Source organism: Vreelandella sulfidaeris Esulfide1, from assembly GCF_054072535.1.
Map to the genome: position 1 here is coordinate 2,060,281 of NZ_CM133364.1, position 57,123 is coordinate 2,117,403.

54 protein-coding genes (2 of these 54 cut by a window edge) are annotated in these 57,123 nt (G+C 52.6%); 28 read left to right on the forward strand and 26 right to left on the reverse strand.

The genetic code is table 11. The annotated features are described in order from the left end of the window. Together hisI and yidD are read left to right on the forward strand one after the other, a co-directional pair. Positions 1-41, forward strand: partial view of a phosphoribosyl-AMP cyclohydrolase gene (gene hisI, locus ACW44H_RS09665; RefSeq protein ID WP_457508814.1) — the 3' portion only. It extends 436 nt beyond the left edge of the window; the window shows 41 of its 477 coding nt (coding positions 437-477); its start codon lies off the left edge, out of view; the stop codon is at positions 39-41. 16 nt (positions 42-57) lie between these two features. Next, positions 58-387 carry a membrane protein insertion efficiency factor YidD gene (gene yidD, locus ACW44H_RS09670; protein WP_457508987.1) on the forward strand — a complete coding sequence of 110 codons (330 nt, stop codon included), beginning with the start codon at positions 58-60 and terminating at the stop codon, positions 385-387. On the opposite strand, the gene ACW44H_RS09675 is transcribed toward yidD, so the two are convergent. Continuing rightward, positions 384-800: a SufE family protein gene (locus ACW44H_RS09675; RefSeq protein WP_113267859.1), complete on the reverse strand. Its 417-nt coding sequence runs from the start codon at positions 798-800 to the stop codon at positions 384-386. The two genes, yidD and ACW44H_RS09675, sit on opposite strands and share 4 nt — an antisense overlap. 60 nt (positions 801-860) lie before the next feature. Continuing rightward, positions 861-2,039, reverse strand: a complete 1,179-nt coding sequence (locus ACW44H_RS09680; RefSeq protein WP_457508816.1) for a tyrosine-type recombinase/integrase — start codon at positions 2,037-2,039, stop codon at positions 861-863. 268 nt (positions 2,040-2,307) lie between these two features. Here ACW44H_RS09680 and ACW44H_RS09685 point away from each other — a divergent pair, with 268 nt between their 5' ends. Beyond that, entirely contained in the window at positions 2,308-3,348 is a 1,041-nt protein-coding gene (locus tag ACW44H_RS09685; protein ID WP_457508818.1) for a DNA-binding protein, read from the forward strand. A 63-nt stretch (positions 3,349-3,411) separates the two neighbouring features. Here the strand turns inward: ACW44H_RS09685 and nfuA are convergent, their stop codons facing one another. Next, positions 3,412-4,035 carry a Fe-S biogenesis protein NfuA gene (gene nfuA / locus ACW44H_RS09690; RefSeq protein WP_113267856.1) on the reverse strand — a complete coding sequence of 208 codons (624 nt, stop codon included), beginning with the start codon at positions 4,033-4,035 and terminating at the stop codon, positions 3,412-3,414. 293 nt (positions 4,036-4,328) lie between these two features. On the opposite strand from nfuA, the gene metH reads away from it, so the two are divergent. The 4 genes from metH to ACW44H_RS09710 all read left to right on the forward strand — a co-directional run bounded on the left by metH (position 4,329) and on the right by ACW44H_RS09710 (position 11,703). Further along, positions 4,329-8,024, forward strand: a complete 3,696-nt coding sequence (gene metH, locus ACW44H_RS09695; protein ID WP_457508822.1) for a methionine synthase — start codon at positions 4,329-4,331, stop codon at positions 8,022-8,024. Positions 8,025-8,027: 3 nt separating this feature from the next. Further along, positions 8,028-9,353, forward strand: coding sequence for an MATE family efflux transporter (locus ACW44H_RS09700; protein ID WP_457508824.1), 1,326 nt, complete (start codon positions 8,028-8,030; stop codon positions 9,351-9,353). A 156-nt stretch (positions 9,354-9,509) separates the two neighbouring features. Continuing rightward, positions 9,510-11,162 (forward strand): nitrite/sulfite reductase, encoded by a 1,653-nt coding sequence (locus tag ACW44H_RS09705; RefSeq protein WP_457508826.1) that lies wholly within the window; start codon positions 9,510-9,512, stop codon positions 11,160-11,162. Continuing rightward, entirely contained in the window at positions 11,155-11,703 is a 549-nt protein-coding gene (locus ACW44H_RS09710) for a DUF934 domain-containing protein (protein WP_457508828.1), read from the forward strand. The genes ACW44H_RS09705 and ACW44H_RS09710 overlap by 8 nt, the downstream gene beginning before the upstream one ends. 61 nt (positions 11,704-11,764) lie before the next feature. On the opposite strand, the gene smrA is transcribed toward ACW44H_RS09710, so the two are convergent. Then, entirely contained in the window at positions 11,765-12,355 is a 591-nt protein-coding gene (gene smrA / locus ACW44H_RS09715; protein WP_447044217.1) for a DNA endonuclease SmrA, read from the reverse strand. Positions 12,356-12,564: 209 nt separating this feature from the next. Between smrA and ACW44H_RS09720 the strand changes: the two genes are divergently transcribed. From ACW44H_RS09720 to ACW44H_RS09730, 3 genes are read left to right on the forward strand one after another with little or no spacing between them, the layout of a single operon-like run. After that, positions 12,565-13,035 (forward strand): gamma-glutamylcyclotransferase family protein, encoded by a 471-nt coding sequence (locus ACW44H_RS09720; RefSeq protein ID WP_457508989.1) that lies wholly within the window; start codon positions 12,565-12,567, stop codon positions 13,033-13,035. A 57-nt stretch (positions 13,036-13,092) separates the two neighbouring features. Next, positions 13,093-13,716 carry an NAD(P)H:quinone oxidoreductase gene (wrbA, locus tag ACW44H_RS09725; protein ID WP_457508830.1) on the forward strand — a complete coding sequence of 208 codons (624 nt, stop codon included), beginning with the start codon at positions 13,093-13,095 and terminating at the stop codon, positions 13,714-13,716. Further along, positions 13,713-14,102 (forward strand): DUF2069 domain-containing protein, encoded by a 390-nt coding sequence (locus ACW44H_RS09730; protein ID WP_113267848.1) that lies wholly within the window; start codon positions 13,713-13,715, stop codon positions 14,100-14,102. Before wrbA ends, ACW44H_RS09730 begins: the two co-directional genes overlap by 4 nt. A gap of 23 nt (positions 14,103-14,125) precedes the next feature. Here the strand turns inward: ACW44H_RS09730 and ACW44H_RS09735 are convergent, their stop codons facing one another. Continuing rightward, a complete protein-coding gene (locus ACW44H_RS09735) occupies positions 14,126-14,818 on the reverse strand; it encodes a cytochrome b/b6 domain-containing protein (RefSeq protein WP_457508832.1) in 693 nt (230 codons plus the stop codon). A gap of 242 nt (positions 14,819-15,060) precedes the next feature. Here ACW44H_RS09735 and pdxH point away from each other — a divergent pair, with 242 nt between their 5' ends. Then, positions 15,061-15,705: a pyridoxamine 5'-phosphate oxidase gene (gene pdxH / locus ACW44H_RS09740; RefSeq protein ID WP_113267846.1), complete on the forward strand. Its 645-nt coding sequence runs from the start codon at positions 15,061-15,063 to the stop codon at positions 15,703-15,705. A 73-nt stretch (positions 15,706-15,778) separates the two neighbouring features. On the opposite strand, the gene ACW44H_RS09745 is transcribed toward pdxH, so the two are convergent. Next, positions 15,779-18,526 (reverse strand): bifunctional acetate--CoA ligase family protein/GNAT family N-acetyltransferase, encoded by a 2,748-nt coding sequence (locus tag ACW44H_RS09745; protein ID WP_457508834.1) that lies wholly within the window; start codon positions 18,524-18,526, stop codon positions 15,779-15,781. 104 nt (positions 18,527-18,630) lie between these two features. On the opposite strand from ACW44H_RS09745, the gene ACW44H_RS09750 reads away from it, so the two are divergent. Together ACW44H_RS09750 and ACW44H_RS09755 are read left to right on the forward strand one after the other, a co-directional pair. Continuing rightward, entirely contained in the window at positions 18,631-19,572 is a 942-nt protein-coding gene (locus tag ACW44H_RS09750) for a histone deacetylase family protein (RefSeq protein WP_113267844.1), read from the forward strand. Positions 19,573-19,692: 120 nt separating this feature from the next. Then, a complete protein-coding gene (locus ACW44H_RS09755; RefSeq protein ID WP_457508836.1) occupies positions 19,693-20,325 on the forward strand; it encodes a helix-turn-helix domain-containing protein in 633 nt (210 codons plus the stop codon). Positions 20,326-20,344: 19 nt separating this feature from the next. Here ACW44H_RS09755 and ACW44H_RS09760 read toward each other — a convergent pair whose 3' ends face one another. From ACW44H_RS09760 to ACW44H_RS09780, 5 genes are all read right to left on the reverse strand, one after another. Further along, positions 20,345-20,695, reverse strand: coding sequence for a TusE/DsrC/DsvC family sulfur relay protein (locus ACW44H_RS09760; RefSeq protein ID WP_457508838.1), 351 nt, complete (start codon positions 20,693-20,695; stop codon positions 20,345-20,347). Between the two features lie 2 nt (positions 20,696-20,697). Continuing rightward, on the reverse strand, positions 20,698-20,988 hold the full coding sequence (gene tusB / locus ACW44H_RS09765) for a sulfurtransferase complex subunit TusB (protein WP_457508840.1): 291 nt from the start codon (positions 20,986-20,988) through the stop codon (positions 20,698-20,700). A gap of 10 nt (positions 20,989-20,998) precedes the next feature. Beyond that, on the reverse strand, positions 20,999-21,364 hold the full coding sequence (gene tusC / locus ACW44H_RS09770) for a sulfurtransferase complex subunit TusC (RefSeq protein WP_457508842.1): 366 nt from the start codon (positions 21,362-21,364) through the stop codon (positions 20,999-21,001). A gap of 11 nt (positions 21,365-21,375) precedes the next feature. After that, positions 21,376-21,765 carry a sulfurtransferase complex subunit TusD gene (tusD, locus tag ACW44H_RS09775; protein WP_457508991.1) on the reverse strand — a complete coding sequence of 130 codons (390 nt, stop codon included), beginning with the start codon at positions 21,763-21,765 and terminating at the stop codon, positions 21,376-21,378. Positions 21,766-21,853: 88 nt separating this feature from the next. Beyond that, a complete protein-coding gene (locus tag ACW44H_RS09780; protein ID WP_113267839.1) occupies positions 21,854-22,534 on the reverse strand; it encodes a Bax inhibitor-1/YccA family protein in 681 nt (226 codons plus the stop codon). 173 nt (positions 22,535-22,707) lie between these two features. Between ACW44H_RS09780 and ACW44H_RS09785 the strand changes: the two genes are divergently transcribed. Next, positions 22,708-23,466 (forward strand): dienelactone hydrolase family protein, encoded by a 759-nt coding sequence (locus ACW44H_RS09785; protein ID WP_457508844.1) that lies wholly within the window; start codon positions 22,708-22,710, stop codon positions 23,464-23,466. Between the two features lie 103 nt (positions 23,467-23,569). Here the strand turns inward: ACW44H_RS09785 and ACW44H_RS09790 are convergent, their stop codons facing one another. Further along, positions 23,570-23,734, reverse strand: coding sequence for a hypothetical protein (locus ACW44H_RS09790; protein ID WP_457508846.1), 165 nt, complete (start codon positions 23,732-23,734; stop codon positions 23,570-23,572). 219 nt (positions 23,735-23,953) lie between these two features. On the opposite strand from ACW44H_RS09790, the gene ACW44H_RS09795 reads away from it, so the two are divergent. Further along, positions 23,954-24,142: a hypothetical protein gene (locus ACW44H_RS09795; protein ID WP_113267836.1), complete on the forward strand. Its 189-nt coding sequence runs from the start codon at positions 23,954-23,956 to the stop codon at positions 24,140-24,142. 160 nt (positions 24,143-24,302) lie between these two features. On the opposite strand, the gene ACW44H_RS09800 is transcribed toward ACW44H_RS09795, so the two are convergent. Further along, complete coding sequence (locus tag ACW44H_RS09800; RefSeq protein WP_113267835.1) at positions 24,303-24,488, reverse strand: hypothetical protein; 186 nt, start codon at positions 24,486-24,488, stop codon at positions 24,303-24,305. A gap of 115 nt (positions 24,489-24,603) precedes the next feature. Between ACW44H_RS09800 and ACW44H_RS09805 the strand changes: the two genes are divergently transcribed. From ACW44H_RS09805 to ACW44H_RS09815, 3 genes are all read left to right on the forward strand, one after another. Then, positions 24,604-24,930, forward strand: a complete 327-nt coding sequence (locus ACW44H_RS09805) for a hypothetical protein (RefSeq protein WP_113267834.1) — start codon at positions 24,604-24,606, stop codon at positions 24,928-24,930. Then, a complete protein-coding gene (locus tag ACW44H_RS09810) occupies positions 24,927-25,070 on the forward strand; it encodes a hypothetical protein (RefSeq protein ID WP_447044229.1) in 144 nt (47 codons plus the stop codon). Before ACW44H_RS09805 ends, ACW44H_RS09810 begins: the two co-directional genes overlap by 4 nt. Before the next feature lie 203 nt (positions 25,071-25,273). Then, positions 25,274-26,335 (forward strand): ion channel, encoded by a 1,062-nt coding sequence (locus ACW44H_RS09815; RefSeq protein ID WP_457508849.1) that lies wholly within the window; start codon positions 25,274-25,276, stop codon positions 26,333-26,335. Between the two features lie 69 nt (positions 26,336-26,404). Here ACW44H_RS09815 and ACW44H_RS09820 read toward each other — a convergent pair whose 3' ends face one another. The 6 genes from ACW44H_RS09820 to ACW44H_RS09845 all read right to left on the reverse strand — a co-directional run bounded on the left by ACW44H_RS09820 (position 26,405) and on the right by ACW44H_RS09845 (position 34,862). Beyond that, positions 26,405-27,016, reverse strand: a complete 612-nt coding sequence (locus ACW44H_RS09820) for a flavodoxin family protein (RefSeq protein ID WP_457508850.1) — start codon at positions 27,014-27,016, stop codon at positions 26,405-26,407. Between the two features lie 51 nt (positions 27,017-27,067). Then, a complete protein-coding gene (locus ACW44H_RS09825; RefSeq protein ID WP_457508852.1) occupies positions 27,068-27,904 on the reverse strand; it encodes an MBL fold metallo-hydrolase in 837 nt (278 codons plus the stop codon). 194 nt (positions 27,905-28,098) lie between these two features. Continuing rightward, positions 28,099-28,296 (reverse strand): hypothetical protein, encoded by a 198-nt coding sequence (locus ACW44H_RS09830; protein ID WP_457508854.1) that lies wholly within the window; start codon positions 28,294-28,296, stop codon positions 28,099-28,101. Positions 28,297-28,394: 98 nt separating this feature from the next. Beyond that, on the reverse strand, positions 28,395-30,635 hold the full coding sequence (locus ACW44H_RS09835) for a putative bifunctional diguanylate cyclase/phosphodiesterase (RefSeq protein ID WP_457508856.1): 2,241 nt from the start codon (positions 30,633-30,635) through the stop codon (positions 28,395-28,397). Next, positions 30,574-33,627: a CheR family methyltransferase gene (locus ACW44H_RS09840; RefSeq protein ID WP_457508858.1), complete on the reverse strand. Its 3,054-nt coding sequence runs from the start codon at positions 33,625-33,627 to the stop codon at positions 30,574-30,576. Before ACW44H_RS09840 ends, ACW44H_RS09835 begins: the two co-directional genes overlap by 62 nt. Positions 33,628-33,746: 119 nt before the next feature. Further along, positions 33,747-34,862, reverse strand: a complete 1,116-nt coding sequence (locus ACW44H_RS09845) for an endonuclease/exonuclease/phosphatase family protein (RefSeq protein WP_457508860.1) — start codon at positions 34,860-34,862, stop codon at positions 33,747-33,749. A gap of 402 nt (positions 34,863-35,264) precedes the next feature. Between ACW44H_RS09845 and ACW44H_RS09850 the strand changes: the two genes are divergently transcribed. Then, positions 35,265-35,984 carry a Crp/Fnr family transcriptional regulator gene (locus ACW44H_RS09850; RefSeq protein ID WP_457508862.1) on the forward strand — a complete coding sequence of 240 codons (720 nt, stop codon included), beginning with the start codon at positions 35,265-35,267 and terminating at the stop codon, positions 35,982-35,984. An 84-nt stretch (positions 35,985-36,068) separates the two neighbouring features. Continuing rightward, entirely contained in the window at positions 36,069-36,695 is a 627-nt protein-coding gene (locus ACW44H_RS09855; protein WP_457508864.1) for an SDR family oxidoreductase, read from the forward strand. 76 nt (positions 36,696-36,771) lie between these two features. Here the strand turns inward: ACW44H_RS09855 and ACW44H_RS09860 are convergent, their stop codons facing one another. Continuing rightward, a complete protein-coding gene (locus tag ACW44H_RS09860) occupies positions 36,772-38,064 on the reverse strand; it encodes an ATP-grasp domain-containing protein (protein ID WP_457508866.1) in 1,293 nt (430 codons plus the stop codon). Positions 38,065-38,533: 469 nt separating this feature from the next. On the opposite strand from ACW44H_RS09860, the gene ACW44H_RS09865 reads away from it, so the two are divergent. The 6 genes from ACW44H_RS09865 to cydC all read left to right on the forward strand — a co-directional run bounded on the left by ACW44H_RS09865 (position 38,534) and on the right by cydC (position 47,068). Next, complete coding sequence (locus tag ACW44H_RS09865; RefSeq protein WP_457508868.1) at positions 38,534-40,033, forward strand: FAD-dependent oxidoreductase; 1,500 nt, start codon at positions 38,534-38,536, stop codon at positions 40,031-40,033. Between the two features lie 370 nt (positions 40,034-40,403). Further along, positions 40,404-40,739 (forward strand): con-10 family general stress protein, encoded by a 336-nt coding sequence (locus ACW44H_RS09870; RefSeq protein ID WP_113267817.1) that lies wholly within the window; start codon positions 40,404-40,406, stop codon positions 40,737-40,739. A 298-nt stretch (positions 40,740-41,037) separates the two neighbouring features. Beyond that, entirely contained in the window at positions 41,038-42,447 is a 1,410-nt protein-coding gene (locus ACW44H_RS09875) for a cytochrome ubiquinol oxidase subunit I (RefSeq protein ID WP_457508870.1), read from the forward strand. A 52-nt stretch (positions 42,448-42,499) separates the two neighbouring features. Then, on the forward strand, positions 42,500-43,498 hold the full coding sequence (locus tag ACW44H_RS09880) for a cytochrome d ubiquinol oxidase subunit II (RefSeq protein ID WP_457508872.1): 999 nt from the start codon (positions 42,500-42,502) through the stop codon (positions 43,496-43,498). Continuing rightward, on the forward strand, positions 43,495-45,306 hold the full coding sequence (gene cydD / locus ACW44H_RS09885; RefSeq protein WP_457508874.1) for a thiol reductant ABC exporter subunit CydD: 1,812 nt from the start codon (positions 43,495-43,497) through the stop codon (positions 45,304-45,306). Before ACW44H_RS09880 ends, cydD begins: the two co-directional genes overlap by 4 nt. Continuing rightward, positions 45,299-47,068 (forward strand): thiol reductant ABC exporter subunit CydC, encoded by a 1,770-nt coding sequence (gene cydC, locus ACW44H_RS09890; RefSeq protein WP_457508876.1) that lies wholly within the window; start codon positions 45,299-45,301, stop codon positions 47,066-47,068. Before cydD ends, cydC begins: the two co-directional genes overlap by 8 nt. Positions 47,069-47,171: 103 nt before the next feature. On the opposite strand, the gene ACW44H_RS09895 is transcribed toward cydC, so the two are convergent. Both ACW44H_RS09895 and fdhF read right to left on the reverse strand, forming a co-directional pair. After that, positions 47,172-47,669 carry a DUF1641 domain-containing protein gene (locus tag ACW44H_RS09895; RefSeq protein WP_113267812.1) on the reverse strand — a complete coding sequence of 166 codons (498 nt, stop codon included), beginning with the start codon at positions 47,667-47,669 and terminating at the stop codon, positions 47,172-47,174. Continuing rightward, a complete protein-coding gene (fdhF, locus tag ACW44H_RS09900) occupies positions 47,669-50,644 on the reverse strand; it encodes a formate dehydrogenase subunit alpha (protein WP_457504285.1) in 2,976 nt (991 codons plus the stop codon). Before fdhF ends, ACW44H_RS09895 begins: the two co-directional genes overlap by 1 nt. 497 nt (positions 50,645-51,141) lie before the next feature. Between fdhF and ACW44H_RS09905 the strand changes: the two genes are divergently transcribed. Beyond that, on the forward strand, positions 51,142-52,083 hold the full coding sequence (locus ACW44H_RS09905) for a cobyrinic acid a,c-diamide synthase (RefSeq protein ID WP_113267810.1): 942 nt from the start codon (positions 51,142-51,144) through the stop codon (positions 52,081-52,083). Positions 52,084-52,096: 13 nt separating this feature from the next. Then, on the forward strand, positions 52,097-53,269 hold the full coding sequence (locus tag ACW44H_RS09910; RefSeq protein WP_457504286.1) for a toxic anion resistance protein: 1,173 nt from the start codon (positions 52,097-52,099) through the stop codon (positions 53,267-53,269). A gap of 21 nt (positions 53,270-53,290) precedes the next feature. On the opposite strand, the gene ACW44H_RS09915 is transcribed toward ACW44H_RS09910, so the two are convergent. From ACW44H_RS09915 to ACW44H_RS09930, 4 genes are all read right to left on the reverse strand, one after another. Next, positions 53,291-54,916 (reverse strand): BCCT family transporter, encoded by a 1,626-nt coding sequence (locus tag ACW44H_RS09915; RefSeq protein ID WP_457508993.1) that lies wholly within the window; start codon positions 54,914-54,916, stop codon positions 53,291-53,293. Between the two features lie 274 nt (positions 54,917-55,190). Beyond that, on the reverse strand, positions 55,191-55,277 hold the full coding sequence (locus tag ACW44H_RS09920) for a small membrane protein YohP (RefSeq protein ID WP_443089279.1): 87 nt from the start codon (positions 55,275-55,277) through the stop codon (positions 55,191-55,193). Positions 55,278-55,410: 133 nt separating this feature from the next. After that, positions 55,411-56,553: an NAD(P)/FAD-dependent oxidoreductase gene (locus ACW44H_RS09925; RefSeq protein ID WP_457504288.1), complete on the reverse strand. Its 1,143-nt coding sequence runs from the start codon at positions 56,551-56,553 to the stop codon at positions 55,411-55,413. Next, on the reverse strand, positions 56,550-57,123 hold the 3' portion of the coding sequence (locus tag ACW44H_RS09930) for a methyltransferase domain-containing protein (RefSeq protein ID WP_457504290.1). 146 nt of this gene lie beyond the right edge of the window; the window shows 574 of its 720 coding nt (coding positions 147-720); the start codon falls outside the window, past its right edge; it ends in the stop codon at positions 56,550-56,552. The genes ACW44H_RS09925 and ACW44H_RS09930 overlap by 4 nt, the downstream gene beginning before the upstream one ends.

The window sequence follows — 57,123 nt, forward strand, 5'->3', positions numbered from 1 at the left end:
TCGATCCCGATGAACTCTACGGCAACAAAGCCTCGTCCTAGCATGAAACGCTTAAGCATGCGGCGCTGGCTATCAATACTGCAAGCCCGCTCGCGATGGGTACTAACGAAAGTGATGATCGGCGGCGTAAAAATCTATCAATATACGCTCAGCCCACTGTTAGGCCCGCGCTGTCGTTTCTGGCCCAGCTGTTCGTCTTACACCATTGAAGCGATCCAGGTGCATGGACCGCTAAAAGGTGGCTGGATGGCGGCGAAGCGCATCGTCAAATGCCACCCGGGCAACCCAGGTGGTATGGACCCGGTACCCGGCGGTCGAAGCGAGCAGCTTTGCCGCGAAGACGAGGATCTCCCATCGCCCTGTTGTCGCGATCACCATTCCCGCTAGTGTTGTTGAGCAACCTGATAAATCTTCTCAAGCATGGCATGTAAGCCATTGCTGCGCGTCGGCGAGAGGTGCTTGTCTAATCCCAAATCAGCCAGAAAGTGCGGTTCGGTGGCAAGGATTTCACCTGCCGTGCGGTCACTGTAGATACGCAGCAATATGGCAATCAGGCCGGACACGATAGCGGCATCGGACGTTGCTTTAAAAACCAGCTTATCGCCCTCCTCTTCACACTGCATCCAAACGTTTGACTGGCAGCCCTGAATTTTGAGCTCTTCGGTTTTCCATGCATCGGGGAAATCAGGCAGCTGTTTGCCCATATCGATAATGTATTGATAACGGTCCATCCAGTTATCGAATATCTCAAAATCTTCGATTAGCTCTTGCTGGGCCTGTTCGGCGCCGGAAGTGCTCATGCTATTTCCTTCTCAATTGAAATTGGCTTGTACTGGCGACTGACATTTTGAGTCATAGGATTATTCACTATGCCCATTATAACGGTTCGAAGGAGTCTTGAGGGAAGTTGCGTAGGAAACAGTCAATCGGTGGCGCTGCTGCTCGCGATGCCACTCATCGTCTTCGCTATGGAGATAGCGTGAGGTGGTGTCGAGGCGCGCGTGTCGAGCGCTTTCGGCCAGATGGCGTAAACTAATACCTGATTGAGCCTGGTGGGTAATCGATGTATGCCGTAACCAATGTGGTGTTGCCAATTTAAGTGCGGTCACATATTCCGGTGCGCCGTCGCTATCTTCAAGTGCTTGCGCAGCCTGCAGAAACGTAGCGCGAATAAGTCGATAAAGCTGGTTATGGCCCAGACCACGCTGACCATCCAGCGCGCGAAGCACCGGTGCTTCAGCGTCAAACTGACCAGGATATTCAGGCAATTCCAACGCATGGCGCCACTGTCGCAGACAATCAAGCATATCGTCAGGCAGCGGAATGCGTGCCGTCTTGCTGCCCTTGCCTACTACGCTCCACCACCAGCGCCCTTCGCTGCGCTGGAAATCTCCCATACGCGCATCGGCCATCTCGCTAATGCGCGGTGCCAGCAAATAGGCAAAACCAAAGATAAAGCGTCGTCGAGCATGTTCAAAACAAGCACGACTGCCCTTCCCGGGCTCTAACGGGCTATTCAACCACTCCCACAGCCACGCCCACAAATCACTTTCTAAATAGCGCTCAACGCGCGGCGTTTGATTATTTAAGCGCCGAGATTTGTCGCGCATCAAGCGAAACGGATTATGGCTAACCCACCCTGCTTCCACCAGCCAGGCAAACATACCCTGCAGGATCACCAAGCTCTGGCGTCGGCTAGCGGGCGATAAGGGCCCACGAAACGGCCGCCATTCCGGATGTGCACGTGGCTTGGATGGCCCCACCCATTGGTCACTGGGGTTAGGATCGGAAAGAAATAGCTCAAACCGACGCAGTGTTTCTCGATTTATATTCCTCAGCGTAAGCCCTTGGCTAGTCAGCCAGAGCAGCAGTCGCTCCGACTCGCGACGGTAGGCTTTCCAGGTTTGTGGGCTATCCACGTACTCTTCAAGCCACGCGGTCACTGCCTGGGCATCGCTTTGGGCGCTAATAAGCCCACCTCTCGGCGACTCTTGCAATATTAGTAGTTGATCAATAGGTGTAATAACTTCGTTCGCCATGCTCGCCCGTCCCTGCTCTCTTTTTTTAGCAGTCTTCTTTTAGCAGTTTGTACATTACCTGGCCTTAAGTGTGCCTTTATAGCTGTATAAATTCAAGATAAGACGAGTAATCTTGAATTTATCACCGGTAGGATAAATATAATTACGTAATATGTAATACGTAATAATTGCCTTTTATAGCTTAACTACCCACAATGGTGGCTTTAAAAAGGGTTGCTCAAGCGCAGCAGTACAACTCGCTAGTAAGAACACAAGGAAGGAAGGCAACATGGCCCGCAGCGGCATCCAATACAGTGATGTTCAACACGCCATAGATGCGCTCTTGGAGCGTGGTGATACACCCAGCGTGCAGCGTATTCGTGACGTGCTGGGCACAGGCAGCTTCACGACGATTAGCGACCACTTCCGCTTATGGCGCAGCGAGCGTGAGCAAAATCGTGATGTGCCGCCGCCAAAGGGGGTGCCCGAAGCGGTGGTGTCAATGGCCAGCGAGCTGTGGCGCGAGGCTCAGGAGGTAGCAAATCAAGCGCTGCTCCATTATCGCGAAGATGCCAATCGCCAAGTGGAAAACGCTCAGCAGCTCGCAGAAGACGCTAAACAGCAGGCGGCAAATGCCGAGCAGCGTGAAAGCGCCCTCGCTGAGCACTTGCGTCATATGGAGCAGCGCATGGAGGCGTTAAATCGAGAATTGGCCGCTAGCCAAACCAGCGAACATCACTGGCATCAAAAAGCCGAAGCAGCGCAAGAAGAAGTAACTCAATTGAAGCAGGTACAACAGCAGTTAGAAAGCCAGGCAGGCGAACAGCGCAAGGCACATAGCAACGCCCTCAGCGAGCAACAGGTAGCGTGGGAGCAGCGTTTAGCCCAAGAGGAGCAGCGCCATGAAGCAGCTGAAGGAAGGCTGATGGCGATGCTGGATAGCACTCAGCAGGCACGCGCCCAGGAAGAGAAGAATTTCCAAAAACGTCTGCAGCAGTCTGAGCAGCGTATTGAGACATTGAGTCAGGAGCTAAAGGCAAAGCAGCAGGCCCTGCATCAACTACAGCTTGAAGCCAGTGAACGCGAGCAACAGCTAAGTGAGCAGAAGCAGCATATGACGGTATTGGAGACGCATGAGAAAGCGCTGACCCAGCAGCTAAATGAGGCTGAAGCCGCGCTAAACAGCCAAGCCCAGCAGCATGCCGAGCGCGAAGCTGCGCTACAGCAAGCGTGGCAAGAGAAGCTTTGGAGCCGCATGGAAGCGCTGCAAACACAGCTAACGGCACTCCCCGATGCGCTTTCAAAAAAGAACAGTGAGCCAGGCCAGTAATCAACCTGGAGACGAAAAAAAGCCCAGCGATTGAAGCTGGGCTTTTGCCTTACCCTCGCTAATTTAGCGGTAGTAGGCGTTAGTGGTATCGCTGTGATCGGTAACGTCGCGAATACCGGCAAGCTCTGGAATGCGCTCCATCAGGGTTTTCTCAACGCCATCTTTCAGGGTTAAATCAACCGCCGCGCAGCCTTGGCAACCTCCGCCAAAAGCTAAGACAGCGTATTGCTGCTCAGTTAGCTCAACCAGTTTAATTTCGCCGCCGTGGGCCGCCAGCCCAGGATTGATCTCGCTGTAGAGCACGTAGTTAATGCGGTCCTCAAGCGGGCTATTAGCGTTTACCTTCGGCATCTTAGCGTTAGGTGCTTTGATCGTCAGTTGACCGCCCATCCGGTCTGCATTGAAGTCGACTACCGCTTCTTCCAAAAAGGCCAAACTGTTTTTGTCGAGATAGACGTTGATCTTCTCAAGTTCCAACAGCACATCCGTCGGCTCTTCCTCGCCGGGGCGGCAATAGGCTAGGCAAGTCTCTGCGTAAGGTGTGCCCGGCTGGGTAATAAAGATACGCACGGCGATGCCTTCAACGTTCTGCTTTTCCAGCAATTCCGCGAGGTACGCTTGGGCACTATCGGTAATATCAATACCTTGAGTATCGACATTGGTGTCTTTTTCGCTAATCGTGGTCATGAGGGCTGTCTTCCTCCCGTGGTAGTGGCTCGGCCACTTCACATGTCGTTTGACACCATGGTAAGCAAAACGGCGCGCTGACACAATCCCGACTGTTTTAGTCGGCTATTTTTATCATAACTTATCAAGAATACGTGTTGATTGTCTTTCTATATGCATCGTATAGCGACCTGCAGGGGCGCCTTTTGCTGTCCCTTTTGTTATCATTGTGCGCCTCTTTACGACAGATGCTGCTTTTCCGACGATAACAACATCCCCTTTGACGACTGTGACGCTGGAGAACTCCCCCTGCCATGGCTGATAGTGCTTTGACCGCAACCCTCACCCAACGCCTCGCTGACCGTATCTTGATTCTGGATGGCGGCATGGGAACCATGCTGCAGAATGCCCAGTTGAGCGAAGAGGATTTTCGTGGCGAACGATTCAGCGACTGGCCGTCGGATCTCAAAGGCAACAACGACCTGCTTGCGCTCACCTGCCCTGATTTAGTTGCGCGTATACACCGCGACTATTTAGAGGCCGGCGCAGATATCATCGAGACCAACACCTTTAATAGCACCCAGCTGTCGCAGTCTGATTATGGTATGGAAACGCTGGTAGTCGAACTCAACCGTGAGTCAGCGCGTCTTGCCCGTGAAGTGTGCGATGCCGTCGCCGCCGAAACCGGCGTGCCACGCTATGTTGCTGGCGTGTTAGGCCCCACGTCGCGCACTGCTTCGCTGTCGCCGGATGTCAATGATCCCGCCAAGCGTAACGTCACCTTTGATGAGCTGCGTGAGAACTACTATGAAGCCGCCGAAGCGCTAATCGCTGGCGGCGCCGATTTGATCATGATCGAAACGATCTTCGATACGCTCAACGCCAAGGCGGCGATTTACGCCCTTGAAGAGCTGTTCGACGATCGCGGCGAGCGCTTGCCGGTCATGATCTCTGGCACGATCACCGATGCATCGGGGCGTACGCTCTCTGGCCAAACCACCGAGGCCTTCTGGAACTCGGTGCGCCACGCTCAGCCGCTATCCGTCGGCTTGAACTGTGCCTTGGGCGCCGAAGAGCTACGCCCTTACCTCGAAGAGCTCTCCACCAAGGCCGACACCTTCGTCTCTGCGCACCCCAACGCGGGGTTACCCAACGAATTCGGTGAGTACGACCAAACACCCGAAGAGATGTCCGACATCGTCAGCGAGTTCGCTTCAAGCGGCTTGGTCAACATTATCGGCGGTTGCTGCGGCTCCACGCCTGAGCACATTCGCGCCATTGCCGATTCCGTGCGTGATATGGCACCGCGGGTTATTCCTGAGCGCAGCCGCGCCTGCCGCTTATCCGGGTTAGAGCCGTTCAACATTGAGGCGGATTCGCTCTTCGTTAACGTCGGTGAGCGTACCAACGTTACCGGTTCGGCGCGTTTCAAGCGCTTGATCGTAGAAGAGGACTTCACCACGGCGCTGGAAGTCGCCCTTGAGCAAGTGGAGAACGGTGCCCAGGTCATCGACATTAATATGGACGAGGGGATGCTCGAGTCCAAGGAAGCCATGGAGCGCTTTCTTAACCTGATTGCCGGTGAACCCGATATTGCGCGCGTTCCGATCATGATCGACTCCTCCAAATGGGAGATCATCGAAGCGGGGCTAAAGTGCGTTCAAGGCAAAGCGGTAGTGAACTCCATTTCACTCAAAGAAGGTGAAGCCGCCTTCCGTGAGCAGGCGACCAAATGCCGCCGCTTTGGTGCTGCCATTGTCGTCATGGCCTTTGATGAAGAAGGTCAGGCAGACACCTTCGCGCGTAAAACCGAGATTTGCCAGCGCGCCTACCGCTTGCTTGTCGATGAAATCGGCTTCCCTGCCGAAGACATCATCTTTGACCCGAATATTTTTGCCATCGCCACGGGGATCGAAGAGCACAACAATTACGCGGTCGACTTTATCGAGGCGACCCAGTGGATTCGCGACAACCTGCCCCACGCCATGGTATCTGGCGGTGTTTCCAACGTGTCGTTCTCGTTCCGTGGCAACAACCCGGTGCGCGAAGCGATTCACTCGGCGTTTCTTTATCACGCCATTCGCGCGGGCCTTACCATGGGCATCGTCAACGCGGGCCAACTCGCGGTTTATGACGATCTTCCCGCCGAGCTGCGCGAAGCCGTCGAAGACGTGGTGCTCAACCGCCGCAGCGATGGCACCGAACGATTGCTGGATATTGCCGATAAATATAAAGGCGATGGCAGCGGCGCGGCCAAGAAAGAAGACCTTGAGTGGCGCAGCTGGCCGGTCAATAAGCGTATCGAGCATGCGCTGGTGAAAGGCATTACCGCCTATATCGAAGATGATACCGAACAGGCCCGTGCCCAGGCGGAGCGCCCTATCGAAGTGATCGAAGGCCCGCTAATGGATGGCATGAACGTGGTCGGCGATCTGTTTGGTGACGGCAAGATGTTCCTGCCTCAGGTCGTCAAATCGGCGCGAGTGATGAAGCAAGCCGTTGCTTATCTCATTCCTTATATCGAAGCAGAAAAGAGCGAAGAGACCAAGGCCAAGGGCAAAATCGTCATGGCGACGGTAAAAGGCGATGTTCACGATATCGGTAAAAATATCGTGGGCGTCGTGCTGCAGTGTAATAACTACGAAGTGATCGACCTTGGTGTCATGGTCGCGGCAGATAAAATCCTGCAAGCCGCCAAAGAGCATAACGCCGATATTATCGGACTTTCCGGGCTGATCACCCCGTCGCTGGATGAAATGGTGCACGTGGCCAAAGAGATGCAGCGCCGGGGTATGGACCTCCCCTTGTTAATCGGTGGTGCAACCACCTCTAAAGCGCATACTGCAGTGAAAATCGAGCCTCAGTACGAGCACCCGGTGATCTACGTTACCGATGCCTCTCGCGCGGTTGGTGTAGCGGGTAAATTACTCACGCCTGCTTTAAAAACACCCTACGTGACCGAGATCCGAGAAGAGTACGAAAAAGTTCGTGAGCGTAATGCCAAGCGCCGCCCCAAAGCAGCGGATCTGGACTACACCCAAGCTCGCAAGCGTCGCTTCCGTACCGACTGGAACGCCCATACCCCAGCCGAGCCCAATATGCTGGGGCTAAAAACGTTCGATGACTACGACCTCGAAGAGTTGATCGAGCGCATCGACTGGACGCCCTTCTTTATGAGTTGGCAGCTAGCGGGCAAGTACCCCAAGATTCTTGAAGATAAGGTGGTAGGTGAAGCTGCCCGCAATCTGTTTGAAGACGCCAAGGTTATGCTGCGCAAATTGGTTGATGAGAAACGTGTTCAAGCGCGTGGCGTTATTGGCCTATGGCCCGCCAACAGCGTCGATGATGATGTGATTGAAGTGTATGCCGACGAGTCGCGCAGCGAAGTGATAGAGCGGCTACACCACATTCGCCAGCAGACTACGAAAGGCCGCGATGGCATTTGCTACAGCCTGGCCGATTTCATTGCGCCCAAAGAGAGCGGCAAAGCCGACTGGATCGGCGGTTTCGCAGTCACTACTGGCCACGGTGTCGATGAGCTCTCCAAAGCGTACGAGGCGGCCGGTGATGACTACAATGCAATCATGGTGCAGGCATTAACGGATCGCCTGGCGGAAGCCTTTGCCGAACGTATGCACGAACGCGTGCGCAAAGAGTTCTGGGGCTATGTGCCGGATGAAACGTTGGACAACGATGCTCTGATTGCCGAGAAATATCAGGGCATCCGCCCTGCCCCTGGCTACCCCGCCTGTCCGGATCATACCGAAAAAGCGACGCTCTTCCGGCTGCTCGATGCCACCGAAAATACCGGTTTGGCATTGACTGAAAACTTCGCCATGTGGCCAGCGGCCGCCGTTTCTGGATGGTACTTTGCGCATCCGCAGTCGAAGTACTTCTCGACGGGCAAAATCACGCGGGATCAAGTCGAAGCTATCGCCGCGCGTAAACAGATGCCCCTGGAGGAAATGGAGCGCTGGCTCTCACCGGTGCTCTCTTACGACCCGAGCTGACCAATGCTGTTTGTCGCTCGCCGTCATGGCAAGGTTATTCGCCTTGCCTTGCCTATCATGCTGGGCATGCTCTCGCAAAGCATGCTCAACTTGATCGATGCCGCCCTGGTGGGGCATTTAGGCGAAGTGGCTCTTGCCGGGGTAGGCGTGGGCGGTTACGCCATGTTTATGCTTAGCGCAATTGTGTTTGGCCTCTCTTCCAGCGTGCAGTCACAAACTGCTCAGCGCATGGGGGCTGCCCATACGGAGATAGCCCATCCACTTAACTCGGGGCTGGTGATCGGGTTTGGTGTTGCTTTGCCGCTGTCACTCTTGGCTTGGTGGCAAGCGCCACTGCTGATTGGCTTGATTAGCCAAGCTGATGATGTCCAAAGCGTCGCTGTGGACTACTTTCGTTGGCGGGTGTTGTCACTAGTGGCCATCGCACTTACGCTCTGCTTTCGTGGCTACTGGAATGGTCGCCAGCAAACGCATCTCTACTTGCGTATCATCGTGGCGGTTCACTTGATTAATGTGGTGGTCAGCGCGGGGTTAATCTATGGATTTGCCGGGCTCCCCAAAATGGGCGCAAGCGGTGCAGGTGCGGGGACTACACTGTCGCTGTTTATTGGCTTGCTTGTTTGGTGTTGGGTGAGTATTAAAAGCCCTGCTATTCAACATTTGTTACCCCGTACACCTTGCTTAGCCAGCCTAAGTACGACCCTGCTACTTGCTGCCCCCCATTCTTTGCAGCAGCTTTTATTTGCAGCGGGTTATGCGGTACTTATTTGGTTACTTAGCCAATTGGGTACGGCCAGTGTCGCGGTTGGCCATGTGTTGATTAATCTTTCATTGCTGCTTATTTTGCCGGGGGTGGGCATTGGCGTTGCTGTAATGAGTTTAGTGGGTGAGGCATTAGGCCGAGATGCTCAACACGAAGCCCACCGCTGGGGGCTGGATGCACTCCGTGTCGCCTGGCTGGTACTGTTGGTGCTGGCGCTACCCATGCTGATAGTGCCCGAGCAAGTACTCACCATCTTTTTTACTAACAGTGAGCTAGTGGCGCTGGGTAAACTTCCACTGCAACTGACCGGCGTGATGATTGTGCTGGATGCGGCCGCTTTAGTACTCGCCCAGGCTTTAATGGGCGCGGGCGCTCAACGCACGGTGATGATGCTAACCCTAAGCATGCAATGGCTACTTTTCCTTCCCTTGGCTTGGTGGGTAGGGATCGGTTTAGACCAGGGCTTATTAGGCATCTGGCTTATGCAACTACTCTACCGATTGATAAACTCGGCCGGATTTTTATGGGTGTGGCAGCGCCGCCGCTGGCTAGCCCCAGCCTTCTAACTGGCTGCTAAACTCATACTGTGGTTTCTAAATAGCTTTTAGAGATAAAAAGATAATTATATATTCTTTTGTAGAATATGACGCCCGCGTTAAGGTGACGCTACATTAACGTCCGTCTCAACGTGACCATTTCGCTTTTTAGCAGGATCGTGCCACATGTACCGTTATGATATTCACGACCAAACACTGGTTGATGAGCGTGTCGCTCAGTTCCGCGACCAAATGGAACGCTACCGCGCTGGGCGTTTGGGTGAAGAAGAGTTCCGCCCACTAAGGTTGCAGAACGGCCTCTATATTCAACGCCATGCGCCTATGCTGCGTATTGCGATACCCTACGGCATGCTGGCGGGTAACCAGCTGCGTGCGCTGGCTGAGATTACCCGTCGCTACGACCGTGGCTATGGCCACTTTACGACACGGCAGAATTTACAGCTGAACTGGCCTGCGCTTGAAGACGTGCCGGATATTCTGGCCGATTTAGCCAAGGTGCAGATGCACGCGATTCAGACTAGCGGTAACTGCATCAGGAATACGACCAGCGACCAGTTTGCAGGCATCGCCAACGATGAAGTAGAAGACCCGCGCCCCTGGTGCGAACTAATTCGCCAGTGGTCTACCCTGCACCCTGAGTTTGCCTATCTGCCGCGTAAGTTCAAAATCGCGGTTAGCGGTGCAGCCCAAGATCGTGCCGCGATTCAGGTCCACGATATTGGTCTGCGTCTCTGGTATAACGCCGATGGCGAGCTGCGCGTCAAAGTGTTAGCCGGAGGTGGCCTGGGCCGCACCCCCATGATTGCGGATGTCGTGCGCGAAGATCTGCCTTGGCAGCATCTGCTGACCTATCTGGAAGCCTGTGTGAGGGTTTATAACCAGTTCGGCCGTCGTGACAACAAGTTCAAGGCGCGGATTAAAATTCTTGTTAAAGCGTTAGGCATTGATGAATTCCGCCGCCGCGTCGATGAAGAGTGGGCGCACTTGAAAGACGGCCCGCAAACACTCAACCAAGCCGCGGTCGATGCCGCAAAAGGCCACTTCCCAGAGCCGGATCGCCGCCCGGTGGCAGAAAACGCCACTGAAGTGTTTGATCAGCTGCGCGCTGAAAACCGTAGCTTTGCGCGCTTTGTAACCAATAACGTTACTGATCACAAAGTGCCTGGATACAAAGCAGTGACGCTTTCCCTGAAACGTCGTGAACATGCCCCTGGCGATGTGACCGCCGATCAGATGGAGGCCGTTGCTGATCTGGCCGATCGCTACAGCTTTGGTGAAGTGCGGGTTACCCACGAGCAGAACCTGGTACTTTCAGACGTGCCGGTCGATGAGTTGGAAGCGCTGTGGCAAGAGCTCGAATCGCTGGGCATGGCCAATCCGACGGTGGGTACGCTCAACGATATTATCTGCTGCCCTGGCGGCGATTACTGCAGCTTGGCTAATGCGGTGTCTATTCCCATTGCCCAGGCGCTGCAGGAGCGCTTTGAAGACCTGGATTTCCTTTACGACTTGGGGCCGCTGGATTTGAACATTTCCGGCTGCATGAATGCCTGTGGCCACCACCATGTCGGCCATATCGGTATCCTGGGTGTCGATAAAAAAGGCGAAGAGTTCTACCAGATCTCCATTGGCGGTAACTCCACCGATGATGCGTCTCTGGGTAAAATTCTCGGCCCCTCATTTTTCCGCTCTGACGTGCCGGATGTGGTCGAAAAAGTGTTGGAAGTCTATGTGGCGCAGCGCCATGAAGACGAGCGCTTCCTGGACACTTACCGCCGTATTGGCTTAAAACCCTTCAAGGAGCGTGTTTATGCCTAATAAAACAGATGAGACGCAAACTGAAGCAGTTGAGCAGACACCAGTGCATGTTGATCATCTGATTGCTAACGGTGAGCTAGCGGCAGAGAACGCTTGGTGCGTCTCCTACGATGAAGATGCGCTACCCGAGCAACGTCCGGCGTTTGTGCCGTTGGCGCTGTGGCAAGATAATCAAGATGACGAAGAGCTATCGCCGTTGCTCACCAGTGATACCGAACTGACGCCAGAATTGGCGCAGCAAATTGGTAAAGCTGCAGCGATCGCCGTCGATTTCCCGGCCTTTACCGATGGCCGTGGCTACACCTTGGCCCGCTTATTGCGCGAGCGTTACGGTTACGCAGGTGAAGTTCGTGCGGTGGGTGATGTTCTGGTAGATCAATTGGACTACATGCGCCGTTGTGGGTTTTCTTCCATGGCACTGCGCGATGATCAAGATCCGGAGGACGCCCTACGCGCACTGAGCTTTATCAGCGTGCGTTACCAGCCTGATGTAGAAGAGCGGCAGGCGCTGTTTGAGCGTCGCTTAGCCGCGAGTAAGTAGTGTAATAAACAGGCATCAAAGGGCAGCTTCGGCTGCCCTTTTTCATGATCAAGCGGGCAGATTAACCTCGCCGCTTCTGCTGTCGTTCACGGTTATTGGCTTTAGCGCGGTCGCTCTTACGCAGCATCACCCAAGTGGCCCCCAGCCCCCCTTCCGAGGGTTGCGCGGATACGTAGGCTTGAACTTCCTCAAATTGACTCAGCCATTTGGCAAGATAAGAACGCAGCACATTGGCAGGACTATCTATTTCACGCCCGCGGCCGTGCACGATGAGTACCGAGCGTAAATCGTGGGCGTAAGCTTCCTGAATAAAGGGAAATAGCATCCGACGGCACTCACTCAGCGGGCGCCGAAGCAGGTGGAGTTGGGATTGAACGCTATAGCCACCGTGTTTTAATTTATCGACCACGCCTTGCTGAATGCCCTCCCGGCGATACTCCATCGGGTCGAACGGCGGCAGGAGATCGACAAAGTCATCGGACAGAAAATTGCGAGCGCCCATCTCTTCCTCTGCCCATTCACGCCGGGCCAGCTGCGCCTCAGAAGGGCTTTTCCGGTTAGCGCCTGGGTCTGCACGATTATTGGGCGGAAGTGGCTCTACATCGCCTATGAGAGCACCAAAATCCATATCATCACGAAGTGGCTGATTCATTGCAAGCTCCTCCGGCTGGGTCTTATGACCACCTATTTTACATACATAACCTAGCAAACCCGTGTGCTTTGCATAAGTACTTTGCTCAAGTACTTTGCTTAAGCTGCTTAGATAAATCGATAACATAAGCTTGTCATTGCCAATTTGGCCAGCCAAGCTAAGCAGCCATTCGTTGTTCCCTCAGCAAGAGGCGCCTTGGTTTGGCTAAAATGGTTTGGTTTAAACGCCTTGTTATCATCAGCGCAGCGGGGTTGCTCGGTATAGCCGGGTGGATATGGTTAACGATGCTCAGCCCATGGTTTTATGAACGCCCCGATGATTTAGCCGATATCGAACAGCGCACCCATCAGGTCTTCGTTTACGGCACGCTACGCTACGCCCCAGTGCGCTTGGTTGTCATGGGCAGCTTTGGCAATCCTGAAAAAGCGGTGCTTGAGGGCTACCAGCGCAATGGTCTCGACCTTTCACCCCAGCCAGGGAGTAAGGTGGAAGGCCTGCTGTTACGCGTGGATGCCGATGAGCTGGCCCGCCTTGACCGCTATGAACGACTCGGTGTCCGCTATGAACGGGTGGAGATAACGCTAGAGGATGGCTCACGCGCCTGGGTCTACTTGCGTCTGTCGAAATTGCAAAATGCGTTTGCCCGGAACCCAGGCTTACCGATAGCTCTGGTACCATAGGCAACAAGCATTACAATCTCTGCCAAGACAGCTTTAATGACCCATTCAGGAATGACAATGCGTGAAATGACACCGTACGTTTTGGTTCTTTACTACTCGCGCTCAGGCGCAACCGCCACCATGGCACAACAAATTGCGGCCGGCGTAGAAAGTGTACCCGGTATCCAGGCACGTCTGCGTACTGTGGCGCCAGTTTCGACCACGTGTGAAGCCGTAGACCCAGAAATTCCTGAACAGGGAGCGGTGTACGCTGATCTGGACGACTTGCGCAATTGCAGCGCACTGGCAATCGGCAGCCCAACGCGGTTTGGCAACATGGCGGCACCGCTTAAATACTTTATCGACTCCACGAGCAGCCTCTGGATGAACGGTGCTTTGATAGATAAACCCGCGTCTGCGTTTACCTCGACATCAAGCTTGCACGGTGGGCAAGAGAGCACCTTACTGACCATGCTGGTGCCACTGCTGCATCACGGCATGGTCTATGCAGGGGTGCCTTATAGTGAAACCACGTTGCTGGAAACCCGCACAGGCGGCACGCCTTATGGTGCCAGTCATTTGGCAGGCACGCGTAGCGATCGATCGGTTGATGAGCATGAGCGCGCACTGTGCGTCACTCAAGGCAAACGGCTGGCGCGTCTCGCTCTCGCCCTGCACGCTATGCGTCAGGAGGCATCATGAGACAGTGGTTGGAAGAGGTAGAAGCACGACATGGGCTTGATAAGCTCACGCTAAGAAGCCGGCAACTGGTACTAGCGAGCTTTGCTCTCTTGTTGGTGATGGTTATTTATCGCGGCTTTTTAGTTCAGGGCGATGCGTTTAACTGGCGACCTGTGGTGGCCTTTGTGCTTCCCCTAGTGCTGTTCTTGCCCTCCATCATTGGCCAGCGAGCCCGTGGTCATGCTTGGCTTGCGTTTGTTAGCCTGCTCTACTTTACTCAGGGGGTAATGCTGGCAACGTTGCCTGGGCAAAGCGTGCGCGGGCTTTTAGAGGCCATTATTTCATTGGCCCTGTTTGCTGGCTGTATGGGCTATGCACGCTTTCGCAGCCGACAGCTAAGACAATAATAGCTAGGCCTATAAAGACCAGCTCAATAAAACCAAAGCCATAGCGCTACGCCAGCGGCAATAAGTAAAGTACCTAACGCACGTAAACGCAGCGTAGCCGCGTTTAACGGCTCGTTACGAGCATCGACAGGCAGCTGGCGGAAATGCTTGGTACCCGCCAACATTGCCGCCACCAAAGGCTCACCCATTAGCCGATGGACGACCAGTCCGACCAAGTGCAGCCCGATAAGAATGATCAAAAGATCACTATTTAACTGATGCATGCTTCTCAGTTGGCTGCTTACCCCATCGCCAAATAAGCCATAAAGCGGTGCCTGAAAAAAGATGTCGTCACTCAAGAAAAGGCCACTGACCGCTTGGAAACTAAGCGAAAGCAGCATAACCAACGTCATCCAGCCACCCAAAGGATTATGGCTGGCATAAGTGCTGGGCTGCCGCTTTAAAAGTGCCTTGGAATAAGCGATCGTTTCACCGGGTGGGTATAAAAACGTCTTGAAACGCGCATACACGCTACCCATCACACCCCATAACCAACGAAAGACGAGCAACCCTAGCAATAGATAGCCTGCCTGTGCGTGCACTTCAATGGGAAATAGAAAAGGCGCTCCACGGGTCTTGGTGGTATAAAATGAAAGCAGTATTACCGCCACTAAACCCCAATGAAAAACACGAATCCATTTATCCCATACATCTATTGTTACACTGGTCTTGCGCATAACTTTTTACTCTCTTAGCAAGGGTGACCCAGCAGTGGTGAGCTAATAGCAGTTGATGACCCCGTATTGGTGAGGCACCTTCGCATGTATGCTGGCTTTCTCATAGATTGTGGGACAGCTGGTCGCAGCACTGGCTAAAATGACAGCAATAAGAGAAGGCGTTAGGCATTCATTGATAGCGGTCACTTGAGCTTTAAAGATAGACCAGCGAACATGGGTGAAATTCAAGGGAGAAGCACTTAATGACACGTAATATAGCCGATATCAGGCGTGATTATGAAGGCGGTAGGCTAGACGAGTCCCAGGCATCCGATGATCCATTCGTGCTATTCAATGAGTGGTTTACCCTTGCGTTGGAAAAAGAGGGGAAAGATGGTAATGCCATGACACTCTCCAGCGTTGACAGCCAGGGCAGACCCCATGCCCGCGTCGTGCTGCTAAAGGGATTCGATGAGCGCGGTATGGTCTTTTTTACTAACTATCATAGCCATAAGGGTAGCGAGTTGAGCAATGTGCCCTATGCAGCCATGACCTTTTGGTGGCCTTCCCTCTCCCGTCAGGTGCGTATTGAAGGCCCGGTTGAGCAAGTATCTGCCGATGAGTCGGATGAGTACTTTGCCAGCCGCCCTCGTGGCAGCCAGTTAGGTGCGTGGATTGCCACCCAGAGCGTTGTGATTCCTAATCGTAACTGGATCGAGGAGCGTCAAAAGCGATTTGAAAAAGCCTACGATGGTCAGGACATCCCCCGTCCGATTCACTGGGGTGGGTATCGTCTCGCGCCGGAAATGATTGAATTCTGGCAGGGTCAGCCCAGCCGCCTACATGATCGGCTACGCTTTGAACGGCGCGACGGAGGTGAGTGGAGCCGCTTCCGCTTGGCACCGTAACTGTATGTGTAATATACTCTGCGCCTGTGTACTTGAAGGCCTGCTGAGAGTAGCAGGCCTTGTCGCTAACTCGCTAGTCTGGCAGGCTTTCAAGGCGATGCCGTTGCCACTCACTTTCGGGTTCGTTGAGACGCAACACAGCATCAATGACCTGTTCTTCCATGTTGTAACGACTTTTAAATCCTAAGTGTTTCATTAGTGCCCGCATCGGGTGGTTATCGACCATGATTTTACCAATCATTTCCAGCGTGCCGATGTTGGTACAGTAATCGATCATCTTCTTCATCAGCAGACTGCCAATACCTAACCCCTGCAGGTCATCACGGATGATGACTGAAAACTCGGTGCGAATATTGTCTGGGTCGTTCCACACCCGCACGACCCCAAGCATCTCTTTACTGCCATCTTCGCTTAAATGTTCAGCAATGAAGGCCATTTGGCGATCATAATTGATATGTGAAAGAATCGATAAATCGCGCTGGGTTAAGTTAGATTTATTATGGAAGTAGCGGAAACGAATACTCTCTTCCGACAGCTGACGATGGAAAGGAGTAATCAGGTGAGCATCTTCAGCTCGAATAGGCCTTACTTCCACCTGCCAGCCGTTTTTAAGTGTCACCAATTCTCGCAGCTCTTCCGGATACGGCATGATGGCAAAGCGTGACGGGGTGCCGAGATCCATTGCAAAGTCGACAGCGACCATGCCGTCTCGATTAAGTAACAGTGGGTTTACTTCCAGCCCGCGCAAGTCGCCTAAATCAGACGCCATTTGCGATAGCTTAACCAGCATTTGGCACAGGTGCTGTACGTCACGTTCAGGGTCGGCTGAATGCTCACGAATTAACGATGCGGCATGGGTTCTGCCCACCACGTCGGCGGCTAGGCTCATGTTGAGTGGAGGCAGGGCTACCTGGCGGTCAGCCAGTACGTTGACCTTGTAACCGCCAATGCCGAATACAATCAGTGGCCCAAAGACTGGATCACGGGTTATGCCCGCGCAAATCTGCATCGAGTGTTTGCCGCGCTGCATGGGTTGCAGGCAGTATTCGCGAATTGCGTACTCCGGGAATTTTTCTGCCACTTTTTCGCCTAGCTGACGAACGCCCTCAGCTACTTGTTCGGGTGTTTCCAAATCCTGAAGCAACCCCGCTGAAATCTTATGAGGGTGCTTACGGTAACGATAAGGGCGGCAGTTGCCTTCATGAACAACTTTGAGTGCCTTAGTGCCGGGAATTTCCATCGCACGGGCAAGTGCTTCATCAGGATTGGTCAAATACACGCTCGGCGCCGTTGGAATACCATACGCTTCCAGTACCTGAGCGGTTTCAGAATGGGTTAAGGTTTGTCTGCCCCGCTCTTTAGCCTGTTTAATCAACGTGCGGCACTGGGCACGTATCTCTGGACTGGTGGAAAACGGCAGGCTGGGTGGGATCTCTTGCAGTAGCGCTTGAACCCGCTGGTAAATCACCATATGCATAAAGGCCTTAACGGCTTTTTCTGGCGAAATATAGGTCGGAATCCCAGCTAAATTGCAGGCGTGACGGGCATTAAGCGCCTCTTTTAAGCCCATCCAACTGGTCAGCAGATTGCGGCGAAATTTCTTACGGTTATCGATCAAGGCCTGGGCTGTCACCAAAGAAGGGGCCATTCGTGTGGGGGCGTGGACAACCAATACGGCATCTACATTCGTGTCCGCAGCGACGATTTCCAGTGCTTGGACAAACCGTTCCGGCGAGGCGTTGCCGCCCAGATCGACCGGGTTCTCGCCCGGCTTACTCATATCGACCTCGCTACGGTGTAGCGCCGCCTGGGTTTCGGCGCTAAATTCGGCCAATTTGCCACCTGCACTAATTAATTTATCGATGGCCAGCATGGCAGGCCCCAACCCATTCGAAACGATGGCCAGACGGTCCCCCTTAAGAGGTTTCATCCGAGACAGGGTTTCCAACGCATCGAGCAGTTCATCGGAGTCATCAACTCGTACAACCCCTGCCCGGGCAAACGCGGCATCAAATACCACATCGCGGTTGGCAATACCGGGTGTCGGTGCCATGCCGGAAATATCTGACTCGGGCGTACGACCGCTTTTAATAGCCAGTACCAGGCGATTGCGTGATGCGTCACGTACAGCGGTCATAAAATGCTGAGCATCGCTAATCCGCTCCAGATGTAACAAAATGGCCTGCGCGGGCGAGAACTGATTAACGTAATCAATCAGGTCCGGCAACAGCACGTCGACGCTGTCACCAACGGTAATAAGATGCGAAAAACCAACATCACGTCCCGCCGCCCAATCGATCATTGCATTGGCAAGCATGCCGGACTGCCCAAGGTAAGCGACGCGGCCAGCTTTCACCGGCTGGCTGGCATAAGAAACGTTGAGCTTTTTACCCGGCACAATCAATCCCATGCACTCCGGGCCAAGTACACGAATACCCGAAACACGAGCCGCACTCAGCATACGTTCGCGAATTGAACCTTTGTCGCCTTTATCGCGGTCCAGATAAGCACCACCAGACAATACCAGGGCTGCTTTCACCCCGTGCTGCCCAAGTTTTTTAATGAGACTCGGCACGCCTTCAATAGGCGTGCAGACCACTGCCAAATCAGGGACTTCAGGGAGCTCACTCACCTTGCTCACACACGGTACGCCGAAGACCTGGGAATAACTTTTAAGGTTGACAGCCCAAACCGGTCCCTTAAAGCCACCCTCTTGAATATTTCTCAGCACTAAACCGCCCAGCGATGCGGGCTTTTCAGAGGCGCCAAACACCGCTAGTGTACGAGGTTCGAAAAAATGGTGTAAAAAGCGCGTGCTCACAAATGAGTCTCCTCTGAAATAAATAGCGGCTGTACGACTTATTGACACTGTCGCGTAGGGCCTGGAGGCGATTAAGGTGGCATCAATAATAATGGAGCGTTTGAATGATTACCGCCTACCTTACCCACCCAGACTGCTCATTGCACCATATGGGGCCAGAGCACCCTGAATGTCCTCAACGTCTGGAGGCTATTCGCGCTCGCCTATCGCTTGCTGGCTTATTACAGCAAACCATGCAGGCAGATGCCAAAGAAGCCTGTGAAGAGGCATTAGCCAGGGTACACCCCTTACGCCATCTACGCGCCCTTGAAAAGTGCTTGCCCAAAGAAGGTATTATCACACTGGATAGCGACACCATGATGAATCCTGACAGCCTGCAAGCCGCACGGATGGCTGCAGGAGCGGTGATTCGCGGGGTGGACCAGGTGTTTAGGCGCCAAGCAGATAATGTTTTTTGCGCGGTGAGACCGCCTGGCCACCACGCTGAAGCCTCTGATGCCATGGGGTTCTGTTTTTACAACAATATCGCCGTTGGCGCAGCGCATGCTCGGGCTAAATATGGCGCTAGGCGTATCGCCATATTAGATTTTGATGTGCATCAGTGTAATGGCACCATCGATATCTTCAAAAATGATCCCGAAATCTTGATCTGTACAAGTTTCCAGTACCCCTTCTACCCATGGCGCTACTTGCGCAGTGAGTGGCAAAATGTAGTCAACACGCCACTAGAAGTAGGTACCGACGGGCCCGAGTTTCGCCGTATTGTCGAAAATCATTGGCTTCCTGCTCTGCACGCTTTCAAACCTGATTTGGTGATGATATCCGCTGGCTTTGATGCTCATCGTGAAGACCCTATGGGGGATATCTGTCTGGAAGATGAAGACTTCTACTGGGTCACCCACCTGGCGATGGAGATTGCCACACTCTATGCAGATAACCGCGTTGTTTCGGTGCTTGAGGGTGGCTATAACCCCAAGTCACTGGCCAGTGGTGCAGAGGCGCATCTTAAAGCGCTTTTGGGATTACCCTTTGCGGAAGTGCCTTAGTGAGAGATAGTTGCTTGTTTCTTCTCCTCAATTGTCACTCTTAGCAAGTTGTGGGCTGTGCTATAATGCGCGTTTTTACACCAGCCCCAACCTAAGCTAACGCAGCCAACGTGACGATCTATGACCGCTACTTCTGAAGAGCATGCCGCGCTGCGTATCGCATCGGGAAGTAAACCGTTTGTCGAGCCGTTGCGCCTCGGCGAGCGGCTCAAGCAAATTCGCCTTGCTAATCAGTGGACACTGGAAGACGTTAGCCAGCGTACCGGGCTTGCCCGCTCGACGCTTTCCAAAATCGAAAATGACCAGGTGTCCCCTACTTTCAGCGTGGTACAAAAGCTGACCACCGGTCTTAACATTGACCTTCCCCAACTACTTACGCCCCCTAAGCGGGAGCGTTATACCATGGGGCGGCGCGATTTAACCCGTAAGGGCAAAGGGCAACTGCACCCCACACCTACCTACGAACATGAGCTGCTGGGACACCAGCTAGCGCAAAAGCGCATGATCCCATTCAAAACCATCGTACGAGCACGGAGTTTTGATGAGTATCACCAATGGGTGCGCCACGATGGCGAAGAGTTTTTAATGGTGTTGCATGGCGATGTTATGCTTTATACCGAATTCTACGCACCGCTTGTGCTAGAAGAAGGTGACAGCATCTATTTTGATAGCGACATGGGCCATGCGCTCGTTTCCACCAGTCAGGACGATGCGATTGTGCTGTCGGTGTGTACTCGCGGTGACGTTGCCTAGTCGTTGCCCATTTCGCTTGTTACAGACAGTTAGTAGGCTTGGGTAGTCCGGCTAGGCGAGCAATTCGCTTTGCCGGGCTGCCGGGAAACAGTTGCATCAGATAAATCGAGCGCCCCTTCTCTTCGCCCAATGCGTTTTTCGTTGCCTTAACAAGAGGCCGCATGGCCGGTGCCATTTCGTAGCGCTGGTAAAATGCCCTTACGACATCAATGATTTCCCAGTGGGCTTGAGTAAGCGTTAAGCCCTCTTCTTCAGCCATCAGCTGAGCGATGGTTTCGCTCCACTCAGCTTGGTTAACTAAATATCCTTCAGGATCTAGTTCCCATTGTTTTTCTGAATCAAGATAACGGTATATTTTTTGAATCGACATGATTAATACCAGGTAACTGTTTTATCGTACTGCTCGGTAAGTACTACAAAACCTTCCATCTCTAGCGTGGGTAGTACATTATCAATGGCAATGTGGCAAAGCCCACGCGCGGCTAAATCTTCTGACAGCAAGTAAATACGCGATTGAAATTGCTGCCAGGCTGCCCATGTTGGGTCAAGCGCAGCGCTGACTCCTTCTTCAATCAATAACACGGCGTCCTGTTCTCCTACCGCTTGCTGCATTTGAATGGATGCGGTGCTTTTAGGCGCTTTGGTGAGGATGTGTAGAATCATCATTACCTCACTAAAAGTTGAGTATGTTGGCGTGTTGCTGCAATAGCCCAGGAACTTGTTGGGCCGCTATCAGGGTGACTCCCGCCACTAATGAATCGGCGCTTAAATGCATGCTTTGCAGCGACTCTTTCGCAACCCAAAGCTGATCAATATCGTACATTTCAAGCATATCGATGGTGGGGAGGGTCGCTTTTTGGCCCGGCGCGCCACTGCCCTGCTCTTTAACTAGCGCCATTATACCCTGCCCCATAAACAATAAATGCACAGGCTGGCCGAAAGCCGCAGCGACCAAAGCAGCATCCAGCCCTTCACGTAGCCAGTTTGAACTGTGCGGTGCGTGGCGAATAATAACTAATAGCGCCTCTGGTGCCGCCATGGGCCCTCCTTTCAAGCAAAGGTAATGAATCGATCGGAGCGCTGCTGTAACTCAAGCAATTGACCAAGACCGGTTAATTCAAAGGGAGGCGTGATATTAAAAGCCTGCTTTCCATGTCGCTGCGCTTCGGTCTCACTCATCAAACCGCGCCGCAGTGCTGCGGCGATACAGACATCTAATTGCATCCCATGCTGTTGATGCAGCTCTACCCAGGCGTCATGTAGATTGAGCTCATCCTGAGGAGGCGCCATCAACGAAGAGGCATTGTGAACGCCGTCGTGGTAGAAAAACACCCCCGCTATTTGATGGCCACGCGCTATAACGGCATGGGCAAAACGCAATGCAGAGTGCGGTGCCGGGCTGCTATATGGCGCCCCCATCACTAATAAACCGTACTGCATCATTTTAATACCTAGTGACGGTTACCCTAAAAAAAAGACAGACCCTAAAAATAGGGCCTGTCATATTATCGTCTAGCGCTGCCTGATATCAGTCGTTGCTCATAATACCCAGAATCGACAACAGGCTAACAAACAAGTTGTAGATGGATACGTAGAGCGTCACGGTGGCGAGAATGTAGTTAGTTTCGCCAGCCCGGTGAATAATTTCACTGGTCTGATACAGGATGGCGGCTGAAGCAAACAGCACAAAGCCAGCTGACACCATCAGTGATAGCGCAGGGATGTTAAAGAAGATTCCTGCCACCATCGCCAGAATCAGCACGATGGCACCTGCCATCAAGAAGTTGCTTAGAAAGCTAAAATCTTTCTTGGTGGTTAGCGCAATGGCTGATAGGCCAACGAACGTCAAACCTGTCATAGCCAGTGCATTCATGATCAACGCACCGCCATTAGGCAGGGTCAGGTAGGCAGAAAGAATCGGCCCTAACGTAAAGCCCATAAAGCCCGTAAACGCAAACGTTGCCAACAAGCCAGCCGCAGAGTTCGCTGTTTTATGAACCAGGAACATTAGGCCATAGGCGCCAATAAAGAACACGAAGATGTTCATTTGTTGGATGCCAAGAGCGACAGCGGCGCCTGCAGTGACTGCTGAGAACAGCAGCGTCATTGCCAGTAGCGCATAAGTGTTTCGCAACACCTTGTTAGTACTGACACTGTTGGCAACGCCGCCCGACTCGGGACGTGCCATACGTGAATCATTGTAAGCCATGTGTTCATGCTCCCTAATGGTATTTCCAACAACTGACAAGAATGCCGTTGCTAAGTTCCAGACGCAAGTCTTTGTCTATCTTACACAGTCTACCGAATAAATGGTTATTCAACGTTGAACCAGTTCAATCAGCATCGGCTATGCTTCATCAACACTCGATTGGACATAAAAACATGAAAAAAATTCTACTCCCAGGCAGCGCTTTAACGCTCTTTTTTTTAGCGCTGCCGGCTTTAGCATTCTCCCCCGTGGGGGAAGATATTGCTTACAACGTCAACGGTGAAGACTTTCTGGGCTATTTCATTACTGGCGGTGAAAACGCAAAGGGCAGCGTGCTTATTATCCATGACTGGGATGGGCTGGATGATTATGAGCGGCAACGAGCAGACATGCTGGCCAGTGAAGGCTACGACGTGTTTGCTGTCGATCTTTACGGTGAAGGTAATCGCCCCCAGGCTATGGAGGAGAAACGAGCCGCCACGAATCGACTGTACCAAGATAGAGAGCGTATGCGCGCGCTAACGCTGGGTGGTTTAGCGCAAGCACGAGAACAAGGCGCGGCCGAACAAACAGTGATTATGGGCTACTGTTTTGGCGGCGCAGTAGCGTTGGAAATTGCTCGTTCGGGTGAGGCAGACAGCATTGCCGCTTATACCAGCTTCCATGGTGGACTAACGACACCTGACGGTCAGAGCTATTCAAGTGAAACAGCGCCAATATTCATCGCCCATGGCGGCGCTGACAGCTCCGTGAGCTTAGATGATGTAGCCACCCTGGCCGAGGAGCTGGAAACCTCAGGGGTGACCTATGAGATTGGCATTTATTCGGGTGCACCGCATGCCTTTAGCGTATTTGGCAGCGATGCTTACCACGAACGCGCCGATCAGCGCTCATGGGATACCTTTAACGTCTGGCTGGAGGAGATGCTTTAAATGGCTAACGTCCTAGCAGCGTGATCCGCTGCTAGGTTTTATTCATCATGGTTTTATTCGTCATGCGGTTATCATTCACCGCATTTACAAAAAAAGCCTCTGTTTAACTTTTTAGGTCTTTGTCGTCTTCATCTTTATGCGGGGTAACGGTTGTCACCGCCGTGTTACGGGCATCTTGTGGTGAATTATAGAGACGAACGTCTATCACATGCAGCACCGCCAATTGCGCAAACAAAACCGCAAAACAGACGAGCAAACCTTTCAACATGGCGGCATATCCAGAGGGGTGAGTATTAAACGCATAGTAGTCGATAGCTAGCCAAACACAATCTATTTATGCGCTAGAAAACTCTCTATTTGAGGGACTTGAACAGTGCATTAAGTAACCACTTAATTGCGCAAGAAACGACATTTGTAAGAGCGCCGTTCGTCGCCCTTCTCACAGATGGTCTACAGTGAAAGATGTTCCAAAACCAAGGAGAGGAAGATGTCGACATTTATCGTCTACAGAGCAGTCAAGGAAGGTGCCGAAATCGATTCACAGCCCGAATGGTGGGTAGTAGATACCCGTGATGAGAGTGACAGGGATGGGGAACTTGTTAGACATCGCTGCGCAACAAAACCCGAGGCTGACCAAGAAGTGCAACAGCTTAATGAACAGTACGATGCTGGCTGAGCGTGAATAAAGCGCCAGTTCTTTGAAATATCATCTGTTTAGGCCTTACTTATTTAGTCATTTTCTAACTTACAGAAGGGAGGCGCAGGCCTCCCCTTTTAATAACTCGTAATAACTCGCCGTTGTAATATAAATGAGCGATGCGTTAGGAAGATGGCAGTCATTCATCTTTAGAAGAGACTGTTCGCAAATCCTCAACCGTCACCCCCTCTGGCAAATCCGACTCATCTGCGGGGAGCCATACCGGTGAAAGGTCACTATCTTCTCTGCCGTCCTCGAACTGATGACCAGGGATTCGATAAACCACTTGATTGTGATGATGATCCCATGCAAATACACGATCCATATGCTTATTCCTAAGAAAGAAACCCTCGAATATGACCGCGACTTTCCACACAATGTTCCGTATCAGCTACGCTACCTATCTTCCTTTTTTGCTATGTTGATGAGAGGAGCCTGCCTTGAAGGAAACTCACCATAAGAAAGGACGACGGGACGCCCTGCGCGCCAGGTTTAAGAAGAGCCTGGAAGAACGTAGAGCTTCCGCGCCCCGCCGTAGAATTGGTGCGCGAGCAACGCGACAGCAGTTCTTGGAAGCGACTCGAAACGTGGGCGTTATTGTGGTAGCAACCTGTTTTACAGCAGGCTGGGTAGTCACCAATCCTAGCCTAAATACCGATAATGTTTGGCTAGGCGTGGGGCTAGGTATACTCTTGATCTTTGTAGGGTCTTTCGGCTATGGTTATGTAGAGCGAGACAAAACCTCAGATGAGGAAAATAAGCCATGAATGAATTAATTCTTGCCGGGATGTTGATGAGCCTTGCGGTTGTGTCAGGCGGCATGGTTTGGAGTCAGCATAGAGAGCACCACGGTAAAAAATCGTTATCCGACAGTGCGTTTTCTTGGATCGCTAAGCGTTTCGCTTAAACAAGGTCAGCGTTCATAATGCTGCTCAAAATATAAAAGGGTCGCCAATAGCGGCCCTTTTTGTTTATTTAAAGCCCGCAGACAGCGTACGAAGTCCACGTGCGAAAACAACGTACGAAAATAACGTACTATGCATACATAGTGCCCCCTCGGTGCCTGCGCCAGTCAAATTAGGCTCCAAAACATCACAGTAAGTGAGCGATATGCCCGTTATTCAGCGATTACTCCGCGTACTTAAAGCGTCTACGCTTCAAATCTCGTGGTCTTTTCTTCTACTTGTTGTGCTCGCGCATATGGGTTCCTCCTGGGCACTTTTTGCAATGGTTGGCGAAAAGATGGCCAACACCTTTACCGATTGGCTCTATTTTTACGTTGTCGTATCAAGCACCGTGGGCTTCGGTGATTTCAGCCCTCAAACAGTCGCTGGCAAATGGATCGCTACCCTCTTTCTCATTCCAGGCGGTATTGCGTTATTTGCAGCATTGATCGGTAAAGCCACTGTCACAATTTCAAATTTTTGGAGAATTCAAATGCAAGGGAAAGGCGATTTTCGTCATCTATCCGGCCATACCCTCGTCATTGGCTGGCATGGCGAAACCACAGAACGCATATTGGATATTCTCAAGGCCGATAAAGGCCTGCCTGATGAAGTAGTGCTTTGCGTGACCAAAGAAATGAGCAATCCGCGCCCGGCCGATTTGAAATTCATTAAAGGCGAGAGTTTTTCCAATGCCGAGCTTCTCAAGCGGGCAGGTATTGAAAGCGCCAGCCGCATCATCATATACGACACAAGCGATGATCGCGTTGCCACGGTCGCACTGAGTGCCTATAGCCTTAAAGGGAAAAATGCTCATATCGTTGCGCACTGCGCTAATCCTGATACGGCAGCGATGTTACGGAGAACCTTGCCGGGTATCGAATGCACTCAAGCACTCGCACTAGAAATGTTGGTTCGATCCGCTTCAGATGCAGGAATATCTCGAGTAGTCAACGAACTGCTGGCCGTCGATCGCGGTGCTACACAGTACCAAACCAGATTAAGTCACCCGCCTGCTGGCGCCACCTTTGGCGATCTATTTATACAAGCGAAAAATGTCTGCAACGCTACTGTACTAGGACTTGCCAGCAGCCAGGACGATGTCGACGGAAGCATGTTAAATCCCGCCACAGATCGCCCGTTACAGGATGGAGACATCGTTTATTACATGGCCAACACGCGGCTTTCGCAGCACCAGCTAGGTGAACTGCTCAGCGAGGCTCGCTAGTTAGACGCCGTACCCAAACGATGGATACGCCGCCTACAGAGATCCCATTCCGGCAAATCACATATAGCGTCAGCTTTCTTGATTAGGGTAAGGCGTTTGCTTCAATAGCTTTGCAAGGTGAACGCAATTGCGCGCAAGCCCAGCCGTAGCGGTTTGAATCATCTCAGGCGTCTGGTTCAAATCCTTGAAGTCAGTTGACTGCATTGCTTCGCCCACCCAGTAGGTAGAAGCATTCGCTGGAATGGTGAACCCCACATCATTCAAGCCCTGGAACAGCTCGGCAATAATGTGATGGGCGCCATCTTCATTACCCACCACGACCACTCCCGCTACGGTGCCATATGATACGAGCCGGCCTTGGTCGTCTGTCTCACCAAGAAAGGCATCAAGCCGTTCTAGGACACGCTGACAAAGACTGGAATGGTGCCCTAACCACACGGGACTGCCGAGAATGAAGATATCAGCATCAAGAATTTTCTGACGAAGCTGAGGCCAGTCATCCCCTTCACCCTCGTCTGAGGTCACACCGGGCTTGATATTATAATCAACAGCACGAACCTGCTCACCGGTAACACCGTGTCGTTCAAGCTCTGCTAGTGTTTCGGCTATAAGCCGCTCACAAGACGACTCGTCAGGTGAAGGTGTAAGAGTGCAGTTAATTGCGAATGCCGTAAGTGCCATGTTCTACCTCCATGTGAAAAAACACTTCAATTGCTATTTCAATTACTATCTCTACTTAACGCTCTTACCGTGCGAGGGCCGAGCAATGTGGTCAAAATCCCGAGCTAGCGTCTCTAAATCATGATTCAAAGCCTCACCTGCCATCGGCCGCCCATGACCGGTTAACACCACGCTAGGCTTCAGCGCCGCCAGACGTTGCACTGAGTCGCGCGCCGCGTCCCAATCAGGAGTGAAATAACGCGGTGGTCCGCTAAGCTCTTCATGCTGAGTCAGCACTTGATAGAGTTCATCTTGTCGGACGGTAACGAAAGCGTCACCGACGATCATGGCGCGATCCGAGTCACGAAAAAAAGAGACATGCCCTTGAGTATGGCCGGGTGTTGCTATCCAACGCCAACCCGGCATGCCGGGCACGCTACCGTCTTCAGGCAAGGTCTGGATGCGTGGCCGCAGGTCCACCGGTGTGTTGGGAAAGAGGCTTGATAGCTTGGCAATGATGCCGCCCTCCACCTGAGTATCCGGATAAGGATAATCCTTCTCACCCGTCAGGTAGGGCATCTCTAAGGCGTGGGCGTAAACCGGCACATCCCAATGTTCGGCCAGCTCAACAACCGAACCAACGTGATCGAAGTGGCCATGGGTGAGTATGATGGCTTTAGGACGAGAACTCTCACCAAAGCGTGATGCCGCTGCTTCTGCTATCAAGTTCTTGCTTTTGGGCATGCCGGCATCAACCAACACCCAGTCGCCGCTCTTAGGTAGGCCAACGAAACAGACGTTGACGATCTTAACCGTTAGCCCAACCACATCGGGCAGTACCTCGAAGAGGTCACCGCTCTTCATTGATGTCATGGGCATCGCTTTGTGGTGATGCGGGTTATGAGGCATAGAGGTCCCTCTCTATTGGCGGCTAGTGCTATCTATTTGCAATTAATGCTACGTATTGCAATTAAAGCTACGTATTGCAATTAAAGCTACATAGTTGGCGTGACGCCAAGCGAATCCCTCGCTTTGCTACGTTTGCAGAGTATTGATTAAAGCTAGCAACCAACACGAGAAATGGCAATCGACGTATCCTGCGATCACTTCTTCTTACGCATGAAAGGAAATACCTTCGCCATGCTATCCGCCATCACTTGATCGAGCGGTTTGTGATCCAGGCTAATAGCCGCCCTGGCGGCGGTATACGTTCCCTTATATTCCTTTGCTATCTCACTATCAGTCATGCTGTCGGGTAGCTGCTCTTTTGCACGGATAGCATCGATGACGTCCTTGTTCATGCCCTTCTCCTTTTCGCATCAGTACAAGTCAGCATAGTGATTAGTCAGCGTAGCTCATCGCTGCGCGTTGTGATGTGGCCAGAGGAAATCAATGAGCGTTAGGCACTCTGCAACATGCTCTGGAAAGCCTCTGTTTCAAGGGGATAAGCGAGCAGAAACCCCTGGATACGATTGCAGCCGTGTGCTTGCAGCCAAGCCAGCTGTGACTGCGTCTCTACCCCCTCGGCTACCGTCCTTAGCCCGAATGCCTGGGCCATGGAGAGAGTAGCCCGGGCAATGGCCTCGTCGTGCTCGTTTTTACCCAGGCCGTCGACAAAAGTTTTATCAATTTTGAGTTCGGCCAGAGGTAGCCGCTTTAGGTTGACCAAGCATGAATAGCCGGTCCCGAAATCATCGATAGCCAGTTCAATGCCGCCTTCATGAAGCTCACGGATTTCTTGGTAGACAGTATCGGAGTGTTCGGTGAGCGTGCCCTCGGTGAACTCCACCTGGAGCTGGCCCGGTGATATCCCGTATCGCGCCATGATTTCGCGTAAACGAGAAGCAAATTTGCCTTCACGAAAGGTTTTAGGGCTCACATTGAAGGAAATGACCGGTGGTTTGAGCCCTGCCGATTGCCACTCATGAATATCTTTGCACATTAACTCTTGCACCTGCCAACCCAGCTCTGTGATCAAGTCAGACCTTTCCGCGATGGGAATGAAACGCTCTGGGCTGATGGGTCCCTTCTCGCGGTTATCCCAGCGCAGCAAAGCCTCGGCGCCCAAGAGCCGTTTAGGGTCGCTCGCGTCAAATTGCGGATGATACAGGAGGCGTAACTCCCCATTGGAAAGCGCGCGGCGCAAGGCCTCCTCAAGCGCACTATCATCAAGCAGTTGCTGGTGCAGTTCCGATTTATAAAGCCGCAGCCGGTTGCGCCCCTCCTCCTTGGCTCGGTACATAGCCATGTCAGCCGCCTGGGATAAGCTATCCACGTCCTCGCCGTCTTGAGGATATAAAGCCAACCCGGCGCTGGCCGTGACACGCAGGTTACGACCACGAACCTTGAAGGTTCCCGCGAGTCTCGTTATCAGGCGCTGTGCGATGAAACCAGCCTCCTCGGCATCGCATACGTTCAGCACTATTGTGAATTCGTCACCGCCAATCCGTGCGACCGTATCCAACTCCCGCACCGACTCCCTAAGTTGGCCGGCCACCCTCACCAGCAGCTCGTCCCCCATCTCATGGCCAAGCGTGTCATTGACATCTTTAAAATGGTCCAAATCCAGGAACAAAAGGGCCACATGCCCACCGTTGTTCTGAGCCTGAGCGATGGCCTGTTGAACCCGGTCCCGAAACAGGCTGCGGTTAGGTAGCCCCGTCAGCGCGTCGTGGCTAGCCAGGTACTCAATCTTGCGCTGCGATTCCTTGATCTGGCTGATATCGGAAAATACGGCCACTAAATTGCGAGGCTGCCCCTCATCGTCATTGATGCGATTAATAGTGAGCCATTCCGGGAAGATTTCTCCATTCTTGCGACGGTCCCATATCTCCCCCTGCCAGCAGCCTCGCTTGTTAAGGCTTTCCCATAATTTTTTGTAAAAAACCTGTCCCTGGCGTTCAGATTTGACTAAACCGCTCATGGTAACGCCCAAAGCGTCGCTCTCTGTATAGCCGGTAATAGCGGTGAAAGCGTTATTGATAGATTGGATGCAGCCGGAGGGATCCATCACTACGATGGCTTCACCGATTTCCTCATATACCCTGGCAGCAATGCGCAGTTTATCCTCTGTACGCCGTCGCTCCGTTATGTCTATCAGAGCGCAACGAAACCGAGCAGTGGCTGAGTCAGCGGAAGACTCAACCACGCTTTCCATACGCACCGTGCGCATGGCCTCTGCGTCCACAGCTAGCGTCAAATCGACGGCTTTTTGGCGTCTCGTAGAGGCAAGTGAACGCCAGTGGAGGTGTAACGCATCTTGTGACTCGGCAGCTACGAAGCTAGATAATAAACAGCCAGCCAGGTTGGTGCCCGAGTCAAGCAGTTGGACAGCGGCTCGGTTGGCCTCCTGGATGCGTCCTTTGGCGTCCAGGAGTAGAATCCCCATCGGCGCCAACTCGAAGAGGTCACGGTAGGATTTCTGGGCCATTTCCCGCGCGTTATCGAGCCGGTCCCGCGTCTGCAATAGCTCCTCATTCTGGATGCGAAGCTCTTCCTGATGCAGCTCCAACTCAGAGACCAGGGATTGAATATCCTCCCCGGTCCAGTTGGAGACGTCAGTGAGTTCATGACATAGGCTATCGCGAGCCGCTTTCCTTAGTGCCTCCGGTGAGAGTGGCTGAGGATATTTCTGATCCATGACTGGGATTCCTTCCGATACTTTCCGAAGGCTTGGACGTTAGCCTGTGAATACCAATAGAGAGCAAAATCATCGCTGAATCTGCTTCCAATTCTAGGCGGCGCCCGTTCATGCGCAAGCAAGTCGGTACCGCATCGCCAAGATCCATGCTTAATTCAAAGTCATAAAAAGCCTGTCGCTGCGGCAGTACTTCTGCTAATAAGGCTCTCAATTCCGGATGATCCCATTGCCCGGCCTCTAGGCTAAATAGGCTTTTGCCTTCCACTTCTTCTGGAGTACGGGGGAAAATACGATAGAAGCCATCATTAACGGAGACCACTCGAAAAGCAGCGTCGAGCACTAACAGAGGCTCGGGGACGGTGTCGACGACTGCTCTAAAAAAAGCCTCGTTCCGTATCACTCCCTGGGCGATCTGGATGTCCTGAAAGGTGCAAACCACGCCGCGGATGACATTCCGTGTGCTGCGATAAGGCTGGATGCGTAGTAGGTACCAGTGGCCTGTCGTTGTTTGTACTTTTATCTCTTTGGTAACCAGGTTATCCAATACAGCGTCGGCATCTTCCAGTAACCCGTTATAACGCAGTTTAGTGGTCAGCTCGCTCAGAGGTCGGCCTATATCGGAAGAGCGCACTGCGATCAGTTTTTGTACAGGGGTAGTGAAGCGTTTGATATTAAGGGCTTCGTCGAGAAATAGAGTGGCGAGGTGTGTGCTGTCTAAAAGATTTTTTAGGTCATCGTTGACCTCGGTAAGGTCGTCGACGCGTATATTGAGTTCGGCATTGACGCTGCGCAGCTCTTGATTGAGGGATTCCACTTCCTCTTTGGCGGCTTCTAGTTCTTCGTTGCTGCTCTGGAGCTCCTCGTTCATTGACTGGAGCTCCTCATTCAAGGACTGTAACTCCTGGTTGGCGGCCTGCATCTCCTTGACCGCAATCTGCTTTTCTTGCCGGAGGGCCTCGAGCTTCTCAATAAGGTGAGCTTCGGCTTCAGTGCCACCGTTACTTGTGCGGTGGGGGTCGGTTTTTGGGCCAATAGTCTCACTTGCGGTCTTAGCTGCCTCTGACATTGGCTCATGATGTAAGGCCACCAAGCGAAACCCCGCCAGCGCCTTTGGTGTCCGGATCAGTTGCACTTCCAACCGGGCCCCCTCGGTACTGCCATGGGCCAGAACTTGTACCTGCCGACTTACTAGATCTGTATCACCGTTGGCCACCTTCTGCAGCGCCTGATTAAGCGGCTCCCGCAGGCCAGGACGTGCCATTTCCAGCAACTGATTGCGGGCGGGGCCGCTGGCTGGCTCCAGAAAGAGGCCGGTTCGACCATGGACGTACACAACCTCTCCACGGTCGTTGACGATCACCGATGGTGGGGCGAACTGCAAAGCAAGTAGACATTCTACATTGCGAGTAAGGTTATCGTTGGTCCCCACTGCCGGGTTTCTATCGGCTTCTTGATAGGGTGGTGAGCGTCGGCGGCGGCTAGGCCCAGGCATCTCCAGCAGGCGCGGTGGTAAGGATCCTTCGGCAACCTGATAGATTCGGCTTTCCTTGTCCACCACCGAGAAAGCCTCGCTCTGATGATCCAAACTTTCCGAAGGTCCTAATAACAAAAGCCCCTGGCTACGCAAAGCATAGCGGAACAGTGCCAGGAGCCGCTCCTGACGGTCGCGTTCCAAATAAATCATAAGATTGCGGCAGGTAATAAGGTCCAAGTTGGTAAACGGCGGGTCTTGAAGGACGTTGTGTTCGGCAAATACCACAATATCGCGAACCTCACGACCAATTCTCACGGTGTCGTTTTCTGCTGAGAAATATCGCCGCATGAACGTTTCGCTCATAAATTGGCTGATGCTTCTTGGATAACGCCCCACCCGGGCTTTCTCAATAGCCGTTTGATCCACATCAGTGGCGAATATTCTTACCGCAGGAGGCTGCTCCCAGTCCGCTATGCATTCTTGGATGAGAATGGCCAATGTGTAAGCCTCCTCGCCGGTAGCACACCCCGGCACCCAGGCGCGGAACTCCTGCCCTGTTTGGGCCGCTTGCTTTAGCAGCGCCGGTAGTTGCTCGCTCAGCGAGAGCCAGGCGTGGGGATCCCGAAAGAAATTGGTGACGCTGATAATGAACTCTTGGAACAGCAGGTCAATCTCCTCGGGATGATCCTGCAAATAGACCAAGTACGCCTGGGGTTCGTGGATACGTTGCAAGTCCATGCGGCGTTCCAGGCGGCGATTAATCGTGCTGATTTTGTAGCCTGAGAAATCGTGACCGGTACGGTTTCTCACCTGTTGCAATATCTTTTTAAGCAGCCCTTGCGAAATCGCGGTCTCGTTGCTTTTCAGGGCCGCCTGACGGTGGTTTTGGGATGCCAGATAGCTGGCCAAGGTGGCCGGCATTTCAGTGGGGGTCAGCACATAGTCCACTTGGCCAGTGGCAATAGCGTTCGCCGGCATATCACCAAACTCGGCAGTATCCGGGTCTTCGACCATGACCATGCCGGCTTGGTATTTAATAGCCTGAACGCCAAGGGTACCGTCACTGCCTGTTCCAGCAAGAACAACCGCGAGAGCTCGGTGTCCCGCCTCCTCCGCCAGCGAGTAAAACAACGTATCGATCGGATGAGGAGGGCCAGCTCGACGATCCACTTCCGTCGATGAGCTTGCCTCCGAGCGTTTGTTGGTTCCGCCGGAGCGAACTAGCTGTCCTCGACTAAGGATCCAACCCTCGTCCGGCAATGCCACATAAACCCTGTTCGGTGCTAGGGCTTCGCCCTCCTCGACCATTTGTACGGGCAGCGACGCATGTGGCCCCAAAATTTCAGGTAGCAGGCTGCGCTCGCCTTTGGGATGGTGGGTAACAATCACGTATACCGCGCCGGTATCGGCAGGCAGATTGGCCAGGAAGGATTTAAGAGAACGGAGTGATCCCACCGATCCTCCGATGCCTACAATAGGCAGGGCGTCCATAGCGTGTTGATCGTGCGGTGGGGACATGCGTTAATCTCGTACGGATAATATTGAGTATTCCTATGTCCTCATAATATATGTTTTTTATCAACGCTGGGGGCCTGCTTTTCTATACTCAAGCCCGCAACGTTAGATCGGGATGGGGGCTATGATCCCCCTTGCCCCGTTTCTGATGCACTGATGTCGTGTTCAGCGGCGTCTTCAGCCCCCTCCTCTACCATTTCCTGTGCTTCCTCCTCTTCTTCCGCTGACGCTTCGGGCTTCGCTTGGTCTTTTCGATCAACGGCTAACGTTGTAAAAATGCCAAAATGATCAGACCCAAGCACTTCTACCCGATCAAGATCAACTAGGTGGAAGCCGTCGGAGACGAACAGGTGATCGATTGGGTATCGCCACAAAGGATACTCCGCATGATAGGTGCTCAGTAAGCGTCGGCCACGGCGTGGATCTTTTAAATCACTCAAGTCGGCGAAAAGTCGAGTGGTGTCTGACCATCCGACGTCATTAAAGTCGCCTGTGACGATCCAGCGATTGTCCGGGTCCTCTTGTACATGACGGGCAATTAGCATGAGCTCTGCATCGCGTTCCCGACTGTCACGTCGTTCTTCCGTATCGCCTTTACTAGCGTTTCTTTCGTGCAATCCTGGCGGAACAGGATGGGCGCCAACGAACCGCACTGGACCGATTTCGGGAACATCAAGGGTCGCGAAGATCGAAGGCCGACGCTCCGAAACCAAGTGCTTAACCTCTTTCTCCAACAACGGAATCCGTGACCACAGCACTATACCAAGCCCTTCGTCGCGAACCTCTCCAACGCGATAAGCGTAATCATCATCAAGCGATGCTAACCCCTCAGCCAAATTATGGTCGACTTCGATCAGCAGCACTAAATCAGGGTCCTCACGACGTACCATCGCCAATATCTCGTCGAAACGATCATTCTTGAAGGTAACATTCGCCGTCAGCACGCTTAAGTGCGTTTGTGTTTCGCCCGACTGAACCTCAGCAGTGGGCACTTCGGTTGGCCAAACGGAAGTGAACGGCAGGATGTGATACAGGTGCCACCCCGCTATCGCGAGGATCACCGCTATCCACGCTGCGTGCTCTTTTTGTGGCCGTTTTAGCCATGCGTGCAACCCCAACATAAGTACCGGCACGCCCAGTAACCCAGTCAACTGCAGGCGTGGGAAATCCCATAACCTGACCCACCACTGACCGCTGGGTATTAATGGCAATATGCTCACAACGAGCATTACGAGCATAATTAATCTGATGATCCAAAGAAGGAAATTTAACAGCATAGAAAACCTAAACTTATGTTTAAAAAAGATTTCAGGACCATAATATCTCTCAAGTTTGTTAATTGTGAACCTCAGCTCTTTGAGGTGGGCATTACCCATAATGCCAGGGTGGGCTATTGATATGACGGTGTAATCGGTGATTACATCCTATTATGAAACGAAACCAAGCTGCCCAAAACTGACAGTAGATTTACAGTCCCTTTTTAGAGGGAATTTTCGATTTTAAATTCGACTTTATAGCAGTAAACCCTAATCAATATTATCTAGGAAATTCCTCTTTTCCTCTCCCCAATGCCTGTCATAATCTCTTGATCTATAAAAGAATTATTTGTAAACGAGACGATCTCATAAAGGAGAGAGGCAATGATTACCCCCTTGTTTAGTAAATTGAGCTACTACATGACTCTCTCTCAAGATGAAAAGCAGTTACTGGAAGCAGCAGGTAACCGAAGTATTCTTGTAGAGAAAGGCGACATTATTATCAATGAAGGCGAGCGGCCTGAACACGTCTACCTCATAGAAAAGGGGTGGGCGTGTCGCTATAAACTTCTGGAAAATGGTGATAACCACATTATGGCCTTCCTGATTCCAGGCGACCTATGTGATGTCCATATCACGATCCTCAAAAAAATGGATCACTCGATACGTGCGCTTACCCCGGTGACATTGCGCAAGTTTCCAGCGGATGAGATACGCAATATCATGGAAAATCATCCTCGTCTGGCGCGAGCGCTTTTCTGGTCAACACTGGTGGATGAAGCCGTTTTACGAGAGTGGCTGGTGAATATGGGCACCCGGCCGGCCGACGCGCGTTTGGCACATGTTTTTTGTGAGATGCTAATACGGACCCGGATGGCCGGCTGTGCAGAAGATGATGATATCGAATTTCCACTGACCCAGGCGGAGATCAGTGAGTCGATGGGGCTGACACAAGTGCATACCAACCGCGTTCTTCAGAAGCTACGACACGATGGCCTAGTGAAACTGGAAAAAAAGCGCTTGGCGATACTTGACTGGGATCGGTTAAAGCAACTTTCTCAATTCGACCCGGCCTACCTGCATTGTCAGAACGTACCTGGATAGCTTGCCTGGATCATCCAATCAAGAAGGCTCTACCGCTTCTCGATAGGCCCTTATATGCGTAATCAATGCCCGTAATTTCGGGGGTTGGTTACGTCGACTGGGAAAATAGAGATAGTTGCAGATATCAACGCTACTGGTGGCAAGGCAATCGGACAAGCGGTTGATGTAACTAACCGCGAGGACTTGCAGGCCTTCGCCGATCACGCGCTAGAAAAGTTCGGCCGCATCGACGTCATCGTTAATAACGCTGGCGTAATGCCTCTATCACCGGTCGCGGCTCTCAAGGTCGATGAGTGGGATCGCATGATTGATGTCAATATTCGCGGCGTGCTGCACGGAATCGCCGCAGTGCTGCCCACCATGCAGCACCAAGGTAGCGGGAATGTGATCAGTATTTCTTCGATCGGCGGCCTATATGTCGTCCCCACCGGTGCCGTCTATTGCGCGACCAAGTATGCCGTACGCGCGATTTCGGACGGACTGCGCCAGGAACACAGCGATATTCGTGTGACCTGTGTTTACCCCGGCGTGGTCGAATCTGAACTAGCTGACACGATTACCGATGCGTCAGCGGCAGAAGCCATGCGACATTTCCGCCAAATTGCACTCAAGCCCGAGGCGATCGCTAACGCTATCGCTCATGCCGTTGGGCAGCCAGCGGACGTCGACACCACCGATATTGTTGTGCGCCCTGTCGCCAGTGCGGCGTAATCCAAAGAAGACAGGACTAACACCGATGTAGTGCGTTATGTCGGGCGGGCTTAACGCCCTAAGCCCGCCCGACCCGTTACACGTAATCGAATTCGAAATGCAGCGTATCCAAGCAGGCTTGATACCGCTGTCGCAACTCCTCGTGAGTATCTGCGCCAAGGTAAATGGTACCAATGTGGTAAGAGAAGCTGTCCTGGTTAGCCAAGTCACTCAGCCGCATGCCCGGCTCAATATCCAGCCTGACCAAGGTTCCCGGAAATCGCTCTCTCAGCTCAGCTAGCTCCTGCTGGCTAGGGATGCGCTTAACAATGGCATCTTCTCGCTTTTGAGGAATAAGGCATTTAGCGGCCACGGGGAACTGACCTTGCCGATTGGCCATCGAAGGTCGCTCACCCAGGGCAATATCGATGGCCACCTCGTGGTTGGACATGCCATCGACCATGATGAACATTTCGCTGTGCGATTGTGAGATACGTGTATTGAACTCAACCAACCACAGCTGATCGCTTTCCTCGTCCCACATAAACTCGGCATTGAAGCAGCCGTTATCAAAACCGATATGCTCTAGGAAGCGCTTACTCGCATCAATCATACGTCGCTGAACCCGCTCCGGCATGCTAGATGGATATTCCAACCGGTCAAACAGCATCGCACCTTCATCCACGGGCTGATCGAACACCCCATGAACATTGAACTCACCTTTAAACATGGTGCCCTCAGGCGCACCTTGCATGCCCGAAATAATTTGTTCGGCAATACAGGTATTGCCGTTGGCTTCTTTTATCTCTGCAGGTAAGTCGACATACTCTAGCGCTTCGTTGAAGGGTTCGCCGAATTGACGAATCGCCTCACGCGTCTCTTTTATAGCGGCGTGAAATTGCTCCTCATTCTCGATCTTAAAGCCAAGTTGAGAAGAAAACGCCTTGACCGGCTTGAGCCAGAACGGATATTCGAGGGTCACCTGTGCTAAAGGGTCCGAAGCGAAAGGATCGATAGAGCAAAAATCAGGCACAAGCTCGGGAATCACTTTCTTTTGTTCTAACCGGCTCCAGTATTTATGCTCACACTTCAGCACGCTCTCAAGAGGCGGCGCCGGAAGGTTATTCTCCTTGCATAGAATCGGAACCATGACACTGGTCGGGAAATCCCAATGAGCAATGATGGCATCGACGGAGCCGACAGAATCGACAGTTTGCTTTAGTTCCTGACGCGCTTTATCCAAAAGGTCGTTGAATGAAAAGGACTCAGCCTCAACCAGTGTTTTAACATCCAACAGACTGTGAAAAGAAAATTCTTCAGCATTACGAACGGTTTCGAGTTCAGTACGCTGTTGCTCTTCCAATGCGGGGATAAATATATTCCGTTTCATTCTACTGCCTCCATGCGTTCTCCAAGCGCCTAGCTGCGCTAACTTGCTTCCTTGTTGCCATTTCTACTTACCATTTGCGGTGAATGCTAGAGCCATAGAGGATAATTTGATTAAAGTTAAAAAGAATGACATGCCATTATGTATATAACATCTTTAGCAAAGTAGTTAATAAAGCTTGAATCAACCCAGGGTTCCTAGGCACCCCTTGTCGGGCTACATTCGCATTCAAAATAACCGCTGGCGCCACAACTCCGCGTCTCTGGCGCTAGCAGGCCTCGCGGTGATGGGCCATAGTTAATTAAAAGAATTTTTATTAAATGTTTAACTATACTCGTACATAGCGATTGAATATTAAGAAGGTTCGACACACTGTGTACAGGATTCATCCAGGGTAGTACAGATATTAAGCGCAGACAGGTATTAAGAGCAGATAGGAACTTGCCATTTTAATCGTAGTTAAGGAGTTAGTATGGACGCTATCTGGAAGATAGGCTGCAATAAAGCAGATCATTATCCAACCTTAAACCGTCCTATTGATGCGGACGTTGCCATCATTGGTGGAGGTATTACCGGGCTTACCACCGCGGAGCGGTTAGCCGACACCGGACTGCGTGTGGTTGTGATCGAAGCGCTCACCGTCGGTAATGGTTGCACAGGCGGGTCGACGGGTAACCTTTATAGTATCATGGCCACAGGATTAGCGCCCCTTCGTAAGAAATGGGGCGACGATATGGTTCGAAAAGTAGTCACATCACGTGCCCAGGCAATCGACTACATAGAAGAGGCCGTGGAGCGCTTCGGTATTGATTGTCAGTTTCATCGTCGCCCCTTGTATCGAATCGCAACAACCCAAGACAAGAAAACCATCAAGACACTTGATGCCGAACATGAAGCCATGGTCGTCGCAGGATTAAAGGTAGACACCATTGAGAACTCTCCGCTGCCTTTCTCAATGGAGCAAGGATTAAAAATAGAAGGACAAGCTCAGTTTAACCCGTTGAGTTATGTTCATGGGCTCGCTAAGGCGATTAGCCAACGGGGTGTTGAAATTTATGAACATAGTCCTGTACGAAACATAGATTACGATCAAGGGCTTATCGAGACGGATACAGCGCACGTTAGTGCAAAGCATATTGTTCATGCGACGCATACACCCAAGGGAATTAGCCTACTGCAGACGATGTTACTGCCCTCTCGCGAATACGGTGTAAGCGCTAAAATCAACAGCGATGCATACCCTAACGGCATATTTTTCGTGCACGACCCCTTTCACTCGATACGCAGCTACCAGCATGAAAATGAACAATACGTGATGGTAATCGGTGAACAGCACAAGACAGGAGAAGGCGATTCAAACAACGCCCATTTTAACAATCTGCGTGATTATATGGGCAGCCATTTTGAGGTGACAGACTACTGCCATCAATGGTCCAACCAACAGTACAGCCCTGCCGATAGCTTGCCCTATATTGGGAAACTTCATGGCCAAGACCGTGCCTATCTCGCTACCGGGTTTTCCGGCGATGGTTTAGTGTGGGGAACACTCGCGGGACACATCATTGGCGATCTTATCATCGGGCGTGAGAATCCCTGGCATGAACCCTTCGATGCGCGACGTTTCACCCCGGCGAAATCGGCCATGAAATGGGTTGAAGAAAACGCCTCCGTTAGCAAGAGCTTCTTCAAGGATTATCTCGGCACTGAAAAACTGAAGGAAATTGAAGAGATTGGGCTAGGTCAAGGCAAGGTGGTGACCGCTGAGGGTGAAAAGCTTGCTATCCACCGCGACGAAACCGGTAAGCTCTCCGTCCTCTCTGCCGTCTGTCCGCATATGAAGTGTCTGGTGCATTGGAACGGGGCTGAAGCGAGCTGGGATTGTCCCTGTCATGGAAGTCGCTTTGATTTAGAAGGCGAAGTGATTGAAGGGCCTTCTTTTCATCCTTTGGCAAAACGCGATCAGCCCTCTTAAGAAGACCACTTGAGGCTCATGTTAGTTTGCACATAATGCCTTCTTATCAGGAGAAAGGTTGGTAAAAGCTTGCGCGTTAATGGCTTACACATTAGCTATTAAAACGTATAAGGTTTGTTTACCTGTTTGCTATTAAACGTTGATTAAGCTAGTAACTTTTAGCCAATCACACAGACCGCCATAGGGTAGTTAATAAACATTAAAAAAACTTTCTCCACCTTGTGTAGACCATCATTCAACCCTATGTTGAATGCACCAGCGCAGGATTGCTGAGTTCACTGGATCAGCCAGTGAAGGATAAGGAATGAGTACACTAGGCAACTTCGCCAAGGTATACATTTCTTTGGTAATTGACTGAAAGGAGAATGTAATGGCTGATAACGATAAAATGTCACGCAGTGAAGCGGGTAAAAAAGGCGGTGATACCACTGCTAAAACCCACGATAAAGAATTCTACGAAGATATTGGTCATAAAGGTGGCCAGAACAGCAGCGGCAACTTCGCCAATGACCCGGAGAGAGCCGCTGAAGCCGGTCATAAAGGTGGCCAAAACAGCGGCGGTAACTTCGCCAACGACCCTGAGAAGGCCTCGGAAGCTGGCCAGAAAGGAGGCCACAACAGCGGTGGCAACTTCGCCAATGATCCAGAAAAAGCATCCGAGGCTGGAAAAAAAGGCGGACAGAATAGCCATAGCGGCGGCCGCTAAGTCTTGAAAGTTCTTCCCGAGAAGGGAAAGAACAAAGCAAGGAAGTTTAAACGCTACTAGTGATTTCCCCTTTCGCTAGTAGCGTTTTATTTGCACCCCCAAAATTATTTTAAAATTTGTTATAAACCACTTCTGCTTTCAAGGTTTAAGCAACTTTAATCGTTTCCCTGGCTAAACGTTTACCCTGGCTAAGCTCACTAATCTCTATAACTCACCGCTAGCCTATATAACTGTTCTACTAGGGGCTCGGTTCAGCCTCGTCATCTTCGTTTCATGTTCGGACAAGGAGAGTCCAGCCATGCTGGGGTTAGATACCGTTGACTTGGCCCGTCTTCAGTTTGCTACCACCGTGATGTACCACATCATTTTTCTGGCGCTGAGTATCGGTTTGGCCACCTATCTGGCCTTTCTCGAAGGGATGTGGCTAAAGACGGGTAATCGCATCTACTTGGGTATCTACCATTATTGGCTGCCTCATTTCGCCGTGAATTACGCTGCGGGCGTAGTGTCCGGAGTCATTATGGCCTTCGAGTTCGGCACCAACTGGAGTGTGTTCTCATCAAAAGCGGGCGGCATTAGTGGCGTGCTGCTGACTTATGAAGTAGTGACGGCTTTTTTCCTGGAGGCTGGGTTCTTTGGCATCATGATGTTTGGTGAAGGGCGTGTTAGCCGAAAGGTTCACTACTTCGCCACTTGCATGGTCGCGCTTGGCGCCTATATCTCGACATTCTGGATACTCGCCTCGAACAGCTGGATGCAAACACCGGCAGGTTATGCCTTCGAGAATGGCCGAATCATTCCCGAAGACTGGTGGGAAGTCATCTTTAATCCCTCCCAGCCCTTTCGTTTTGTGCATATGTCGTTGGCTGCCCTTATCGCGACGGCCTTTGTGGTAGCTGGCGTTGCCGCTTGGCATTTGTATCGTAACCACCAAGATGCGGTCGCCAGAAGAATGTTCTCAATGGCACTCTGGATGCTGACCTTCGTCGTCCCGTTGCAGATCGTTGCGGGAGACGTGCATGGCCTGAATACCCTCGAACATCAGCCCGCCAAAGTGGCCGCCATGGAAGCCTATTGGAAGAACGAGCCTGAGCGTGAAGGAATGCCCATGGTCGTACTTGCCTGGCCTGATCCCCATCTGGAGAAAAACCTGTTTAGTTTGGAAATCCCCCGGCTAAGCAGTCTCTATTTAACCCATTCATTGACAGGCAAAATCCAGGGGTTGGAGCAATGGGCAGAAGACGAGCGACCTTACGTGCCACTGGTATTTTACGCTTTCAGGCTGATGGTTTATCTGGGCTTCACCATGCTCGGTCTTGTCGCATTGTCACTATGGATGCGCAAGCGGAAGCAGCTTTATGAGTCACGCTGGTTCTTAATTCTGATGATGCTGGCAACGCCCATAGGCGTAGTCGCCATCGAAGCCGGTTGGGTCACCACTGAAGCAGGAAGGCAGCCCTGGATTATTTATGGCTTATTGCGCACTGCCGATGGCGTTTCGCCGTTTAGTGTAGCCACCTTGGTCACCAGCTTGGTAGGACTATGGGGAATCTATACCTTGATTTTCTTTATAGGTGCCTACTTTTTCGTCAAATTGGTGCGTCCCACACCCGAAAGTATATTGTCAGATAAAGAAGATTATGACGAAGCTCGTGAGCAAAACCTCCCTAGGCACCCGTTCAGCCGACGCTCTCATCGCAACCCATGAGCTTGCCTGTAGGGATACATCCTCGCATGAGCCAATGAAATAGGAAGCCTCTATGGATAATGAACTCTTCCCCATCATCTGGTTCGGGTTAATCGGGTTTGCACTGGTTATTTATGTCATTCTAGATGGCTATAGTCTGGGTATAGGCATCCTGTTTCCCTTTATCAAAGGCGCTGAACAACGCGGTATTATGCTGACGACCGCTTCGCCATTTTGGGATGGCAACCAGACCTGGCTCGTTCTCAGCGTCGCAGGCCTTTATGGCACGTTCCCCCTGGTCTATTCCTCATTACTGCCTGCCATGTACTTGCCATTGATTTTAATGTTGATGTGTCTGTTCTTTCGCGGCATGACGTTTGAATTTCGCTCCAAAGCAAGCTCGCGTAGGAGTTTCGATATCGGCTTCTGCATCGTGACGACTGCCGTCGCCTTTCTTCAAGGCATGATTGTGGGTAGCGTGATTGCCGGGCTGGGCACCGATGACGGCAACTTCGCCGAAAATGTATTGAGTGCCTTCTCTTGGTTTGGATTATGCACTGGCATCGCCCTGGTAATCGGCTACGCGCTGCTGGGGGCTGCCTGGCTAGTTATCAAAACCGAGGGCCAGCTGCAAAAAAAGTTTTACCGACTGATCCGGCCACTGATGATTCTTTTTTTCCTCGCCATGCTAGCCGTGGTAGCCATCACCCCCTTGGTTAATGAAATGATTGCCGTGCGCTGGGCTAAGTGGCCCAACCTGCTGTGGCTAGGGATAACCGCGGTAATAATGATGATCTTAGCCATTATGACTGTTCGCAGCGCCACTCGCCGCCACGAGAAACGTATTTTCATACAAATTGGGGTCATGTTCGTGCTGGGCCTGGTCGGTTTGGTTGCTAGTCTTTACCCCGTGATGCTGCCACCGGATATCACGCTCTGGGATGCGGCATCAAGCCGTTCTAGCCAGCAATTCCTACTAGTGGGTTACGCTGCCCTGCTACCTATTACCCTCGGTTACACCGCCTACAGCTATTGGTTGTTCCGTGGCAAGGTACGCGAGAGCGAAGAATGACACAGGATAAACTGGCGTTGCGGCGATGGTTGGCAAGCCAAGCCCGGCATGGTGGTTGCTGGCCCTACATTACCGTCGTATCAGGCAGCGCCTCCACGCTATTGCTCTTCGTGCAGGCTTGGGCGATTGCCAGCATTACCCAGCGCATGGTAATTGATAAGACGGCATTCGACGATTTGACTGTTCCCCTGTTGATACTACCCTTGGCCTTTTGTGGTCGTGGTGCACTGGCTTGGGTGAAGACCGAAGCCGCCACTCGCGGCTCAGTGCAAGTTCGTCAGGCCATCCGCAGCCAACTTTTCCATCGCATAGGCGAACTCGGCCCGCTATGGGCACGCCGACAACACAGTGCAACCCTGGGTAATCGGGTGTGGGATCAGGTCGATTCACTTCACGGTTATTATGCTGACTACCGCCCTCAGCGAGTGCTTTGCCTGATCACACCCTTGCTCATTCTGATCGCCGTGTTCCCATTGAACTGGGCTGCGGGACTGATCCTGCTGGTCACTGCGCCCTTTATACCGCTCAACATGGCCATGGTCGGCATTGGTGCCAAGCAGCGGCATCAGGCACAGTTTCAGGAAATGACACGCATGAGCCGCCATTTTCTGGAGGCGTTGCGTGGCCTGCCGACACTTAAGCTGTTTGGGGTCAGCCGTGCCCAAACCGAGGTCGTGTATGAAGTTTCTGAAAATTTTCGTGCACGCTCCATGCGTGTACTACGGCTGGCATTCCTATCCTCTACTCTGCTGGAGTTTTTTAGCTCGCTCTCGATTGCGCTACTAGCTATTTATATTGGCTTTATTTACCTAGGCCACTTCGAGTTCGGCGTTTGGGGACGTGAGCTAACGCTGTTCGCGGGTATGTTTATCCTGATACTTGCCCCTGATTTTTATCAACCTTTGCGTGACCTTGGAACGCATTACCATGCCAAAGCCGAAGCGGAGGCCGCAGCGGAAGAGTTGATACCCTTACTTGCCCCGCCGGTGCCTGACGCAACGCATAACCACGATTGGCGAGTGCCCGAGCGATTGGGAGTTACCCTTGAGAATGTCACCTGCCGCTACGCCGATCAGCACTCTCCTGCCCTCGACAAGGTCAGCCTTACCATTCGCCCAGGTGAGACGTTAGCCGTCATCGGCCCGAGCGGCGCAGGCAAATCGACCTTGCTCAATCTACTGATGGGCTTTTTGCCGCCTGTGTCAGGGGCGCTGACAACGCACGACGGAATAGAGGTCGATTCACTGGCGCCAGCTGCATGGCAACGTGCCATTGGCTGGCTGGGACAGCGACCTACGATTCTCACCGGCACCCTGGCCGATAACCTGCGGTTGGCCGACGCTGATGCTGACAATGAGTCCCTTCGCCAAGCACTTCGCGAGGTCGATCTGATCGACTGGGTTGACTCATTGCCCCAAGGGTTGGAAACATTATTGGGTGACGGAGGCCAGCCGGTAGCCGGCGGTCAGGCGAGGCGTATTGCCCTGGCTCGCGTTTTTTTGCGCCGCTCGCCGCTGCTGTTGCTTGATGAACCCACCGCCAGCCTGGACCGCGCTAGCGAAGCACACGTTATCGATGCGCTTGCCAAGCTCAAGCAGGCCCGCACCCTAGTGATATTGACGCACCGTCTCGACCTCTTGGCGTTAGCCGACCGCATTCTGGTGCTCGAACACGGCCAGGTTCGTGCCATGGGTACCCTCGATGAGCTGCGCGCAACCCACCCGGCGTTATTCAACGCTTCTTCCCGGTTCTCGGAGGGTAAGGTTTTAAACAGGGCTGAGGACACAGCGGAGGATAAGTATGTCTGATCATACGAAGCAGACACCTTCTGCCAGCCTACTTTGGCCCTACCTTAAAGAGATGCTGCCGTTCTCCCTCTGGCTGAGCTTTGGCATGTTGTTTAGTCTGGTTACCTTGCTTTCCAGCATCGGCATGATCGCGCTATCGGGTTGGTTCTTAAGCGCCTCTGCGCTGGCCGGACTCGCGGCCACCTCGGCGGCAACGTTTAATTATTTTCTACCTTCGGCGGGCATTCGTCTGTTTGTGCTCACTCGCACGGCCGGTCGTTACGGTGAACGTGTCGCCTCCCATGAAGGAACGTTACGCCTTTTATCGCAGCTTCGCAGAAAAGTCTACGACGCCATCGAGCCGCTATCGCCTACTGCTCTGCAACGCTACGGTAGTGGCGAGCTGTTGAGCCGACTGACAGCCGATATCGATGCCCTGGATAGCCTTTATTTGCGGGTCGTGGCGCCGTCGATCGTCGCCCTGCTGGCCATTATCGGCTGTGGAATTATCATTGGCGTGTTCTCTCCCGGTATCGGCTTGTTTGCCGCCTTAGCCCTACTCTTTTCAGGCACCCTCGGCCCTTGGCTTGCCTGGCGTTTGAGCCATTACCCTACGTCGCAATGGCAAGCTCTCAATAGCCGCCTGCGCGCGCAGTTAATCGAAAGGCTGGATGCTCTACCTGAACTACTGCTTTACGGCCGTTGGCACGCTGAGACCGCGACACTCACCAAAGCGCAACGTCAGCGCGATGCTGCCGAATGCCACACAGCAAGGGTATGGGGATTATCGCAGTGGTTGTCCCAAACGTTACTGGGCCTGACGCTGGCTATCACGCTGGCCCTGGCCGCTTGGCTAACCAGTCTAGGGTCACTCGATTCGACCCTGATTGCCCTGATGGGCCTGACGGTGCTTGCTGGCTTCGAGGCCATCTCACTACTGCCCCAGGCCTGGCAAACGCTAGGCAGGGTGCTTCACGCGGCTAGGCGACTTGAGGCAGTCCGTACTCATGTACCGTCAGTGGTTTATCCTCTTAATGATCATGCTCAACCCCGCGATGCCAGCCTCAATATTGAGAATCTTCACGTTGGCTTTACCGATGGTACTCAGGCGCTAACTGACGTTTCGCTAACTATCAACGCAGGCGAACACATTGCACTGTTGGGGCCTTCCGGAAGTGGTAAGACCACGCTACTCAATGCGCTGGTACGCTTCGTCGAGCCACAAAGAGGCAGCTTGTCGTTGGGTCAAGTCGCGCTACACGACCTAAGCGAGCAAACCCTACGGGAAGCATTCACCGTCGCACCGCAGGACATTCACCTGTTCGTGGCGAGCTACCGCGAGAATCTACAACTGGCCAATCCAGAGACCAGTGATGACGAAATGATCGAGCTACTAGAGGCATTAGGCCTGGGGCATTGGCTGGCCGAGCAACCCGCCGGGCTCGATAGTTACCCGGATGAAGGCGGCAGCTCGCTGTCAGGCGGGCAACTTCGCCGCTTTGGGGTTGCCCGCGCCCTGCTATCTTCAGCGCCGATCGTGCTGCTTGATGAACCCACCGAAGGGCTTGATGAAACCACGGCGCTTCAAGTGCTGGACGAGATAAGGCAACGCTGCCAAGGACGGACACTGTTACTGGTGACTCATCGTCCTATAGGCCTTGTTCGACTGGACCGGATTGCCGTCCTCGATGCTGGGCGTCTCCAGGAAATGGGGACGCCACAGGCGCTATTGGCCAAGCCCGACAGTTATTTTTCCGCACTCAACCGGCGGATTGCGCTGTAATACTCAGCATTTGCCTACATCGTCAGCCTGCACCAAAGAAGCAAATAAGACATGACGGTACGGCTAGCAAGCAGTTTTTTACTAGCCGTTTTCTCTCGACCAATCATGGCCCGCTGGTGGGTTTTCCCGTGTAATCCGACACGGGTTTATCAACGGGTGTATCAAGGCGTTCAGCGAAGGCTTTAAGCCCGTCAACGATAGGCAGGATAGCGTGCCAGAGCTGGTCATCATGAAGCATCTTATAAGCACCGGTCACCCCTGGTGCATCGTGTCCTTCCTTGTCTCCGTCCTTCCCTGGTTGATGCTGACTGATCGTTTCCATTGCATCGCGCAGGGCAAAGGTAACTCGGTAGAAGTCGCTGGGCTCGATACGAGACAACATCATTCCTAGGATTGAAATGTTCTGAATAGCATTGAGTGTACCCGGCTTACCAAGCCCATTGACCAGCACCTGGGCAACCTCCGTATTGGCGCCGACCAAGTCGTTGGCAAAGCGCAGCACGCCGTGCTCGTGCAAAGTTTGCAGCAACCGCTCCAGCTCTTCGTGCGCATCCGGCCCGATGTTAGGCGGCGTGACGGTATGTGATATTCGTTCTGCCATTACATTTTCCTCGGGTTGGATAGCTGAGCAGGCGGTAACTCGTAATCGCTTCTGTCCCACTTAACCTCGACCTCAACACCTTTTTTAGGAGTGCGATGGCCAAACCGGAAGTTATTGCTCCTCAATGGCGGCGCGCCTTTTTCTCGAGGTAATACTTCGAGATTGACTGCCGTTTCCTTATAGGCAGGCGTATCAACATCGGGGTCGTGGTGCTCGCCGGTAAGCCCGTTAACCCCAGGTTTGCCCTGATGTATCGGCAGGAACAACGTGTGCCCGCTAACACGATCGGTGACCAACGCTCGGACTTCGATACTGTCACGACGCGATGTGAGCTTCACCCAGGTACCGTCTTCAATGCCATATTCGTCGGCCAGCTCCGGGCTAACTTCGACAAACCAGCCGGGTGCTTCGTACCAAACACGTGGTCCGCGTCCGGTCTGATTCGTCGCTTGGAAGTGTTCGAGCATTCGCCCGTTATCCATCGAGAATGGATATTCTGCATCCGGAGCTTCTGCTGGCTCCTTCCACTCCAGCGGATACAGATTGGCTTTACCATCCTCGTTGGGGAAACCCTCGGTATAGAGAAGAGGGGTATCAGTGCCATCCGCGTTGACCGGCCACTGGAGAGATTTCCAACCGGCGAGGCGTTCGTAGGTCACGCCAGCAAACATTGGTGAAATACTGGCGCATTCTTCCATGATCTGCGAGGGATGCGTGTAGCCCCAATCGTGTCCCATACGTGCCGCCAGGTCGGTAAGAATTCGCCAGTCTGGCCGGCAATCGCCAAGGGGCGGTAGTACTTCGTAAAAACGCTGGATACGCCGTTCAGTATTGACGAAGGTCCCCTCTTTCTCGACGCTGGGCGCCCCCGGAAGCACCACATCGGCGAATTCGGCGGTGCGGCTCAAGAAGATATCCTGCACGACTAGAAAATCCAGGTCAGTAAACGCCGAGTGCACATTGTGCGAGTCGGCGTCGGAGAAGGCGGTTTCCTCGCCGATCACGTACATGGCCTTGAGTTTATTCTCAGAGGCCGCCTGAACCATCAAGAAGTTACCTTCGCCGACCTTGTCGGAAAGTTGCTCCTTAGGAACGCCCCACCCCTTCGCCCAGCGTTCGCGCGCCGAGTCGTCTGAGACCTTCTCATAACCTGGATACATATTACGCAGACAGCCAAAATCACTGGCTCCCTGAACATTGTTATGCCCACGCATCGGGTAGCCGCCTGTGCCTGGCTTGCCATAATTACCCGTCACTACCAATAGGTTGGAAAGCGCCGTGCTGGTATCCGAGCCATGGCTATGCTGCGTAATCCCCATAGCCCACAGCAGGCAAACACTGCTCGCCTTACCAATCATCTCCGCCGCTTCAACCAACTCTTGCTTGGAGACGCCGGTTTTTTGCTCGGCAAACTCCAGCGTAAACGGCTCCAGCGAGGCACGGTATTCATCGACATTGTTGACCCATTTATCGAGAAATTCCTGATCCGCATAGCCGTGGTCGAACATATAGCGCGACAATGCCGACGCCAATATCAGATCGGTGCTGGCGTTAGTGCGCAAGAACAGATCAGCACGCTCGGCCATTTCATGTTTGCGCGGATCAATGACGATGACTTTTTGCCCGTGCAGTTTCTGTGCTGCTTTAATACGCGAAGCAATCACCGGATGGTTCTCGGCGGTATTGCTACCCACGATAACCACCACCTCAGCTTTCTCGATATCTTCGATGGATCCCGCATCACCACCGTAACCAACGGTGCGGAACAGGCCTTTGGTGGCCGGGTTTTGGCAGTAACGTGAGGAGTTATCGACACTGTTGGTACCGATGATCAAGCGGGCAATTTTTTGCGTCAGGTAGGCTTCTTCATTACTCGCCTTGCTCGAACCAATGAACCCTAAGCTATCCGCGCCGTAACGGTCGCGCGCCTCAATCAAGCGGCGGGCAACCAGGTCAAGCGCCTCGTCCCAGCTGGCTTCGCGAAAACGACCGTTGTCACGAATCAGCGGCGTGGTCAGGCGCTTTTCGCTATTAACGAAGTCCCAGGCGAACTTACCTTTGATACATGTCGAGATCCCATTGGCCGGTGCGTCAACCACAGGCTGCACCTTCAAGATATGCCGATCCCGGGTCCACATCTCGAAGGAACAACCCACGCCGCAGTAGGTGCATACTGTTTTGGTGCGCTTGATTTCGGGCTGGCGCCAATGCATATCCATTTTGGACAGGCCGGTAACAGCTGTCGCGCCTGTGGTGGTCTCGACAGTTTTGATAATGTCGATCATTGGCCGCTTTAGCGACTGCGGCATTGAGGTGAAAGGCCCCGCATCGGGCTGCATGGTTTGCTCCATCAGCGCGTTACAAGGACAAACAGTGACACAATGGCCGCACTGCACACAGCTAGACTCGTCGATCTTTTTGCCGCCGTCCCACAGCACACGCGGGTTTTCCATCGAATAGTCAATGCTTAGCGTTTCGTTAACTTCGACGTTCTGGCAGGCTTCTACACAGCGTCCACATAGAATGCATTGGTCGGGGTCGTACGTATAAAACGGACTTGAGGTATCTTTTTCGTAGGGCTTGCGCTGGAACTCGTAGCGCTGGATGGGAATATCCATCTCTGCCATGGTGTTATGTAAAGTGCAGTCACCGGTATTGTTTTCACACACGGTGCAATAGAGCTCGTGCTTGCTGAGTAGGCGATCCATGCCCTCATGGCGTGCAGCCACAGCAAATTCGTTCTGGCTGGTAATCGTCAATCCTTCTTGGGCTTTCAGCGTACAACCACGCTTTAACTCACCCTCTACTTCCACCCAACAAGAATCGCAAGTCTCTAGCGGACCCAGCGAGGGGTGATAACAAACATGTGGCAAGTCGATACTATTAAGTTCAAGAAAGTCGATCAGCGGCATGCCCGCCCTACCCGACAACTGTTTCCCATCATAGACAATTGTGCAGTCATTCTCCTTGTCCATAAGACGCCCTCTATCCCTGTTGGAATCGTGATTCTACTAACCGTAGTAAACGCCTTTAGTATTGTCGAGACGTTAGAAGAGCCACTGAGAGGGATAACTTTATATTAACCAAAAAAAACCAAACTTAATGGTTACAAGGCAGCATAACGGGCCAATAGTTTGATCTTTATTAATAATTTATAAGCCTTAACCATATTAAAAGTTAAATTTAAAAAACGATAAAGCTTTGTCCTTAAGTTTCGTCATCTAACCTACGCCATATAAATAAAGCCTTCTAAATTTCTTCTCGCTTTTCGATACACCAGCATAAATGCTCAAGCAGCGTATAAAGTTAGTGCTTTAAAGCCATCTAAGTGCGTGAAGGCAGGAGGTCATAAGCGTGGCGAGGGAGGTCAGGCATCGTTGCCAGATCGTAGCTGACCAATGGTGCTTAGCGCCCTATCTCAGTTACTCTACACTTGGTGTTTGCGATTCACGAATGAAGGATGGTCGAATCAATGTTGGGATTCCTACAGGGATTTTCCTATGGTCTTTTTATGACCTGCCTGCCCTGGCTCTTGGTTGGCCTTTTCAACCCTGGCTTGGCGCATCCGGCGTTGGCGCCTAGCCGACTGCAGGTGATATTGCGCTATTGCTTGGTGGTTCCCTCCCTCAGTGTGCTGCTATGGCTAACCTCCCTGTGGGGTGGTTTCAGCCCCAGCCTGTTTGGTTGGTTGGCGGGTCTCGTTGCTATTCCTGTGGCGTTGCCAATCGAACGAACACTGCGTGGCTGGCTGGCCCGCAGACGTGAACGTCGCGCGGAGGCGCAAAGAGTGGCCAAAGCACATAAACAACGTGTTCAGGAGGAGCACAAGGCCTATGAAGCGGGCGTGTCAGTGCTCGACCCGGCACGACCGCCCGAAGGAGCAGATGAACTGGTGCTCGCCATGTGCCGGGCTAAGCAGCACCTGCTAGACGTACATCGCCCCGATCTGGCAATTCAGGCGGACCGGCTATATAGCCGTTATCGTCATTTGCTAGATGTCCTGGGTAGCCGTTTCCACACTGGCGAGCTGGCTTTCGAGCGTTCGCGCGGTTTGGTGACTCAGGTCTGTCTCGGCGCAGTGGATACGCTGACCACAATGGCGTCCCAGGCCCGCGGGGTGGTCAGTGTGGACGGCAATTACGTGCGCCATCGCCTTTCTCAGAAGGGTAGGCAATTAAGCGAGGAAGAGCGCGCCGCTCTGGTTCGACGTCTGGATCTGTTGGTGGAAACGGAACACCGGCTGAATGGGCTTACCGCACGCATCGAGTCTGCCCTGACCGTGCTCGATGATACCGCTGTTTCCATGGCGCGCATCGAAACGGCTCGCCCTCAGGCTTCAGTCACCACAGAGAAGGCACTGGAGGACCTGCGCCGTTTTGTCGAAGGCGCAGATCGTTATGCCCGCAAAGAGTAATCAGGAGATTTACATGACGCAGCCATCCGGTGATAAACCTCTCGCCCTCCCCCCGGTAGACGACATCGCTAGCCAACTGGGCAATGGCCAGGCTAACTCATCCGACGCCGAGCTAGAAGCAAAGGCCGACCGCTTTATCGAGGATATCCTCGCTGAGGGTGAAGACGTATCAAGGGGGCGCCAGCGCCGAGCCGTCGATGAGATGGGGCTTGAACTACAGCAGCAAGCCGCCCACCGTAGTGCAATGTTACAGACGCCGCTACGCCAGTTGGCCCACCAGAGCGACGAAGGCGGTCCGGTAGCCAAGGCACTGACCGATCTGCGTGGGCGTATGGAAGGGCTTGACCCCGCTCGTCACCGCTTGGCACCGAATGCCCTGGACCGCATTCTGACGATCATTCCCGGCATTGACAGCCGCCTGCAGCGCTATTTCCAAAAGTTCGAAAATGCCCAGCAGGCACTGGACGCCATCATCGATGATTTAACAGGCGGTCGCGATATGCTGTATCGCGACAACCTTACCCTGAGCGATGACCAGCAGGCGTTAAATAAAATTCTTGCCGAGTTGGACCGCCAAATTGCGCTGGGCCGTTTGATCGACCACCGCCTGCAAGAGGAGATCGCCGCTCGCGATCCCGATGACCCAAGGCGTCACTTCCTTGAAGAAGAGCTGCTTTTTCCTCTACGCCAACGCATTGTCGACCTTCAGCAGCAGCTGGCGGTGAGTCAACAAGGCGTGTTGGCGCTAGAGGTCATTATCCGCAACAACCGAGAATTGATGCGCGGCGTTGACAGGGCCATTAATGTCACCGTCTCGGCCCTTACCGTTGCGGTGACCGTGGCCATGGCGATGGCCAATCAGCGCTTGGTGCTGGACCGTATCGAAGCGCTCAATACGACCACTTCGCAGATGATTGGCGGGACCGCGAAAGCTCTGCGCCAGCAAGGTGTGGACATCCAAAAACGGGCCTCCTCTGCGATGCTCGACATGCAAGTGCTTGAGGAGGCCTTCAGCGAGGTGATGGGCGCAATCAATGATCTCTCGACCTATCGTCAGGATGCCCTGCCCCGGTTAGATGAGCAGATCGACCGCTTGGCGGCTTTATCGCAGCAGGGAAAAGCGTCTATCGAACGTCTCCAAGAGGGTAGCGAGTCACAGCCAAAGGATGACCGCACCTCAAGCTGATGTCTCAAGTTCCTTCTTAAATTAGTCATCCGGTGCCAGCTCTTCGGGCTTGGGTGGGGCACCTACCTTCACTTCGCTGAGATCCTCATGGGTCAAGCCGCGGTACAATGCAATCATCATTGCAAATACCAATATAAACATCGGCAGGCCGACAACGGTGATCACCTCTTGCAGTGCAGTAAGCCCAGCATCACCTGCCAGCACGATGAGCATGGCAGCCAGCATACCCTCAGAGACGCCCCAGAATACACGTTGATGCCAGGGGCCCGGATCCGCATTGCCGGTACATAGCATATCGACGACCAAGGAAGCGGAGTCCGATGACGTGGCAAAAAAGATGGCAACGACCACTACTGCCAGGCCCTGGATTAAGGTAGCCGCGGGGAAATTTTCGAAAAAAGCGAACATAGCAAGAGGGATGCTTTCACCGACGGCATCAGATAAAACACCGGCTTGTGCCCCCATTGCCGCTCTTGCGTCGGCCCCTATTCCGTCAATTTCCATGGCAGACCAGCCAAATACTGCAAACCAGACCAGCGTAAAGATAGAGGGAGCAAACAGCACGCCTAGGACGAACTCACGGATGGTCCGGCCACGGGAAATTCGTGCGACGAATATCCCGATGAAAGGTGACCACGTCACTGTCCAGGCCCAATAGAACACTGTCCAACTGCCCTGCCACCCCCAACCACTTCCATCATCACTGGTATAACTCGCTAGGGTGTCATTCCAAAACGCCATGGGCAGCAGGTTGGATATGTAGAGGCCAAAGGTTTCTACAACCGCACGTAAAAGGAAAACAGTAGACCCGGTAAAGAGCACAAACAGCATCAAGCCGACGGCCATGCCGATATTGATGTTGGAGAGCCGTTTCACGCCTGAATCCAACCCTGCCACAATCGAACCCACGGCAACAGCTGTCAGGATGGCGATGATAAGCACCTTGGTCACCACGGCATCAGGAATACCAAACAATTCCGTCAGCCCCGCATTAATTTGCTGGGTGCCCAAACCAAGAGAAACCGATACACCAAAGAGGGTGCCGAGAATGGCAAAGACATCAAGCGTTTTACCGAGGGGCCCATAAATGCGGTCGCCTATCAACGGATAAAATACCGAGCTGAAACGCATCGGCAGGTTATAACGATAAATAAAGTAGGCAAACGCCAAGCCTGGCATGGTGAAAATCGACCATGTATGAAGTCCCAGATGATAGATCGAAAAACTCATCGCATCGTCGGCGGCTTCCACCGAGAAGGGCTCGACATTCGGCCTTGGAGGGGTAGCAAAGTGTGAAATAGGTTCGGCCACACCCCAGAACATCAACACCGTACCGATACCGCCCGCGAACAGCATGGTGAACCAGGAGACGTTATCATAGGCCGGCTTCGCATCATTACCACCTAGGCGGATCGACCCGAAACGGCTGATCGCGACCCATAGTAGAAAGGCCACCCAACTCGTCACCCCAAAAATAAAGAACCAGCCAAGGTTGGTAACGATCCATTCACGCCCAGCACCAAAGGCCTCACCTATTGCCTCAGGCGCAATCAGCAGCACCACTAGAAAAAGGATCATTATCCCTGCAGAGGTAAAAAAAATGGTGGGATCTGTCTTAAGTCGCAGCTTTCTCGCTAGTGCTTCCATCATCATTACCCCCGCGTCTTTTCGACAACATAGGAGTAATTTACCGATCACGCCAAACTGTTAGCGAGAATTTATGTTTTACGGAAGGGTGCTAAATGAATTCAACTCGTTGTCTTAAGGTTTTATTAGGATTTTCTTAAGGGGGAGCCAACCTGAGCATTAGATCTGCTTACACCCAGGTGGCAACTTGAAGGTTAAGAAGCTAAGACCGTTAGACCCGCTTTTTCAAAAGCCAGGTAGAGCCGGGCCACAACGTGAAAGAACGAGCAATTAGTTAGAAGATCAACATCAAAAGACCAATGACCACTAACAGGCCTATCATGAAAATTATCCCTACGGTGCTAGCTAAAAATTTCAGCATTCGACTTCTCCTTTATCGAATCATTAAGATCAATATGCGTTAACAAGCAAAAAGCGCTATCAGCCCATTAATGCCCAAGCTAATAATTACCAAGATAGGAGCCAACGCCAATTCGTGCAACTAGCTGTATTGGCTAATGATGGCCAACCCGCGTGCGGAGTATCATTGTCCTCAGCAACACTGGCCATTGCCGCGCGCAAATGAAAGCCGCCTTTCGCCCTAGGCGATGGGCTAACACGCTGGCAAGTAGCTCCGCATTACGTACAGGAGGCGTTAGATCTTTGTAGGCCATGCGTTGGTACGTTTTGGAATCGCCACCTGAAGCGTGAACGCGGGTAGCCAGTGACGCCGTATGCAATGCGATGGCAATTCCATCGCCTGCAAATGAAGGAATAACCGCTGCTTGATCCCCCAGCGGGAATAGGCCTGGTATCGAATCATCGGGTGTATGAATATAGCCATAAGGAACACCGGAAACGGCCAAGGGTTCATCCCAACGTGGCACTAAATTGGCGAGGCGTTGCTCCATGTGGGAAGACGTCCGTCTAAGCCAGTCAAGCACCCCGGCCCAATGGCCACCACATGCTTTATAGATCTCCTGCTGAATCAAAAAGCTAAGATTAATCCCTCCCTTTTCTATCGGCTCCAGGCCAGCATAGCCCCCTTTGAATAAATGAATCTCAACGGTACCGGGCCATGCGACCTGCTGCAATGCGCTGGGGCTAAAGTGCATCTTTAGGCCAATGACGTTGTGATGGGACGGCTGACGGGACGCATGTGTACGACGCTTCCAGCCACGCAGTTCATGCTTACCATTAGCAAGAAAGACCGTGTTTGCTGAAAGTTCTGTGCCGGTTTGCCCGGTGCTAGATCGATTCCTGGTAAACAACGCCCACTCATCGCCTGCGCGAGATAAGTGTCTGACCGTCGTGCCAAGCTCTACTTTCGCCCCCGCAGATGCAGCCTGCTCAAGCAGAGCCGAATCCAACTTACATCGAGAAAGGCTCCACGCAGTGAAAGGCAGGTTGAATATAAGTTCGCTTTCACCGTTATAAAATCGAGCGTGACGGATAGGCTCAGCACCTAACGCCGCTAGGTCCAAACCCAGTTCATCAAGGTATTGCGCAGCTTCATAGCTGATGAACTCGCCGCAAACTTTATGATGCGGGCGCAGTTTGCGCTCTAGAAGGCGCACCGGCATGCCTTGCTTGGCTAATTTAATTGCCGCCGCAGACCCCGCTGGCCCACCGCCTATGATGATCGTCTCGTCGCTCATTGGGTTGGTGATTCTTTATTGCAGGAAACGCAGATACGGAAAGGAAAAAACCACTGAACACGCACATGGCCATCAAGCCCCGCTTCTTTAATCAGCCGCTGCCAATCGGCCATCGTTAATGCGCGCGCCACCGATACAGCGGCGTCGTTACGGATCAGCCGATTACGGCTAAATAGTGCAGTGGCTCCCTTGATAAAATAATAAGGAATGGGATGCCGATGCAGATCATTGATAAACCAGCCCTTGTGTGCACGCCTGTGCATCCAGCGCACAAACTCCACTATCTGCTTATCGGTAAGGTGGTGCGTAAATAGCGACGATATAACAATATCAATGGGCTGGTCCGGCTCGAACTCAAACACATTCGCCGTTTTGTAACTGATGGCGGAAGACATCGGCCGAGTTTCAGCAGACTTTTTCGACCACGGGTTCAAGTCAACCCCTACCAGATCCCAACCCATCTCCGTCGCAGCACGATTAGGCCATTTCTTGGCAATCTGACGTAACATGTCCCCACCGCCGCTGGCGACATCAAGTACGACAAGACGTTCTTTATTTTCTAACCAAGGA

Bases quoted from the DNA above. Each gene is read 5' to 3' on its own strand.
- yidD (WP_457508987.1), top strand. From the start codon at position 58: ATGCGGCGCTGGCTATCAATACTGCAAGCCCGCTCGCGATGGGTACTA.
- ACW44H_RS09675 (WP_113267859.1), bottom strand. From the start codon at position 800: ATGAGCACTTCCGGCGCCGAACAGGCCCAGCAAGAGCTAATCGAAGAT.
- ACW44H_RS09680 (WP_457508816.1), bottom strand. From the start codon at position 2,039: ATGGCGAACGAAGTTATTACACCTATTGATCAACTACTAATATTGCAA.
- ACW44H_RS09685 (WP_457508818.1), top strand. From the start codon at position 2,308: ATGGCCCGCAGCGGCATCCAATACAGTGATGTTCAACACGCCATAGAT.
- nfuA (WP_113267856.1), bottom strand. From the start codon at position 4,035: ATGACCACGATTAGCGAAAAAGACACCAATGTCGATACTCAAGGTATT.
- metH (WP_457508822.1), top strand. From the start codon at position 4,329: ATGGCTGATAGTGCTTTGACCGCAACCCTCACCCAACGCCTCGCTGAC.
- ACW44H_RS09700 (WP_457508824.1), top strand. From the start codon at position 8,028: ATGCTGTTTGTCGCTCGCCGTCATGGCAAGGTTATTCGCCTTGCCTTG.
- ACW44H_RS09705 (WP_457508826.1), top strand. From the start codon at position 9,510: ATGTACCGTTATGATATTCACGACCAAACACTGGTTGATGAGCGTGTC.
- ACW44H_RS09710 (WP_457508828.1), top strand. From the start codon at position 11,155: ATGCCTAATAAAACAGATGAGACGCAAACTGAAGCAGTTGAGCAGACA.
- smrA (WP_447044217.1), bottom strand. From the start codon at position 12,355: ATGAATCAGCCACTTCGTGATGATATGGATTTTGGTGCTCTCATAGGC.
- ACW44H_RS09720 (WP_457508989.1), top strand. From the start codon at position 12,565: ATGGTTTGGTTTAAACGCCTTGTTATCATCAGCGCAGCGGGGTTGCTC.
- wrbA (WP_457508830.1), top strand. From the start codon at position 13,093: ATGCGTGAAATGACACCGTACGTTTTGGTTCTTTACTACTCGCGCTCA.
- ACW44H_RS09730 (WP_113267848.1), top strand. From the start codon at position 13,713: ATGAGACAGTGGTTGGAAGAGGTAGAAGCACGACATGGGCTTGATAAG.
- ACW44H_RS09735 (WP_457508832.1), bottom strand. From the start codon at position 14,818: ATGCGCAAGACCAGTGTAACAATAGATGTATGGGATAAATGGATTCGT.
- pdxH (WP_113267846.1), top strand. From the start codon at position 15,061: ATGACACGTAATATAGCCGATATCAGGCGTGATTATGAAGGCGGTAGG.
- ACW44H_RS09750 (WP_113267844.1), top strand. From the start codon at position 18,631: ATGATTACCGCCTACCTTACCCACCCAGACTGCTCATTGCACCATATG.
- ACW44H_RS09755 (WP_457508836.1), top strand. From the start codon at position 19,693: ATGACCGCTACTTCTGAAGAGCATGCCGCGCTGCGTATCGCATCGGGA.
- ACW44H_RS09760 (WP_457508838.1), bottom strand. From the start codon at position 20,695: ATGTCGATTCAAAAAATATACCGTTATCTTGATTCAGAAAAACAATGG.
- tusB (WP_457508840.1), bottom strand. From the start codon at position 20,988: ATGATTCTACACATCCTCACCAAAGCGCCTAAAAGCACCGCATCCATT.
- tusC (WP_457508842.1), bottom strand. From the start codon at position 21,364: ATGGCGGCACCAGAGGCGCTATTAGTTATTATTCGCCACGCACCGCAC.
- tusD (WP_457508991.1), bottom strand. From the start codon at position 21,765: ATGCAGTACGGTTTATTAGTGATGGGGGCGCCATATAGCAGCCCGGCA.
- ACW44H_RS09780 (WP_113267839.1), bottom strand. From the start codon at position 22,534: ATGGCTTACAATGATTCACGTATGGCACGTCCCGAGTCGGGCGGCGTT.
- ACW44H_RS09785 (WP_457508844.1), top strand. From the start codon at position 22,708: ATGAAAAAAATTCTACTCCCAGGCAGCGCTTTAACGCTCTTTTTTTTA.
- ACW44H_RS09790 (WP_457508846.1), bottom strand. From the start codon at position 23,734: ATGTTGAAAGGTTTGCTCGTCTGTTTTGCGGTTTTGTTTGCGCAATTG.
- ACW44H_RS09795 (WP_113267836.1), top strand. From the start codon at position 23,954: ATGTCGACATTTATCGTCTACAGAGCAGTCAAGGAAGGTGCCGAAATC.
- ACW44H_RS09800 (WP_113267835.1), bottom strand. From the start codon at position 24,488: ATGGATCGTGTATTTGCATGGGATCATCATCACAATCAAGTGGTTTAT.
- ACW44H_RS09810 (WP_447044229.1), top strand. From the start codon at position 24,927: ATGAATGAATTAATTCTTGCCGGGATGTTGATGAGCCTTGCGGTTGTG.
- ACW44H_RS09815 (WP_457508849.1), top strand. From the start codon at position 25,274: ATGCCCGTTATTCAGCGATTACTCCGCGTACTTAAAGCGTCTACGCTT.
- ACW44H_RS09820 (WP_457508850.1), bottom strand. From the start codon at position 27,016: ATGGCACTTACGGCATTCGCAATTAACTGCACTCTTACACCTTCACCT.
- ACW44H_RS09825 (WP_457508852.1), bottom strand. From the start codon at position 27,904: ATGCCTCATAACCCGCATCACCACAAAGCGATGCCCATGACATCAATG.
- ACW44H_RS09830 (WP_457508854.1), bottom strand. From the start codon at position 28,296: ATGAACAAGGACGTCATCGATGCTATCCGTGCAAAAGAGCAGCTACCC.
- ACW44H_RS09835 (WP_457508856.1), bottom strand. From the start codon at position 30,635: ATGGATCAGAAATATCCTCAGCCACTCTCACCGGAGGCACTAAGGAAA.
- ACW44H_RS09840 (WP_457508858.1), bottom strand. From the start codon at position 33,627: ATGTCCCCACCGCACGATCAACACGCTATGGACGCCCTGCCTATTGTA.
- ACW44H_RS09845 (WP_457508860.1), bottom strand. From the start codon at position 34,862: ATGCTCGTAATGCTCGTTGTGAGCATATTGCCATTAATACCCAGCGGT.
- ACW44H_RS09850 (WP_457508862.1), top strand. From the start codon at position 35,265: ATGATTACCCCCTTGTTTAGTAAATTGAGCTACTACATGACTCTCTCT.
- ACW44H_RS09860 (WP_457508866.1), bottom strand. From the start codon at position 38,064: ATGAAACGGAATATATTTATCCCCGCATTGGAAGAGCAACAGCGTACT.
- ACW44H_RS09865 (WP_457508868.1), top strand. From the start codon at position 38,534: ATGGACGCTATCTGGAAGATAGGCTGCAATAAAGCAGATCATTATCCA.
- ACW44H_RS09870 (WP_113267817.1), top strand. From the start codon at position 40,404: ATGGCTGATAACGATAAAATGTCACGCAGTGAAGCGGGTAAAAAAGGC.
- ACW44H_RS09875 (WP_457508870.1), top strand. From the start codon at position 41,038: ATGCTGGGGTTAGATACCGTTGACTTGGCCCGTCTTCAGTTTGCTACC.
- ACW44H_RS09880 (WP_457508872.1), top strand. From the start codon at position 42,500: ATGGATAATGAACTCTTCCCCATCATCTGGTTCGGGTTAATCGGGTTT.
- cydD (WP_457508874.1), top strand. From the start codon at position 43,495: ATGACACAGGATAAACTGGCGTTGCGGCGATGGTTGGCAAGCCAAGCC.
- cydC (WP_457508876.1), top strand. From the start codon at position 45,299: ATGTCTGATCATACGAAGCAGACACCTTCTGCCAGCCTACTTTGGCCC.
- ACW44H_RS09895 (WP_113267812.1), bottom strand. From the start codon at position 47,669: ATGGCAGAACGAATATCACATACCGTCACGCCGCCTAACATCGGGCCG.
- fdhF (WP_457504285.1), bottom strand. From the start codon at position 50,644: ATGGACAAGGAGAATGACTGCACAATTGTCTATGATGGGAAACAGTTG.
- ACW44H_RS09905 (WP_113267810.1), top strand. From the start codon at position 51,142: ATGTTGGGATTCCTACAGGGATTTTCCTATGGTCTTTTTATGACCTGC.
- ACW44H_RS09910 (WP_457504286.1), top strand. From the start codon at position 52,097: ATGACGCAGCCATCCGGTGATAAACCTCTCGCCCTCCCCCCGGTAGAC.
- ACW44H_RS09915 (WP_457508993.1), bottom strand. From the start codon at position 54,916: ATGGAAGCACTAGCGAGAAAGCTGCGACTTAAGACAGATCCCACCATT.
- ACW44H_RS09920 (WP_443089279.1), bottom strand. From the start codon at position 55,277: ATGCTGAAATTTTTAGCTAGCACCGTAGGGATAATTTTCATGATAGGC.
- ACW44H_RS09925 (WP_457504288.1), bottom strand. From the start codon at position 56,553: ATGAGCGACGAGACGATCATCATAGGCGGTGGGCCAGCGGGGTCTGCG.